Annotated in this window: 69 protein-coding genes and 1 other annotated feature; of the genes, 1 reads left to right on the top strand and 68 read right to left on the bottom strand. The window is 47.9% G+C overall.

Features of this window, described 5'->3' with window-relative positions:
• Positions 1-585 precede the first annotated feature (585 nt).
• The 59 genes from rplQ to ABEW34_RS21075 all read right to left on the bottom strand — a co-directional run bounded on the left by rplQ (position 586) and on the right by ABEW34_RS21075 (position 46183).
• A complete protein-coding gene (gene rplQ, locus ABEW34_RS21365; RefSeq protein WP_046234252.1) occupies positions 586-951 on the bottom strand; it encodes a 50S ribosomal protein L17 in 366 nt (121 codons plus the stop codon).
• 42 nt (positions 952-993) lie between these two features.
• A complete protein-coding gene (locus ABEW34_RS21360) occupies positions 994-1938 on the bottom strand; it encodes a DNA-directed RNA polymerase subunit alpha (protein WP_046234251.1) in 945 nt (314 codons plus the stop codon).
• Between the two features lie 126 nt (positions 1939-2064).
• Complete coding sequence (rpsK, locus tag ABEW34_RS21355; RefSeq protein ID WP_046234250.1) at positions 2065-2460, bottom strand: 30S ribosomal protein S11; 396 nt, start codon at positions 2458-2460, stop codon at positions 2065-2067.
• Positions 2461-2479: 19 nt separating this feature from the next.
• Positions 2480-2848: a 30S ribosomal protein S13 gene (rpsM, locus tag ABEW34_RS21350; RefSeq protein WP_046234249.1), complete on the bottom strand. Its 369-nt coding sequence runs from the start codon at positions 2846-2848 to the stop codon at positions 2480-2482.
• An 18-nt stretch (positions 2849-2866) separates the two neighbouring features.
• Positions 2867-2980, bottom strand: a complete 114-nt coding sequence (gene rpmJ / locus ABEW34_RS21345; RefSeq protein WP_003333770.1) for a 50S ribosomal protein L36 — start codon at positions 2978-2980, stop codon at positions 2867-2869.
• A gap of 44 nt (positions 2981-3024) precedes the next feature.
• Complete coding sequence (gene infA, locus ABEW34_RS21340; RefSeq protein ID WP_046234248.1) at positions 3025-3240, bottom strand: translation initiation factor IF-1; 216 nt, start codon at positions 3238-3240, stop codon at positions 3025-3027.
• Between the two features lie 3 nt (positions 3241-3243).
• Complete coding sequence (locus tag ABEW34_RS21335; protein WP_430161324.1) at positions 3244-3525, bottom strand: KOW motif-containing protein; 282 nt, start codon at positions 3523-3525, stop codon at positions 3244-3246.
• 7 nt (positions 3526-3532) lie between these two features.
• Positions 3533-4294, bottom strand: a complete 762-nt coding sequence (gene map / locus ABEW34_RS21330; protein WP_430161323.1) for a type I methionyl aminopeptidase — start codon at positions 4292-4294, stop codon at positions 3533-3535.
• A complete protein-coding gene (locus ABEW34_RS21325; RefSeq protein WP_056035806.1) occupies positions 4294-4944 on the bottom strand; it encodes an adenylate kinase in 651 nt (216 codons plus the stop codon). Before ABEW34_RS21325 ends, map begins: the two co-directional genes overlap by 1 nt.
• An 86-nt stretch (positions 4945-5030) precedes the next feature.
• The gene (gene secY / locus ABEW34_RS21320; protein WP_056035803.1) at positions 5031-6332 is read right to left on the bottom strand and encodes a preprotein translocase subunit SecY; all 1302 of its coding nucleotides are present in this window, start codon (positions 6330-6332) and stop codon (positions 5031-5033) included.
• Positions 6333-6773, bottom strand: coding sequence for a 50S ribosomal protein L15 (rplO, locus tag ABEW34_RS21315; protein WP_046234243.1), 441 nt, complete (start codon positions 6771-6773; stop codon positions 6333-6335).
• 44 nt (positions 6774-6817) lie between these two features.
• The gene (gene rpmD, locus ABEW34_RS21310; protein ID WP_046234242.1) at positions 6818-6997 is read right to left on the bottom strand and encodes a 50S ribosomal protein L30; all 180 of its coding nucleotides are present in this window, start codon (positions 6995-6997) and stop codon (positions 6818-6820) included.
• A 13-nt stretch (positions 6998-7010) separates the two neighbouring features.
• Positions 7011-7508, bottom strand: coding sequence for a 30S ribosomal protein S5 (gene rpsE / locus ABEW34_RS21305; protein WP_046234241.1), 498 nt, complete (start codon positions 7506-7508; stop codon positions 7011-7013).
• Between the two features lie 30 nt (positions 7509-7538).
• Entirely contained in the window at positions 7539-7907 is a 369-nt protein-coding gene (gene rplR / locus ABEW34_RS21300) for a 50S ribosomal protein L18 (RefSeq protein WP_046234240.1), read from the bottom strand.
• 60 nt (positions 7908-7967) lie between these two features.
• Positions 7968-8510 (bottom strand): 50S ribosomal protein L6, encoded by a 543-nt coding sequence (rplF, locus tag ABEW34_RS21295; RefSeq protein WP_430161322.1) that lies wholly within the window; start codon positions 8508-8510, stop codon positions 7968-7970.
• A 31-nt stretch (positions 8511-8541) separates the two neighbouring features.
• Complete coding sequence (rpsH, locus tag ABEW34_RS21290) at positions 8542-8940, bottom strand: 30S ribosomal protein S8 (RefSeq protein ID WP_046234238.1); 399 nt, start codon at positions 8938-8940, stop codon at positions 8542-8544.
• A 31-nt stretch (positions 8941-8971) separates the two neighbouring features.
• A complete protein-coding gene (locus tag ABEW34_RS21285; protein WP_013312154.1) occupies positions 8972-9157 on the bottom strand; it encodes a type Z 30S ribosomal protein S14 in 186 nt (61 codons plus the stop codon).
• Between the two features lie 26 nt (positions 9158-9183).
• On the bottom strand, positions 9184-9726 hold the full coding sequence (rplE, locus tag ABEW34_RS21280; RefSeq protein ID WP_046234237.1) for a 50S ribosomal protein L5: 543 nt from the start codon (positions 9724-9726) through the stop codon (positions 9184-9186).
• Between the two features lie 29 nt (positions 9727-9755).
• The gene (rplX, locus tag ABEW34_RS21275; RefSeq protein WP_074905002.1) at positions 9756-10109 is read right to left on the bottom strand and encodes a 50S ribosomal protein L24; all 354 of its coding nucleotides are present in this window, start codon (positions 10107-10109) and stop codon (positions 9756-9758) included.
• Positions 10110-10167: 58 nt separating this feature from the next.
• The gene (gene rplN, locus ABEW34_RS21270; protein WP_046234236.1) at positions 10168-10536 is read right to left on the bottom strand and encodes a 50S ribosomal protein L14; all 369 of its coding nucleotides are present in this window, start codon (positions 10534-10536) and stop codon (positions 10168-10170) included.
• 44 nt (positions 10537-10580) lie between these two features.
• Positions 10581-10844, bottom strand: coding sequence for a 30S ribosomal protein S17 (gene rpsQ / locus ABEW34_RS21265; RefSeq protein ID WP_056035800.1), 264 nt, complete (start codon positions 10842-10844; stop codon positions 10581-10583).
• A gap of 54 nt (positions 10845-10898) precedes the next feature.
• Positions 10899-11099, bottom strand: coding sequence for a 50S ribosomal protein L29 (gene rpmC, locus ABEW34_RS21260; protein WP_046234234.1), 201 nt, complete (start codon positions 11097-11099; stop codon positions 10899-10901).
• Positions 11089-11523 (bottom strand): 50S ribosomal protein L16, encoded by a 435-nt coding sequence (gene rplP / locus ABEW34_RS21255; protein WP_046234233.1) that lies wholly within the window; start codon positions 11521-11523, stop codon positions 11089-11091. The genes rpmC and rplP overlap by 11 nt, the downstream gene beginning before the upstream one ends.
• Positions 11524-11525: 2 nt before the next feature.
• Complete coding sequence (gene rpsC, locus ABEW34_RS21250; protein WP_046234232.1) at positions 11526-12188, bottom strand: 30S ribosomal protein S3; 663 nt, start codon at positions 12186-12188, stop codon at positions 11526-11528.
• Between the two features lie 13 nt (positions 12189-12201).
• Positions 12202-12537: a 50S ribosomal protein L22 gene (gene rplV / locus ABEW34_RS21245; protein WP_046234231.1), complete on the bottom strand. Its 336-nt coding sequence runs from the start codon at positions 12535-12537 to the stop codon at positions 12202-12204.
• A 42-nt stretch (positions 12538-12579) separates the two neighbouring features.
• Positions 12580-12858, bottom strand: coding sequence for a 30S ribosomal protein S19 (rpsS, locus tag ABEW34_RS21240; RefSeq protein ID WP_430161321.1), 279 nt, complete (start codon positions 12856-12858; stop codon positions 12580-12582).
• A 65-nt stretch (positions 12859-12923) separates the two neighbouring features.
• Positions 12924-13754, bottom strand: a complete 831-nt coding sequence (gene rplB / locus ABEW34_RS21235) for a 50S ribosomal protein L2 (RefSeq protein ID WP_056035796.1) — start codon at positions 13752-13754, stop codon at positions 12924-12926.
• 17 nt (positions 13755-13771) lie between these two features.
• Positions 13772-14065, bottom strand: coding sequence for a 50S ribosomal protein L23 (rplW, locus tag ABEW34_RS21230; protein ID WP_046234228.1), 294 nt, complete (start codon positions 14063-14065; stop codon positions 13772-13774).
• Complete coding sequence (gene rplD, locus ABEW34_RS21225) at positions 14065-14688, bottom strand: 50S ribosomal protein L4 (RefSeq protein ID WP_056035794.1); 624 nt, start codon at positions 14686-14688, stop codon at positions 14065-14067. The genes rplW and rplD overlap by 1 nt, the downstream gene beginning before the upstream one ends.
• A gap of 27 nt (positions 14689-14715) precedes the next feature.
• Positions 14716-15339: a 50S ribosomal protein L3 gene (rplC, locus tag ABEW34_RS21220; RefSeq protein ID WP_056035792.1), complete on the bottom strand. Its 624-nt coding sequence runs from the start codon at positions 15337-15339 to the stop codon at positions 14716-14718.
• Positions 15340-15385: 46 nt separating this feature from the next.
• The gene (gene rpsJ / locus ABEW34_RS21215; RefSeq protein ID WP_046234225.1) at positions 15386-15694 is read right to left on the bottom strand and encodes a 30S ribosomal protein S10; all 309 of its coding nucleotides are present in this window, start codon (positions 15692-15694) and stop codon (positions 15386-15388) included.
• 489 nt (positions 15695-16183) lie between these two features.
• Complete coding sequence (locus ABEW34_RS21210) at positions 16184-16978, bottom strand: ABC transporter ATP-binding protein (protein WP_430161320.1); 795 nt, start codon at positions 16976-16978, stop codon at positions 16184-16186.
• On the bottom strand, positions 16978-17895 hold the full coding sequence (locus ABEW34_RS21205) for an ABC transporter permease (RefSeq protein ID WP_430161319.1): 918 nt from the start codon (positions 17893-17895) through the stop codon (positions 16978-16980). The genes ABEW34_RS21210 and ABEW34_RS21205 overlap by 1 nt, the downstream gene beginning before the upstream one ends.
• An 84-nt stretch (positions 17896-17979) precedes the next feature.
• Positions 17980-19041: an ABC transporter substrate-binding protein gene (locus ABEW34_RS21200; RefSeq protein WP_430161318.1), complete on the bottom strand. Its 1062-nt coding sequence runs from the start codon at positions 19039-19041 to the stop codon at positions 17980-17982.
• A gap of 195 nt (positions 19042-19236) precedes the next feature.
• Positions 19237-20427, bottom strand: a complete 1191-nt coding sequence (tuf, locus tag ABEW34_RS21195; protein ID WP_046234221.1) for an elongation factor Tu — start codon at positions 20425-20427, stop codon at positions 19237-19239.
• A gap of 116 nt (positions 20428-20543) precedes the next feature.
• Entirely contained in the window at positions 20544-22619 is a 2076-nt protein-coding gene (gene fusA, locus ABEW34_RS21190) for an elongation factor G (RefSeq protein ID WP_056035778.1), read from the bottom strand.
• A gap of 56 nt (positions 22620-22675) precedes the next feature.
• Positions 22676-23146, bottom strand: a complete 471-nt coding sequence (gene rpsG, locus ABEW34_RS21185) for a 30S ribosomal protein S7 (RefSeq protein ID WP_046234219.1) — start codon at positions 23144-23146, stop codon at positions 22676-22678.
• 51 nt (positions 23147-23197) lie between these two features.
• Entirely contained in the window at positions 23198-23617 is a 420-nt protein-coding gene (gene rpsL, locus ABEW34_RS21180) for a 30S ribosomal protein S12 (protein ID WP_046234218.1), read from the bottom strand.
• 157 nt (positions 23618-23774) lie between these two features.
• Positions 23775-24005 (bottom strand): ribosomal L7Ae/L30e/S12e/Gadd45 family protein, encoded by a 231-nt coding sequence (locus ABEW34_RS21175; RefSeq protein ID WP_430161317.1) that lies wholly within the window; start codon positions 24003-24005, stop codon positions 23775-23777.
• Between the two features lie 219 nt (positions 24006-24224).
• Positions 24225-27827 (bottom strand): DNA-directed RNA polymerase subunit beta', encoded by a 3603-nt coding sequence (gene rpoC, locus ABEW34_RS21170; protein ID WP_414812582.1) that lies wholly within the window; start codon positions 27825-27827, stop codon positions 24225-24227.
• A gap of 117 nt (positions 27828-27944) precedes the next feature.
• Positions 27945-31511: a DNA-directed RNA polymerase subunit beta gene (gene rpoB / locus ABEW34_RS21165; RefSeq protein ID WP_430161316.1), complete on the bottom strand. Its 3567-nt coding sequence runs from the start codon at positions 31509-31511 to the stop codon at positions 27945-27947.
• A 310-nt stretch (positions 31512-31821) separates the two neighbouring features.
• Positions 31822-32418, bottom strand: a complete 597-nt coding sequence (locus ABEW34_RS21160; RefSeq protein ID WP_430161315.1) for a class I SAM-dependent methyltransferase — start codon at positions 32416-32418, stop codon at positions 31822-31824.
• Positions 32419-32540: 122 nt separating this feature from the next.
• Positions 32541-32900, bottom strand: coding sequence for a 50S ribosomal protein L7/L12 (rplL, locus tag ABEW34_RS21155; RefSeq protein WP_046234213.1), 360 nt, complete (start codon positions 32898-32900; stop codon positions 32541-32543).
• A gap of 81 nt (positions 32901-32981) precedes the next feature.
• Positions 32982-33485, bottom strand: a complete 504-nt coding sequence (rplJ, locus tag ABEW34_RS21150) for a 50S ribosomal protein L10 (protein ID WP_430161314.1) — start codon at positions 33483-33485, stop codon at positions 32982-32984.
• 60 nt (positions 33486-33545) lie between these two features.
• Positions 33546-33698, bottom strand: a sequence feature (ribosomal protein L10 leader region).
• 16 nt (positions 33699-33714) lie between these two features.
• Complete coding sequence (gene rplA / locus ABEW34_RS21145) at positions 33715-34407, bottom strand: 50S ribosomal protein L1 (RefSeq protein WP_056035763.1); 693 nt, start codon at positions 34405-34407, stop codon at positions 33715-33717.
• Positions 34408-34545: 138 nt separating this feature from the next.
• Positions 34546-34971, bottom strand: coding sequence for a 50S ribosomal protein L11 (gene rplK, locus ABEW34_RS21140; RefSeq protein ID WP_046234210.1), 426 nt, complete (start codon positions 34969-34971; stop codon positions 34546-34548).
• A 100-nt stretch (positions 34972-35071) separates the two neighbouring features.
• Positions 35072-35605 (bottom strand): transcription termination/antitermination protein NusG, encoded by a 534-nt coding sequence (nusG, locus tag ABEW34_RS21135; RefSeq protein WP_430161313.1) that lies wholly within the window; start codon positions 35603-35605, stop codon positions 35072-35074.
• Between the two features lie 23 nt (positions 35606-35628).
• The gene (gene secE / locus ABEW34_RS21130) at positions 35629-35838 is read right to left on the bottom strand and encodes a preprotein translocase subunit SecE (protein ID WP_046234208.1); all 210 of its coding nucleotides are present in this window, start codon (positions 35836-35838) and stop codon (positions 35629-35631) included.
• 18 nt (positions 35839-35856) lie between these two features.
• Positions 35857-36006, bottom strand: a complete 150-nt coding sequence (gene rpmG / locus ABEW34_RS21125) for a 50S ribosomal protein L33 (RefSeq protein ID WP_015847242.1) — start codon at positions 36004-36006, stop codon at positions 35857-35859.
• A gap of 328 nt (positions 36007-36334) precedes the next feature.
• Entirely contained in the window at positions 36335-36985 is a 651-nt protein-coding gene (sigH, locus tag ABEW34_RS21120) for an RNA polymerase sporulation sigma factor SigH (RefSeq protein ID WP_056035760.1), read from the bottom strand.
• Between the two features lie 190 nt (positions 36986-37175).
• A complete protein-coding gene (locus ABEW34_RS21115) occupies positions 37176-37700 on the bottom strand; it encodes an NYN domain-containing protein (RefSeq protein WP_430161312.1) in 525 nt (174 codons plus the stop codon).
• A gap of 3 nt (positions 37701-37703) precedes the next feature.
• Positions 37704-38459, bottom strand: coding sequence for a 23S rRNA (guanosine(2251)-2'-O)-methyltransferase RlmB (gene rlmB, locus ABEW34_RS21110; RefSeq protein ID WP_430161311.1), 756 nt, complete (start codon positions 38457-38459; stop codon positions 37704-37706).
• The gene (locus ABEW34_RS21105) at positions 38459-38965 is read right to left on the bottom strand and encodes a Mini-ribonuclease 3 (RefSeq protein WP_430161310.1); all 507 of its coding nucleotides are present in this window, start codon (positions 38963-38965) and stop codon (positions 38459-38461) included. The genes rlmB and ABEW34_RS21105 overlap by 1 nt, the downstream gene beginning before the upstream one ends.
• The gene (cysS, locus tag ABEW34_RS21100; protein WP_430161309.1) at positions 38962-40383 is read right to left on the bottom strand and encodes a cysteine--tRNA ligase; all 1422 of its coding nucleotides are present in this window, start codon (positions 40381-40383) and stop codon (positions 38962-38964) included. The genes ABEW34_RS21105 and cysS overlap by 4 nt, the downstream gene beginning before the upstream one ends.
• Positions 40380-41042 (bottom strand): serine O-acetyltransferase, encoded by a 663-nt coding sequence (gene cysE, locus ABEW34_RS21095; protein WP_430161308.1) that lies wholly within the window; start codon positions 41040-41042, stop codon positions 40380-40382. The genes cysS and cysE overlap by 4 nt, the downstream gene beginning before the upstream one ends.
• A 699-nt stretch (positions 41043-41741) precedes the next feature.
• Entirely contained in the window at positions 41742-43208 is a 1467-nt protein-coding gene (gltX, locus tag ABEW34_RS21090; RefSeq protein ID WP_430161307.1) for a glutamate--tRNA ligase, read from the bottom strand.
• Between the two features lie 631 nt (positions 43209-43839).
• Complete coding sequence (gene ispF, locus ABEW34_RS21085) at positions 43840-44322, bottom strand: 2-C-methyl-D-erythritol 2,4-cyclodiphosphate synthase (RefSeq protein ID WP_430161306.1); 483 nt, start codon at positions 44320-44322, stop codon at positions 43840-43842.
• 2 nt (positions 44323-44324) lie between these two features.
• On the bottom strand, positions 44325-45029 hold the full coding sequence (gene ispD / locus ABEW34_RS21080; RefSeq protein WP_430161305.1) for a 2-C-methyl-D-erythritol 4-phosphate cytidylyltransferase: 705 nt from the start codon (positions 45027-45029) through the stop codon (positions 44325-44327).
• A gap of 56 nt (positions 45030-45085) precedes the next feature.
• Positions 45086-46183, bottom strand: a complete 1098-nt coding sequence (locus ABEW34_RS21075) for a PIN/TRAM domain-containing protein (RefSeq protein ID WP_430161304.1) — start codon at positions 46181-46183, stop codon at positions 45086-45088.
• 149 nt (positions 46184-46332) lie between these two features.
• Between ABEW34_RS21075 and ABEW34_RS21070 the strand changes: the two genes are divergently transcribed.
• Positions 46333-46728, top strand: a complete 396-nt coding sequence (locus tag ABEW34_RS21070) for a DUF1573 domain-containing protein (RefSeq protein WP_430161303.1) — start codon at positions 46333-46335, stop codon at positions 46726-46728.
• Between the two features lie 286 nt (positions 46729-47014).
• Here the strand turns inward: ABEW34_RS21070 and pssA are convergent, their stop codons facing one another.
• From pssA to ABEW34_RS21025, 9 genes are all read right to left on the bottom strand, one after another.
• Positions 47015-47761 (bottom strand): CDP-diacylglycerol--serine O-phosphatidyltransferase, encoded by a 747-nt coding sequence (gene pssA / locus ABEW34_RS21065; protein WP_430161302.1) that lies wholly within the window; start codon positions 47759-47761, stop codon positions 47015-47017.
• Positions 47762-47848: 87 nt separating this feature from the next.
• Positions 47849-48925: a DNA integrity scanning diadenylate cyclase DisA gene (gene disA / locus ABEW34_RS21060; protein WP_430161327.1), complete on the bottom strand. Its 1077-nt coding sequence runs from the start codon at positions 48923-48925 to the stop codon at positions 47849-47851.
• A gap of 10 nt (positions 48926-48935) precedes the next feature.
• A complete protein-coding gene (gene radA / locus ABEW34_RS21055) occupies positions 48936-50303 on the bottom strand; it encodes a DNA repair protein RadA (RefSeq protein ID WP_046234195.1) in 1368 nt (455 codons plus the stop codon).
• Between the two features lie 156 nt (positions 50304-50459).
• Positions 50460-50810: an antibiotic biosynthesis monooxygenase gene (locus tag ABEW34_RS21050; protein ID WP_430161301.1), complete on the bottom strand. Its 351-nt coding sequence runs from the start codon at positions 50808-50810 to the stop codon at positions 50460-50462.
• Between the two features lie 16 nt (positions 50811-50826).
• Positions 50827-51252: an ankyrin repeat domain-containing protein gene (locus ABEW34_RS21045; protein WP_430161300.1), complete on the bottom strand. Its 426-nt coding sequence runs from the start codon at positions 51250-51252 to the stop codon at positions 50827-50829.
• 278 nt (positions 51253-51530) lie between these two features.
• Positions 51531-54002, bottom strand: a complete 2472-nt coding sequence (clpC, locus tag ABEW34_RS21040; RefSeq protein WP_056035710.1) for an ATP-dependent protease ATP-binding subunit ClpC — start codon at positions 54000-54002, stop codon at positions 51531-51533.
• A 2-nt stretch (positions 54003-54004) separates the two neighbouring features.
• Complete coding sequence (locus ABEW34_RS21035; protein ID WP_099518279.1) at positions 54005-55084, bottom strand: protein arginine kinase; 1080 nt, start codon at positions 55082-55084, stop codon at positions 54005-54007.
• 24 nt (positions 55085-55108) lie between these two features.
• Positions 55109-55633: a UvrB/UvrC motif-containing protein gene (locus ABEW34_RS21030; protein ID WP_046234191.1), complete on the bottom strand. Its 525-nt coding sequence runs from the start codon at positions 55631-55633 to the stop codon at positions 55109-55111.
• A 39-nt stretch (positions 55634-55672) separates the two neighbouring features.
• Positions 55673-56134 carry a CtsR family transcriptional regulator gene (locus tag ABEW34_RS21025; RefSeq protein WP_430161299.1) on the bottom strand — a complete coding sequence of 154 codons (462 nt, stop codon included), beginning with the start codon at positions 56132-56134 and terminating at the stop codon, positions 55673-55675.
• Between the last annotated feature and the right edge of the window lie 597 nt (positions 56135-56731).

Here is a 56731-nt window from a genome sequence, read left to right as displayed (position 1 = left end):
TTCTACCCAAACCTTTAAAGGCTTCTATCCCAAACCCTCAACAGAGAGTTTACCCAAACCTTCAAAAGCTCTCCAACCTCCAGCTCCCTCATGCCTTTGCTGCATCCATAAGAACTGCACGGCAGCTCTTGCTTCGGCAACTACCGGCAGTGAATAACTACTGCTCCTATGTAAAGCTTAGCAGAGAGCAGTTTGGCAGACATAGTGTGCCTTAATAATAGGGCACACTATGTCTGCTGCCTCCACGACCCGCAGGCCGCGTTTATTTGCGGCTTGTGAGGGCTAGGATTTGGCGAAGCGAGGCTGGGTGGTAGAGTGATGTGCTTTGGAGAGGGGATGGGAGTGGAGTGAAAGGTTTGGAGCTGGAGAAGCGAAGCGTTCGTCTTTGTTGTCTGATTTAAACCGCTAAGCGCTAGTTATTAATAATCAGACAACAACAACGATCGTAAGCCCAAACCTTTCACGGAGTGCCCACCCCGGCCAAAGCCTAACTCGACCATCAGCCGACGCGATGCCATAAACTCCGGCCCTTACAAAAGCCAGCAAATAAAAAAAGGTGGCCTCGAGGGTCCACCCTTTCTCATGTTACGCGCGGTCTACCAGTTCCAAATATACCATTGGCGCAGCGTCGCCACGGCGAGGTCCTAGTTTCAAAATCCGCGTGTATCCGCCCGGACGCTCCGAGTAACGGGGGCCCAGCTCCGAGAACAATTTTTGGATTGCATCTTGCTCTCCATCGATTGTTTCACGACGCACGTAAGCTGCTACTTGACGACGCGCGTGCAAGTCGCCTTGCTTCGCTTTCGTGATCAGCTTTTCAGCGATCGAACGAACCTCTTTCGCTTTTGCTTCCGTTGTTTGAATACGCTCATAAAGGAAAAGGTCAGTAACGAGGTCACGGAACAATGCTTTCCGCGCGCTAGCGTTACGGCCTAGTTTTTGATATGCCATCTTGATTTTCCCTCCCTTGCCTGTAGTCTAGACTAATTGATGCTACTCTTCCATGCGCAGGCCAAGACCCAGTTCTTCCAGCTTCTCTTGAACTTCCTCAAGCGACTTGCGGCCCAAGTTGCGAACCTTCATCATGTCCTCTTCGGATTTCGTAATCAGCTCTTGAACGGTGTTGATTCCTGCACGCTTCAAGCAGTTGTATGAACGTACGGAAAGATCCAGTTCTTCGATAGTCATCTCCAGAACTTTCTCTTTTTTGTCTTCTTCCTTCTCCACCATAATCTCGGCATCTTTCGCTTCGTCAGTCAAGCCAACGAACAGATCCAAATGCTCAGTCAAGATTTTAGCGCCGAGGCTTACAGCCTCTTCCGGACGAATACTGCCATCAGTCCAAACTTCCAGCGTAAGCTTATCATAGTTAGTCACTTGACCAACACGAGTATTCTCCACACTGTAATTTACACGTGTAATTGGCGTGTAAATCGAATCAACCGGGATAACTCCAATCGGTTGATCTTCCCTTTTGTTACGGTCCGCTTGCACATATCCGCGTCCCCGATTAGCAAAAACACGCATATGGAGCCGCGCGCCGGAGGCCAAGGTGGCGATGTGAAGATCAGGGTTCAAAATCTCGACATCGCTGTCAGCACGAATATCGCCCGCCGTAACGATTCCTTCGCCTTCAGCGTCGATTTCCAAAACCTTCTCTTCATCGGAGTGGATTTTCAACGAGAGGCCCTTCAGGTTCAGAATGATTTCAGTTACGTCTTCCATCACTCCTGGAACTGTAGAGAACTCGTGAAGCACTCCGTCGATCTGAACGGAAGTAACAGCTGCACCTGGCAAAGACGACAACAAAATTCGGCGAAGCGAATTTCCAAGCGTCGTGCCATAGCCACGCTCGAGCGGCTCAACAATGAACCGTCCGTAAGTCCCATCCTCGTTCAAATCCACGGTCTCGATTTTCGGCTTTTCGATCTCAATCACTAATAGTACCCTCCTTCAAACGTCGCTCCGTTACCATACCGTATCTTAAGTCAAATCTCGTAGTATGCCAAACCTTCACAACCATTATTCACAAGTTGCTGTCATTTGATACCACAGTGGATCCAACTATACGCGACGACGTTTTGGTGGACGGCATCCGTTATGAGGCACTGGAGTAACGTCTTTAATCAGGTTAACTTCTAGGCCTGCTGCTTGAAGCGAACGAATAGCTGCTTCACGACCAGCGCCTGGACCTTTAACCATAACCTCAACGGTTTTCATGCCATGTTCCATTGCTGCTTTAGCTGCAGTTTCAGCTGCCATTTGAGCTGCGAAAGGTGTGCTTTTACGCGAACCTCTGAAACCCATGTTACCGGAGCTTGCCCAAGAGATTGCATTGCCGTGAGGGTCCGTAATTGTAACAATCGTGTTATTGAATGTCGAGCGAATGTGAGCGACGCCAGACTCAATATTTTTCCGATCACGACGTTTTGTACGAACGACTTTTTTCGGTTTTGCCATTATCCTATTTCACCTCTTCTTATTTCTTTTTGTTAGCTACAGTCCGACGAGGACCTTTACGCGTACGCGCATTTGTTTTCGTGCGTTGTCCACGAACAGGCAATCCACGACGGTGACGAACACCACGGTAACATCCGATTTCAATCAGACGTTTGATGTTAAGCGAAATTTCACGACGCAAGTCGCCTTCCACTTTAACTGTTTTGTCAATTGCTTCACGAATTTTCGCAAGCTCATCTTCCGTCAAATCCCGAACACGAGTGTCCGCGTTAACGCCAGTTGTGCTCAAGATTTTTTGTGAAGTCACTTTGCCAATACCGAAAATGTATGTCAGAGCGATTTCGACGCGCTTATCACGCGGCAAGTCTACACCAGCTATACGTGCCATAGGCCGTTATCCCTCCTTCTATCCTTGTTTTTGTTTGTGTTTCGGATTTTCACAAATCACCATAACGTTGCCTTTGCGACGAATGACTTTGCATTTTTCGCAAATCGGCTTAACCGAAGGTCTAACCTTCATTGTGATTACCTCCCGAATCTTTCGCTCGCAAACCGCAATGCGGCCTACTTACGATAGGTGATGCGCCCTTTTGTTAAATCATAAGGCGATAACTGTATAACCACCTTGTCTCCTGTCAGAATACGAATAAAGTGCATTCTGAGCTTACCGGAAACATGTGCGAGAATTTGATGACCGTTCTCCAGCTCCACCTTGAATGTGGCATTCGGCAACGGTTCAATCACCGTACCTTCGACCTCAATGATGTCTTCCTTAGCCAACCGTCATTCTCCTTTCGCATGTGCAAACTTCTGTATAACATAACGTAACTTGGTATTGGTCACCCTGCCTGATTCAAGCAAGCTGTTTACAACTTCGCTGCTTATCACAGGCTGTAACTCGAGATGCAGAACGTTCTTCTTCTTCGGCGAGTCGAAGCGCCGCTTATCGCCATCTACAATCATAACGAAACGTTCGTCAATGACGGATATGACCACCGCATAGCTGTCTTCATCCTTGCCCCGAAGCACCTTGACAATTTGGCCTACCTGCGGAAACTTTTCCATCTCTGGCTCAGTCCGCCTGTGGCTTCGATAGCGTCAAAATTTCAAAACCATTCTCCGTTACGGCAACCGTATGCTCAAAATGGGCACACATCGAGCCGTCTTCCGTTACGACCGTCCAATTGTCTTCAAGCGTGCGGACATATCGTTCACCGATGTTCACCATAGGTTCGATGCAAAGCACCATTCCTGGCTCAAGCTTCGGTCCGCGACCTGGCATACCATAGTTTGGAATTTGCGGCTCCTCATGAAGCTTCGCTCCAATTCCATGACCGACAAACTCGCGTACAACCGAGAAGCCAGCCGCTTCGACAACTTGTTGAACAGCATGGGATATCGTAAATAGCTTCTCATTCGGGCGGATGAGATTCACGGCCGCATAAAGCGACTGTTCCGCTACATCCAGCAGCCTCTGTACTTCAGGCGTTACTGCGCCAACCGGGTAGGTCCATGCCGAGTCGCCATGATAGCCATTGTACTGCGCTCCGATATCGATACTAATAATATCGCCTTCGTTCAACTTCCGAGGTCCTGGAAAACCATGTACCAGCTCGTCATTTACAGAAGCGCAAATGCTGGCGGGAAAACCATTGTAACCTTTAAAAGAAGGCAGGGCTCCTTGACTGCGAATGTAGTCTTCAGCTAGTTGATCAAGCTCTAGGGTAGTAATACCCGGCTTTACCGACCTCGCCATCAACCGATGGGCATCCGCAACAATTCTGCCTGCTTCTCTCATATAGCGCAGCTCCGTTTCGGATTTGCGTATAATCATTACAATGAACCTCGCAAGATGGAAGTAATGTCGGCCGTTACCGCATCAATTTCCTTCTCGCCATCGACTTCGCGAAGAAGACCTTTATCACTGTAATAGTCAAGAAGTGGAGCAGTTTTGGAAATGTACTCATCCAGACGCGTCCCAACCTTCTCCTCCGTATCATCCGAACGCTGATACAATTCGCCGCCGTCTTTATCACAGACGCCTTCTTGTTTCGGCGGATTGAACAGAATGTGATACGTCGTTCCGCATGTTTTGCAAATGCGTCTTCCAGTTAGGCGTGCCAAGAGAAATCCACGATCAACCTTTAAATTAACGACATGGTGAATGCCTCGGTCAAGTTCCTTGAGCATGCCATCAAGCGCTTCGGCTTGTTGCAATGTCCGAGGAAAACCGTCCAGCAAAAACCCTTTATTGCAATCGTCTAGTGCAAGACGTTCTTTTACGATACCGTTCGTAATCTCATCAGGTACAAGCAGTCCTTTATCGACATACTCTTTCGCTTTGAGACCGAGCGCAGTGCCTTCTTTCATAGCAAGGCGGAATGCATCGCCTGTCGAGATGTGTGGTATACCAAACTCGGAAACGATTCGTTCAGCTTGCGTTCCTTTACCGGCTCCCGGAGGGCCCATGAATAAAATGTTCATTCGTGTTCCTCGCTTTAAACACAATAGGCTCATGCGGGTCCGTACCATCGCAAGCGACGTCACGGAAGCCCGAACAGAACCTATTGTTATTTATTGATAAACCCTTTGTAATGGCGTTTGATCAACTGGGTTTCGATTTGCTTCATCGTATCAAGCGCAACGCCGATAACGATCAGAAGCGAAGTTCCTCCAAGTTGCACCGTACGCGGCAATCCTGCAAGCGTTCCGAAGAGTACTGGCAAAATCGAGATAACCGCTAGGAAAAGCGCGCCCGTCAATGTAATACGTGACATAACGCGAGTCAGATAAGAAGAAGTTGGTTTACCCGGGCGAATACCTGGGATGTAACCACCGTTCTTTTTCATTTGATCCGCCATTTGTACCGGATTAATTTGAACGAAGGTATAGAAGAAAGTGAAACCGATAATCAACAGTACATACAGGACCATACCAAGCGGTTTGTCATAATACATATTATTGATAATCCAGTTTGCCCATGCCGATCCATTCCAGAACTGAGCAATCGTAACGGGGAACATCAGAAGCGATACCGCAAAAATAACCGGAATAACGCCTGCTCCGTTTACTTTCATCGGGATATGAGTCGATTGTCCACCGTACATTTTTCTGCCCACTACGCGTTTAGCGTATTGTACCGGAATTTTACGAATCCCTTGCTGAACAAAGATTACACCGACGATAATGGCAATGATCGCAATAAGGATCAGAACCATTTTACCAATATTCCAGAACAAAGCAGCTTCTTGACCAATAAATTGATCTTGCCATATTGTACGGATGTGGCCTGGGATACCAGCAGCGATACCTGCGAAAATCAGGATCGAAATACCGTTACCAATACCACGCTCAGTAATTTGCTCGCCAAGCCACATCAAGAAAGCAGTACCTGCAGTCAAGATGATAGCAACAACCAAATAATCAACGAAGGTCGCTCCAGGAATCATCTCATTGCCATATTGGCGGTTGAAGCCGATTGCTGTTGCAAAACCTTGAACCAAACCAAGAATAACCGTGCCGTAACGAGTAATTTGTGCGAGCTTACGTTTGCCGTTCTCGCCTTCCTTCGCCCACTCTGCAAATTTAGGAATAACATCCATCGACAACAGCTGCACGATAATCGAAGCTGTGATATACGGCATAATCCCAATTGCAAAGATAGAGAATTTGAAAAGCGCTCCACCAGAAAACGTGTTAAGCAAGCCGAACAAATCTGCACCTGCGCGATCAACTTGTTTGAACACTTCTTTATTGATGCCCGGTACCGGAATGAAAGAACCAATCCGGTAGATGAGCAGGATGAAAAGCGTAAATAGAATGCGCGAGCGCAAATCCGCTACTTTCCAAATGTTGGACACGGTTTTGAACAATTAGATCACCTCGGTTTTACCGCCGGCAGCCTGGATTTTCTCTACCGCAGATTGAGAGAACTTGCTTGCTTTAACAGTCAGTTGGACGTTGATTTCACCGTTACCCAAAATCTTAATGCCTGCCAGTGGATTTTTAACAATCCCTTGCTCAAGAAGAACTTCTGGAGTGACTTCGGTGCCTGCTGCAAAGCTGTTGAGCTCTTCAATGTTGATTATGGCATACTCTTTACGGAAACGGTTGTTAAATCCGCGTTTCGGTACACGACGGTACAATGGGTTTTGACCACCCTCGAAACCAGGACGAACACCGCCGCCGGAGCGAGCATTTTGACCTTTGTGACCACGTCCAGCTGTTTTACCGTTACCGGTACCAATACCGCGACCTTTACGTTTTGGTGTTTGCTTGGAACCTGGTGCTGGTGCGAGTTCATGCAATTTCATCGTTCTTGCACCTCCTTGTTTATTTCTTTGTAAGAATGACTATCTTATACTTCTTCGACTTTAACCAAGTGGCTAACATGTTTAACCATGCCGCGAATAGCTACAGTATCGTTCAATTCAACGGTTTGACGGATTTTACGAAGTCCCAGCGATGCTACAGTAGCACGCTGTTTCTCGTTACGGCCGATCAAACTGCGAACGAGGGTGATTTGCAATTTTGCCATCGTATGCCCCTCCTTAACCTAACAGCTCTTCGACAGTTTTACCACGAAGCTTCGCAACATCTTCAGCACGTTTCAAACGTGAAAGACCTTCGAGCGTTGCGTTAACCATGTTCATGGAGTTCGAAGAACCGAGGGATTTCGTCAAAATATCGCCAACGCCAGCAAGTTCAAGAACTGCACGAACTGGGCCACCAGCGATAACACCTGTACCTTCGGATGCCGGCTTCAGGAGAACTTCTCCAGCGCCGAAATGTCCTAGCACAAGGTGAGGAATTGTTGTACCAACGATTGGTACATGAATCAGGTTTTTCTTAGCATCTTCGATACCTTTGCGGATTGCATCAGGTACTTCGCCTGCTTTACCGATTCCTGCGCCAACATAGCCGTTGCCGTCGCCTACTACTACCAATGCACTAAAGCTGAAGCGGCGTCCGCCTTTAACAACTTTGGCAACACGGTTGATGTTGACAACTTTTTCAGTAAGTTCTAACGTATTCGGATCTATACGCAAGTCGTTTAACCTCCTTATAAGTAAAGTCGATTAGAATTCCAGACCAGCTTCGCGAGCTGCATCAGCAAGCGCCTGAATTCTTCCGTGATACAAGTAACCACCACGATCAAATACTACTTGGTTTACACCTTTCGCTTGAGCGCGTTTTGCAAGCAATTCGCCGACTTTACGAGCAGCTTCAACGCTGCCGCCGTTGCCGATAGCTTCAGTCAGCTCTTTGTCTTGTGTAGAAGCAGCAGCAAGTGTTACTCCTTGTACATCGTCGATCAATTGAGCATACATATGCTTAGCGGAACGAAACACAGACAAACGTGGGCGTGCAACCGTTCCATTGATTTTTTTACGAACACGCAAGTGTCTTTTCAGACGTGCCTTGTTTTTATCGCCTTTCGTAATCATTCAAGGTTCACTCCTTTCCAATTCCTCATACTGCTATGTTAAGCAGCCATGTCAGACTGCTTATTTCTTCTTACCAGCTTTACCTTCTTTGCGGATAATGCGCTCGCCTTCGTACTTGATACCTTTACCTTTATACGGCTCAGGCTCACGTACGGAACGGATTTTGGCAGCAAATGCGCCAACGAGTTCTTTATCGATTCCGCGAACAGTAATTTTCGTGTTCGCAGGAACGTCGAATTCGATTCCGCCTTCAGGAGCGATTTCCACTGGGTGAGAGTAACCAACGTTAAGAACGATTTTCTCACCATTTTTGCTTGCACGATAACCTACGCCAACGAGTTCAAGATTTTTCGAGAATCCGTCAGTAACTCCGCTCACCATGTTAGCGATGATGCTGCGAGTAGTACCGTGCAAAGAGCGATGCAATTTATTGTCAGAAGGACGTTCAATGACGATTTCAGTTTCACTCACATTGACTTTCATATCTTTGTGAAATTCACGGGAAAGCGTTCCTTTAGGTCCTTTAACAGTAATAACTGTGTTTTCCAAGTTGATTGATACGCCGTTAGGCACTTGGATTGGCTTGCGACCAATACGGGACATCGTTACACCTCCAATCTTTGTGACTTGTTAATTACCAAACGTAGCAGACGACTTCGCCGCCAGCTTTGCCTTGACGTGCTTCTTTATCAGTCATAATCCCTTTGGACGTGGAAATAATAGCAATTCCCAGACCGCCCAGTACACGAGGGATCTCATTAGATTTTGTATAAACGCGAAGACCTGGTTTAGAAATACGTTTCAGACCAGTGATTACGCGCTCTTGGCTCGGGCCGTATTTCAAGAAAATACGGATAATCCCTTGCTTGTTATCCTCGATATATTCAGCATCGCGGATGAAACCTTCACGCTTCAGAATTTCAGCGATTTCCTTCTTCACTTTCGAAGCGGGCATTTCAACGGTTTCATGACGAACAACGTTCGCGTTGCGAATGCGTGTCAGCATATCTGCAATCGGATCAGACATAACCATTTGTGTTAACCTCCTTCCCGAACTAGGCTTATTACCAGCTTGCTTTCTTAACGCCAGGGATCTGGCCTTTGTATGCTAACTCACGGAAACAAATCCGGCAAATTTTAAACTTTTGCAAAACAGAGTGCGGACGGCCACAACGTTCACAGCGCGTGTACGCACGCACTTTAAATTTCGGTGTACGTTGTTGCTTCACTTTCATCGAAGTTTTTGCCACTGGGTATTACACCTCCTAAAAGTGGATTACTTCGCAAACGGCATACCCAATTGGGTGAGCAATTCGCGAGATTCTTCGTCCGTTTTTGCCGTCGTCACGATGACGATATCCATACCACGAACTTTATCAACTTTATCGTATTCAATCTCCGGGAAGATCAATTGCTCTTTCAAACCCAGTGTGTAGTTACCGCGACCATCGAATGCTTTCGATGATACGCCACGGAAGTCACGTACACGTGGGAGGGAGATGTTGAACAGCTTATCCAGGAAGTAATACATACGCTCGCCGCGCAGTGTTACTTTAACCCCGATTGGCATGTTCTCACGAAGTTTGAAGCCGGCAATGGACTTCTTCGCGCGTGTTACAACCGGTTTTTGACCGGCGATTTGACGAAGCTCATCAACAGCAACATCAAGTACTTTCGAGTTAGCAACCGCTTCGCCGACACCCATATTGATGACGACTTTCTCGATTTTAGGCACTTGCATAACTGTTGTATAGTTAAACTTCTGCATCAGAGCAGGAGTGATCTCGTTAAGAAAACGATCCTTCATTCTTGCAGCCATGATTCATGGTCCTCCTTCCTACAGTAACGTTAGTCGATTACTTCGCCGGAACGTTTTGCGATCCGAACTTTTTTGCCGTTATCAAGCACTTTGTATCCAATGCGAGTTACTTTACCGCTCTTCGGATCAATGTGCATCACGTTCGATACGTGAATCGGCGCTTCTTGCTCGATGATACCGCCCTGCGGGTTAGCCTGCGATGGACGAGTATGCTTTTTAACCATATTGACGCCTTCTACAAGTACGCGGTTTTCACGCGGATATGCAGCGATTACACGGCCCTTTTTGCCTTTATCCTTACCGGAAATGACGATGACCGTATCATCTTTTTTAACGTGCAATTTATTGTTATGCGATTCAAGAATTTTTTTCAATCTTGGCATGAGTTACACCTCCTGCATGCTTGATGATCAAGCTATTGCAATCCCTTGGGGACTTTTATTAGATAACTTCTGGTGCAAGCGATACGATTTTCATGAAATCTTTATCGCGAAGCTCACGGGCAACTGGTCCAAAAATACGAGTACCACGTGGGCTCTTGTCTTCCTTAACGATTACAGCTGCATTTTCGTCAAACGCGATGTAGGAACCGTCTTTACGACGAACCGTACGCTTTGTACGAACGATAACTGCTTTAACAACATCACCTTTTTTGACAACGCCGCCTGGTGTTGCTTGTTTAACGGAACAAACGATCAAATCGCCGATAGCCGCTACGCGACGACCAGTTCCACCAAGTACACGGATACACATCAGTTCTTTTGCTCCTGAGTTATCAGCGACACGCAAACGGGAAAATGGTTGAATCATGTCAACGTCCTCCTTTCGGACAAAACTAGATTACATTTTCAAGCTTAAAGGACAATCGCTACTTCAACAATCTCCACGAGTCTGAAGCGTTTGTCTTTCGAAAGCGGACGAGTTTCCATAATTTTTACAACATCGCCGATTTTGGCTTCGTTGTTCTCATCATGGGCTTTGAACTTTTTCGTGGATTTGATGCGTTTATGGTACAGGTTGTGTTTTTTATATGTTTCAATAGCAACAACAACTGTTTTATCCATTTTGTCACTCACCACTTTACCGACTAACACTTTGCGGGCATTACGTTCGCTCATGTTCTTCCTCCTTCCTTAAACCTTGGCAATTTTTCCTTAGTTAAGGACTACTATTTAGCTGCTGATTCCGAGTTCTCTTTCACGCAAGATGGTTTTAGCACGAGCAATTTCTCTCCGTACGTCACGAATCCGTGTCGGATTGTCCAGTTGGCCAGTAGCCAATTGGAAACGAAGGTTGAATAGCTCCTCTTTAAAACCATTTACCTTTTGTTCGATCTCAGCAGAGGTTAGGTTACGAAATTCACTAGCCTTCATTTGCTTCACCACCTACTTCTTCGCGTTTCACGAACTTCGTTTTAACAGGCAGTTTGTGTGACGCAAGACGCATTGCTTCGCGAGCAACCTCTTCAGGTACTCCAGCAAGCTCAAACATAATTTTGCCTGGCTTAACTACAGCAACCCATTTCTCAACGTTACCTTTACCGCTACCCATACGAACCTCGAGAGGCTTTTGAGTGATTGGCTTAGCAGGGAAAATCTTGATCCATACTTTACCACCACGTTTGATGTAACGAGTCATAGCAATACGAGCTGATTCGATTTGACGGTTCGTAATCCATGACGGCTCAAGCGCTTGAAGACCGTATTCTCCGAAAGAAACTTCAGTACCGCCTTTAGCGCGACCTTTCATATGTCCGCGTTGTTGCTTGCGGTGTTTGACACGTTTAGGTACCAACATGATTAGTTGCCTCCTTCCTGGGGAGCTTTCTTCTTAACCGGAAGGACTTCGCCACGGTAGATCCAAACTTTTACACCGATACGACCATAAGTCGTATGCGCTTCAGCTGTACCATAATCGATATCAGCACGAAGGGTATGAAGTGGAACTGTACCTTCGCTATAGCCTTCTGAACGAGCAATTTCAGCACCACCGAGACGTCCGCTAACAGCGGTTTTGATCCCTTTAGCGCCAGCACGCATCGAACGTTGGATCGCTTGTTTCAAAGCACGACGGAAAGAAACACGACGCTCCAGCTGTTGTGCGATACTTTCTGCTACAAGAATAGCATCCATATCTGCTTGTTTAATTTCAGAAATATTAATGTGAACTTTTTTGCCTTTAGTGATCTTGCCAAGCTCCGTGCGCAGGTTCTCCACTTCAGAACCGCCTTTACCGATAACCATACCCGGCTTCGCAGTTTGAATCGTCACGTTAACACGGTTAGCCGCGCGCTCGATTTCGATGTGGGATACTGCCGCATCCTTAAGTTTGTTCTTCAGGTATTCACGAATTTTTACGTCTTCAATCAGAAGATCGCCGAAGTCTTTGCCTGCGTACCATTTGGATTCCCAATCACGGATAATCCCAACACGAAGACCGACCGGATTTACCTTTTGACCCACACGTTATCCCTCCTTATTTCTCAGATACCACCAAAGTGATGTGGCTGGTTCTTTTGTTGATTTTGCTTGCACGTCCCATTGCACGTGGGCGGAAACGTTTCATAGTTGGACCTTGGTTAACGAAAGCCTGGGAAATAACCAGCTTGTTAACGTCCAATTGATAGTTATGCTCAGCGTTAGCAATTGCAGAGTTCAGCAGCTTCTCCAAAATCGGGGAAGCAGATTTAGGCGTGTGACGCAGAATCGCGATTGCTTCGCCAACCTTCTTGCCGCGAATCAAATCCGCAACGAGTTGAGCTTTACGAGGAGCAATACGTACGAATCTCAAATGCGCTTTAGCTTCAGACATGTGTGAACCTCCTTTCAATCGATAAAGATCTTATAGGCAAAATTATCTTCTGCCCGTCTTCTTATCGTCATCATGACCTTTGTACGTACGAGTTGGTGCAAACTCACCAAGCTTGTGTCCAACCATATCTTCCGTTACGTAAACTGGCACGTGCTTGCGACCGTCATAAACGCCGAAAGTGTGACCAATGAATTGTGGGAAAATTGTCGAGCGACGGGACCAAGTTTTGACCACGACTTTTTTGTTTGTTTCATTCAAATCCTCGACTTTTTTGAGCAGGTAACCGTCAATAAACGGCCCTTTTTTCAAACTGCGACCCATTTGGAGTCCTCCCTTCGCGGAAACATAGCGTGACTCAAGGTCACGCAGCTTCTATTAAGCAGTTATTACTTCGTACGACGACGAATAATATATTGGCTCGAAGCTTTTTTCTTCTTGCGGGTTTTGTAACCAAGTGTTGGTTTGCCCCAAGGAGACATTGGCGATTTACGACCGATCGGAGCGCGACCTTCACCACCACCGTGTGGGTGATCGTTAGGGTTCATTACTACGCCGCGCACTTCTGGACGTCTGTTCATCCAACGGGAACGGCCGGCTTTACCGATTTTCACGAGTTCGTGATCTTCGTTACCAACAGAACCGATTGTTGCACGACAAGTTTTCAGAATGCGACGAACCTCACCGGAAGAAAGACGGATCGATACGTAAACTTCTTCTTTACCAAGAAGCTGAGCTTCAGTACCAGCAGCACGAACCAATTGTCCGCCTTTGCCTGGTTGCAATTCAATGTTGTGGATAACCGAACCAACAGGAATGTTACCAAGTGGAAGAGTGTTACCTACTTTAATATCAGCAGTAGGGCCGGACATTACTTGATCTCCAACTTTAAGACCTTTTGGAGCGATAATGTAGGCTTTCTCACCATCAGCGTAGTGGATTAGAGCGATGTTGGAAGTACGGTTCGGATCGTATTCGATCGTTGCCACTTTACCAGCAATTCCATCCTTAAGACGCTTGAAGTCGATAATCCGATATTTACGTTTGTGTCCGCCGCCTTGATGACGAACCGTAATTTTACCTTGGTTGTTACGACCAGCTTTTTTGAAAAGTGGTGCTAGCAACGATTTCTCCGGTGTGTCTGTTGTGATCTCTTCGAAAGTCGAGACCGACATACCACGACGTGCAGGAGAGGTCGGTTTATACTTTTTAATTGGCACTTGAATTTCCTCCTTTTCTAAACAGACGTTTCAAAGAACTCAAGTTCTTTGCTATCATCGCTCAGTTGAACGATTGCTTTTTTCCATTCGGATCTATAACCGCTATATTTACCATAGCGCTTAGGTTTACCAGCAACACGCATTGTGTTAACGCTAGTAACCTTAACTTTGAAAATTTGCTCAATAGCGTTTTTGATTTCTGTTTTGTTAGAGCGAAGATCAACTTCGAACACGTAACGTTTGGAAACCATATATTCGCTAGTACGCTCTGTAATAACAGGACGTTTAATAATATCGCGAGGGTTTTTCATTACGCAAACACCTCCTGTACTTTCTCTACAGCATCTTTAGTGATGATGAGCTTGTCATATACAAGTACATCCAGAACATTAATGCCGTCAGCTGCGACGAATTTCACACCTGGGATGTTACGAGCAGACAATGCTACATTGTCATCGTAGCTAGGCAAAACAACAAGCGCTTTACGAGCCACTTTCAGATTGTTCAGAATCGCTACGAATTCTTTCGTCTTAGGAGTCGAGAACGACAATTGATCAAGAACGATAATTTCGTTAGCGATCACCTTCGAAGATAGAGCCGATTTGATTGCCAAACGGCGAACTTTCTTAGGAAGCTTGAATCCGTAAGAGCGTGGAGTCGGTCCAAATACTGTACCGCCGCCAACCCATTGCGGGGAGCGAATGCTACCTTGACGAGCACGGCCAGTTCCTTTTTGTTTCCAAGGCTTACGACCGCCACCACGTACTTCAGAGCGTCCTTTAGTTTTGTGAGTACCTGCACGCTCAGCAGCTTGCTGAAGCGTAACAGCGCTGTGTAGAACGTGTTTGTTAGGCTCGATACCAAAAACGCTATCTGCCAATTCAACCTCGCCTACTTGCGAACCACTCACATTATATAATGATACTTTAGGCATTTATTGTTCCTCCTTTCTTCTAAGAATTTATTTCTTAACGGTAAGTTTAACTTTCACAAAACCGTTTTTAGGGCCTGGTACAGAACCTTTAACTAGCAACACGTTACGCTCAGCGTCTACGCGAATAACTTCAAGCTTTTGAATCGTGATAGCGTCAGTACCCATGTGACCTGGAAGGCGTTTGCCTTTCGGTACGCGGTTCGCTTGAATCGAACCCATGGAACCTGGACCGCGGTGGTAACGGGAACCGTGAGACATAGGACCCGTGCTTTGTCCCCAACGTTTAATAACGCCGGCAAAGCCTTTACCTTTAGAAATACCTGTTACGTCAACGAATTCGCCTTCTGCGAAAAGGTCAGCTTTAACCACTTGACCAACTTCGTAGTCACCCAATTGGATGCCGCGAATTTCACGAACGTAGCGCTTAGGAGTAGCTCCCGCTTTTTTAGCGTGGCCAATTTCCGGCTTAATAGTTCTGCTTTCTTTCTTGTCGGCAAAACCGAGTTGAACAGCTTCGTAACCATCAGTTTCCTGGTCTTTCTTCTGCAAAACGACACATGGTCCAGCTTCGATAACAGTAACCGGAATTACATTACCTTCAGCAGTAAACACTTGAGTCATTCCAAGTTTTTTACCTAAGATACCTTTCATGTTGACACCTCATTTCCCTTCTATATCACATATACTGGTGTTGCTTTTACAGTTTGATTTCGATATCTACACCGGATGGTAAATCCAGGCGCATCAACGCATCAACCGTTTGCGGCGTAGGGTTAACAATGTCGATCAAGCGTTTATGTGTACGCATTTCGAATTGCTCCCTGGAATCCTTGTACTTGTGCACCGCACGGAGAATGGTGATGATTTGCTTTTCCGTTGGAAGCGGAATCGGCCCGGAAACACTCGCTCCGGAACGTTTTGCAGTTTCCACAATTTTCTCTGCGGATTGATCAAGAATCCTGTGATCGTACGCTTTCAAGCGAATACGAATCTTTTGCTTTGCCATATAAGTCCCTCCTTCTATCGCCCAATTTATTATCGGACATACTCCATGAGAAAACCCGGCACATGCCCCATGGCAAAGGGGCCGGGTGTGTCGGCAACCTCTCACATCATCGCAACGTCACAGACCAACAGACATTATTATAACGAAATGAATAGGCAAATGCAAGCAGAACTTTGCTTTCATGCTATTTTCAATTAAATTAGTGGTCTTTCATCCTTTTAGGCAAGATTATAACGCCTTTTAGGTTATTAGCTTCGACACATTGCCTGCTTCATAAACAAAACGATTGCTGTGCCCTCTATATATAATAGAAGAAACTCACCTGAACACCTTCATCTAAAGGCTGCAAATCGCTAAAACAGCAGAAGATCGCTCTTCTATCAGTACATCGGTAAGCCTTCACCCATGACCCGATAGAAAAGCGATCTTCTTTGCTTTATGGACAATGTGTTACTACTACTCTACTCAATCCACTTTACTCTTTACTTATTAACCTAGCACAATCCGGTCGTCAGCCAGCTTCTTGCCGCTAATTTGCTCAAACTCGTTAAGCAGCTGCGCTACCGTGAGATCCTTTTTGCGGTGTTCATTAACATCGAGAATGATCCGACCCTTGTCCATCATAATAAGACGGTTGCCCAGACGGATCGCCTGCTCCATATTATGCGTCACCATCAGCGTCGTCAGCTTCATCTCGTGTACAAGCGAATCTGTGAGTGCTGTAATCAGCTCTGCGCGAGCAGGATCAAGTGCAGCTGTGTGCTCATCAAGGAGCAATATTTGCGGCTGCGTAAAGGTCGCCATGAGCAGGCTAAGCGCTTGCCGCTCTCCACCGGATAGAAGGCCAACCTTTGCACCCAAGCGGTTCTCAAGCCCAATGCCGAGCCTTGAAAGCTGCTCCTTGAAAAAAGTGCGCTTGGTCGGCGTCACACCTAGCAATAGCCCACGCGGCTTGCCTCTTTTATAAGCCATCGCCAGATTTTCCTCAATCGTCATGCGCGGCGCTGTGCCCGCCATTGGATCTTGAAATACTCTGCCGATCCATTTGCTGCGTTTATACTCGGGAAGCAATGTCATTTTATCCCCAGCAATTTCAACATCGCCGGCATCTGGGCGCATGACACCCGATATAATATTCATCAAAGTAGACTTGCCTGCTCCATTACTTCCAATGACCGTAACAAAATCGCCCGGCTTCAGATGAAGATTAATGTTAATTAAAGCCGTCTTTTCATCAACAGTCCCTGGATTAAACAGCTTGGACACTTTAGAAATGTTCAGCACTAGTGTCCACCTCCGCGTTGTATAGGATCAGTAAGCAGCTCCGCCGAGCGTTTGCGGGCCATTTTTTTCTGCTTAAACGATTTCTGAATGGTCGGAACAACAAGGGCAACAATAACGATTACCGCAGTAATCAGCTTTAAGTCAGAAGCTTTGAGCCACTCGACCCGATAGGCAATCGTAATAATGATTCGATACACAATGGAACCAAGAACAACCGCTAGCGTGGCCCAAAACACCTTCCGTGCTCCAAAAATAGCCTCGCCAATAATAACCGATGCCAATCCGACGACGATAACGCCGATCCCCATGGAAATGTCAGCAGCAGTTGACTGCTGTGCGAATAAGGCCCCAGACAAAGCAACAAGAGCATTGGAGAGGGATATGCCGATAATTTTAGTTGTATCCGTGTTTGAGCCAAAGCTCCGAATCATCCGCTCATTATCTCCCGTTGCACGCAAGCTTAGCCCTAAGTCCGTATGCAGAAACAAATCCAGCAGCAGCTTGATCACAATTACAACGATAACAACAATAACGAGTACATTGCTTGTCGTAAAAATCGTATCCATACCATATACCGAAACATTCGGCTTGCCCATAATCCGCAAATTAATGGAATAAAGGGCAATCATCATAATAATGCCCGAGAGCAGCCCATTTATTTTGCCTTTTGTATTCAAAAGCCCGGTTATAATTCCAGCGACCGCACCACCACCAAAAGCAGCAATAGTAGCTACCCAAGGAGACATACCATTCGTTATCAAAATCATCGCAATGCCGCCGCCCGTAGTGAAGCTGCCCTCCACGGTCAAATCGGGAAAATCTAAAATACGATACGTAATGTAGACGCCCAGCGCCATCAACGCATAAATTAAGCCAAGCTCAATTGCACCAGGCATCGATTTCAACAAACTAAGCAATAGGAAACCTCCTCATGAAAAAGGCCAATTGTAAACGGCTACTGCCGTCTAATGGCGACAATAGCCGTTACGTTACGTTGCGAACTATTCTATAATGTTGGAAGCAGCATCCTTGACTTGATTTTTCATCTCATCCGTTACCGTAATGCCTTGTTCCTTAGCTGCCTTCATGTTCAAAATAAGATCCAGCTTGTCCGGCACTGTTACTTTCATATCGCCTGGCTTCTTGCCATTTTTCAAAATATCCACAGCCATTTGACCTACTTGGTAACCATGATCATAATATTTGAAGCCAATTGTTGCAAAGGCACCACGCTCAACCGTATCACGATCACTTGCGAAAAACGGAAGGTCATTATCATTAGCTACTTTAATCAATGTATCCAGACTGCTCACTACTGAATTATCCAATGTAATATACAGTGCATCTACTTTACCTACAAGGGAAGCAGCTGCCTGCTGTACTTCCGATGTGTTGCTCACAGCTGCACGAACGAGCTTAATGTCATGCTTAGCAAGCGATTCTTCTGCAATTTTAGCCATTACAACTGCATTAGGTTCCCCTTCATTAATAACAAGGCCAACATTTTTCACTTTCGGGAAATTAGCAGCAACAAAATCCATTAGCTCCGTAATCGCTGCAGGATTTGTATCCGACGCTCCTGAAACAAGACCGCCTGGCGCATCAAGATTTGTAACGAGCTTCGAATCAATCGGATCGGTAACAGCTGCAAAAAGCACAGGACGATCAGTCACTTCTTTCACAAGCGCTTGTGCTGATGGTGTAGCAATACCTAACGCCAAATCACTTTTATCAGCCGCGATCTTTTGAGCCAACGTTTGGTTGTTCGCTTGATCTGCTTGCGCCGTATTAAAATCAATAGTCAAATTCTGACCTTCAACCAAGCCTGCATCGTTCAAGGCAGCAATAAATCCTTCTCTTGTAGCGTCTAGCGACGGATGTTCTACATATTGAGAAATTGAAATTTTATAATTTTCTTTCGCCCCACTGTCCGTTGCTTCAGCAGAACTGCTCGGTGCAGTTGAAGCCTGCTCCCCAGTATTGCCGTTGCCTTTGCTGCTCCCACATGCCGAAATGACCAAAACGAGGACCAACATTAATCCTACCCACATATTTTTTCTCATCTTCTGTAAAACCTCCCCTACATAATAAGCTGCTGTCTAACGTTCCCATAAGGCTTCCCTCTATCGCAGCTGTATACATCTTCTCTCATATTAAAGGCGATGCAGCAGCCCCGTCAATGACTTGTCCATGGAAAATAAAAAACCTCTCACCGAGGTGAGAGGTTTGATTCGTGCGCGGCTTAAAGCCGCACGCGATTATTTTTGGATAGTTGCTACAGCGCCAGCGCCTACAGTACGGCCGCCTTCACGGATGGAGAAACGAGTTCCCTCTTCAACCGCGATTGGAGCGATAAGCTCAACAGTAACTGTGATGTTGTCGCCAGGCATAACCATTTCAGTACCTTCTGGCAGGTTGATGATACCAGTAACGTCAGTTGTACGGAAGTAGAACTGTGGACGGTATCCAGTGAAGAAAGGCTTGTGACGGCCACCCTCTTCTTTAGTCAGAACGTAGATTTGTGCAGTGAAGTTAGTGTGTGGTTTAACCGAACCCGGTTTAGCCAATACTTGTCCACGCTCAATATCTTTACGGTCTACACCACGAAGCAATGCGCCAACGTTGTCGCCTGCTTGAGCGGAGTCAAGCAATTTACGGAACATTTCAACGCCAGTTACAACGGATTTGCGGGACTCTTCAGCAAGACCGATAATTTCGATCTCGTCGCCTACTTTGATAACGCCACGCTCAACACGGCCAGTTGCTACTGTACCACGGCCAGTGATTGTGAAAACGTCCTCGACAGGCATAAGGAAAGGTTTCGCAACATCGCGCTCAGGAGTTGGGATGTAAGTATCAACTTGCTCGAAGAGCTCGATGATTTTGTCAGCCCAAGGACCTTCTGGGTTTTGCAGAGCTTCACGAGCAGCACCGCGGATGATTGGAGTGTCGTCGCCTGGGAACTCATACTCGGAAAGAAGGTCGCGAACTTCCATCTCAACCAGTTCAAGAAGCTCTTCGTCTTCAACCATGTCGCATTTGTTCAGGAATACAACGATGTACGGAACGCCAACTTGCTTGGACAGCAAGATGTGCTCACGAGTTTGTGGCATAGGGCCATCAGCTGCGGAAACTACCAGGATTGCTCCGTCCATTTGTGCAGCACCAGTGATCATGTTTTTTACATAGTCGGCGTGACCTGGGCAGTCAACGTGAGCGTAGTGACGAGCTGGCGTCTCATACTCAACGTGAGCTGTCGAGATCGTGATACCACGCTCGCGCTCTTCTGGAGCTTTATCGATTTGGTCAAAAGCGATAGCAGCACCGCCGTATTTTTTGGAAAGTACAGTAGTGATTGCTGCAGTCAGAGTCGTTTTACCGTGATCGACGTGACCAATAGTACCGATATTAACGTGCGGTTTGTTACGTTCAAATTTAGCTTTTCCCATTGAACTTAATCCTCCTCAATATTTAAAAGGTTTTATATAGTGGCTGAACACTTGCTTGCTTAGCAAGCTGTAATGCCAACCGGAGTAAAAAAGACTAACCTAGACAAAGGCAAATATTATTCGCCTTTGTTTTTAGCAATAATCTCTTCAGCAATCGATTTAGGAACTTCTTCATAGTGAGAAAGCTCCATCGAGAATACGCCGCGTCCTTGTGTACCGGAACGAAGTGTTGTGGAATAACCGAACATCTCGGAGAGAGGCACCTTAGCACGGATAATTTGCGCACCTGCGCGAGTATCCATACCTTCAATACGACCACGACGGGAGTTCAACATACCCATAACATCGCCCATGTACTCTTCAGGAACAGTAACTTCAACTTTCATGATTGGCTCAAGCAGAACTGGCTTACATTTTTCTTTGGCAGCTTTAAGCGCCATCGAACCTGCAATTTTAAACGCCATCTCCGAGGAGTCAACATCATGATAAGATCCGTCGAAAACAATCGCTTTAACATCAACGAGCGGGAAACCAGCGATAACGCCGTTTTTCATCGACTCTTCGATACCAGCTTGGATTGGAGCGATAAATTCACGAGGAATCGATCCACCCACAACTTTGTTTTCGAATACGAAGCCTTCACCCGGCTCTTGTGGAACGAATTCAACCCAGCAATGGCCATATTGACCTTTACCACCGGATTGACGTACGAATTTACCTTCGACTTTTGCAGCCTGACGGAACGTCTCACGATAAGCAACTTGAGGCTTACCAACGTTTGTCTCAACCTTAAATTCGCGAAGCATACGGTCAACTAGAATCTCAAGGTGAAGCTCACCCATACCCGAGATAATCGTTTGGTTTGTTTCTTCATCCGTATGCGCACGGAATGTAGGATCTTCTTCCGCAAGCTTGGAAATCGCGATACCGAGTTTGTCTTGGTCAGCTTTCGTTTTTGGTTCGATAGCAACCGAGATAACTGGCTCAGGGAAATTCATCGACTCAAGAATAATCGGATGTTTTTCATCGCAAAGTGTGTCACCTGTAATGGTATCTTTCAAACCAACTGCAGCTGCGATATCTCCGGAGTAAACTTCGGAAATCTCTTGACGGCTGTTCGCATGCATTTGCAGAATCCGACCAATACGCTCACGTTTGTTCTTTGTACCATTCAGAACATACGAACCGGATTTCAGGACGCCAGAATACACACGGAAGAACGTCAATCTACCTACATAAGGATCCGTCATGATCTTGAATGCCAGAGCCGAGAACGGTTCTGAATCTGAAGATTGACGAATTTCCTCACTACCATCATCAAGCATACCTTTAATAGCTGGTACATCAAGTGGCGATGGAAGATAGTCAACAACAGCATCCAACATCATTTGAACGCCTTTGTTACGGTACGAGGAGCCCACGATAACTGGGAAGATTTTAACTTCACAAACGCCTTTACGAAGCGCTGCTTTAATTTCTGGAATCGTAATTTCTTCGCCTTCCAGATATTTCATCGTTAATTCTTCGTCCAGCTCGGCAACTTTCTCGATCAATTCCGTACGGAGTTCTTCGACTTGGTCGGCGTACTCAGCAGGAATTTCGATTTTCTCAGGGTCTTTTCCGAGATCATCTTTGTATTTGTAAGCTACGCGTTCAACGATATCGATAACGCCTACGAAATCACTTTCAGCGCCAATCGGAATTTGAATCGCAACAGCATTTGCTTGTAGACGCTCGCGCATATCCTTGATAACGTTCAAGAAGTCTGCACCGATAATGTCCATTTTGTTGATATAAGCGATCCGAGGTACACCGTAACGGTCTGCTTGACGCCATACGGTTTCGGACTGAGGCTCAACGCCTTCTTTTGCACTGAAAACGCCAACTGCCCCGTCCAATACGCGGAGGGAACGTTCAACTTCTACTGTGAAGTCAACGTGTCCTGGGGTATCGATGATATTGATGCGGTGACCATCCCATTGAGCAGTCGTCGCGGCAGACGTAATCGTAATACCGCGCTCTTGCTCTTGTTCCATCCAGTCCATCGTAGCGGCGCCTTCATGCACCTCTCCGATTTTGTGAGTACGGCCTGTGTAGAACAAGATGCGCTCAGTTGTAGTGGTTTTACCCGCATCGATATGCGCCATAATCCCGATATTCCGTGTATTTTTCAAGGAGAACTCTCTAGCCATGAACTGATCTCCTCTCATTAAATGAGATTATTTGTTGATTCAGCGTAAGCCGAATCCTACCAACGGTAGTGAGCAAACGCTCTGTTCGCTTCTGCCATTTTGTGTGTATCTTCGCGCTTCTTAACGGATGCACCAGTGTTATTGGAAGCATCAGTAATTTCAGCAGCCAAACGCTCTACCATCGTTTTCTCACCGCGGTTACGTGAATAGTTCACGAGCCAACGGAGACCAAGCGATGTACGGCGCTCAGGTTTAACTTCGATCGGCACTTGATAGTTGGCACCGCCGACACGGCGTGCTTTAACCTCAAGTACTGGCATGATATTTTTCAAAGCTGCTTCGAACACTTCCATCGGATCTTTACCCGTGCGTTCTTGGATCAGTTTGAAGGCATCGTACAACAGCGTTTGAGCTGTTCCGCGTTTACCGTCGATCATAATGCGGTTGATGAGTCTCGTTACCAGTTTGCTATTGTAAACCGGATCCGGAAGCACATCGCGTTTTGTTACAGGACCTTTGCGTGGCATGAGAAAGTCCCCCTTTCTTGAATGATAATTTCATTAGTGGTAAAACAAATCTTATTTCTTAACTTTAGGACGTTTAGCACCGTATTTCGAACGAGCTTGGTTACGGTTGTTAACACCCGCTGTATCCAAAGCGCCGCGAACGATATGATAACGTACACCCGGAAGGTCTTTTACCCGTCCGCCACGGATCAATACGACACTGTGCTCTTGCAGGTTATGTCCGATACCCGGAATGTAAGCTGTAACCTCTACGCGGTTAGTCAAACGTACACGCGCGTATTTACGAAGTGCAGAGTTCGGTTTTTTCGGAGTCATTGTACCTACACGAGTGCACACACCGCGTTTTTGCGGAGCACTGATGTTTGTAGCTTCACGTTTCAAGGCGTTGAAACCTTTTTGCAAAGCTGGCGATTTCGATTTTACGACTTTAGCTTGGCGTCCTTTACGGACTAGCTGGTTAATTGTTGGCATGTTGCCACCCCCTTCCGTTATTCATGTCATTTAATATGGTAGACATTACACCTAATTTTAAAGCCCACAGATCCAGGTGGTTCATAAAAGAACAAATAAAAATTCTTACCAGTCCATCATCGGGTTGAAGTTGCACCAGCAAAAATGCTTTTTTCCTTTATTCATCATCGGTTACGAGCGCTGCCATAGCAGCTCCGACATCAATTCCACAGGTTTTCCCAAGGTCTTGCATCGTTTCTACCCATTTGACCGGGATACTCGACCGCTCACACAAATGAAGCACCTTCTCTATCATTCGTGGATCTGCATCTTGAGCAATGTAGACTTCGATTGCTTGATCTTGCTCAAGCATCTTCGTCGTCTGTTTCGCGCCAACTTTAAACTGCATGGAATCACCTATCCTTTAGCGGTAGAAGATCACACAATTAGGCACACTTCGATATAGTATCACCTGTATACCTAGAGTGTCAAGTAGCTTTATCAGAAAAACCGCAAATGCTAGTCATTACCTCTTCTGAAAAGCTGCTAGAACCTCGATATACGCATACGCAGGCAGCTTCCCCTTCACTTACCAGGGGAGGCCGCCGCCGCATGCATGCTTCAAGCTTTAGTCAACGGTAACGGCTTCTGATTCCAGTTCGCCTTGGTTTACAACAGTTTCCTGCTCATCCTCAAGTCCTACCAGACGGATATTGCGATAACGCGGCATACCCGTACCAGCTGGAATCAACTTACCGATAATAACATTTTCCTTCAGACCAAGCAATTGATCGACCTTGCCTTTAATAGCAGCGTCAGTCAAGACGCGAGTCGTTTCCTGGAAAGAAGCTGCCGACAAGAACGAATCCGTCTCAAGAGACGCTTTCGTGATACCGAGCAATACCGGTTTGGCTACAGCTGGCTCTTTATCAGCAAAGATCGCTTCGCGGTTGGCAGATTCATATTCATGAATGTCTACGAATGCGCCTGGCAGAAGCTTCGTTTCTCCCGCATCAACGATACGGATTTTGCGGAGCATTTGCTTAACCATGACTTCAATGTGCTTGTCATTGATTTCTACCCCTTGGTTCCGGTAGACGCGCTGTACTTCCTGCAAAATATAGTTTTGAACGCCGCGGATACCTTTAATCCGAAGCATATCTTTAGGGTCAATTGAACCATCTGTCAGCTCGTCGCCGGCTTCAAGATGCTGACCTTTTACAACACGGATACGCGAACCGTAAGTGATCGCATAAGTTTTGGATTCCGCTTCACCTTGAACTTCGATTTCACGGCGATCCTTCGCTTCACGAATTTCTTTGACGACACCATCAAGCTCGGTGATAATCGCTTGACCTTTCGGATTACGCGCCTCGAAAAGCTCCTGGATACGCGGCAAACCTTGCGTAATATCGTCTCCGGCAACACCGCCGGTATGGAAGGTACGCATCGTCAGCTGTGTTCCTGGCTCACCGATGGATTGAGCGGCAATGATACCTACTGCTTCACCGATTTCAACATGCTTGCCTGTTGCCAGGTTGCGGCCATAACAAGTTTTACATACGCCATGACGAGCGCGGCAGCTAAGCACGGAACGGATTTGCAGCTTCTCAATACCTGCATCAATAATCGCATCGGCTCTGTTCGAGTCAATCAGATCGTTGCGGCTGACGATAACTTCGCCAGTCTTCGGATGACGAACGGTCTCGAAAGCGTAGCGGCCTTCAATACGATCGTACAGATCCTCAATAACCTCTTTGCCGTCTTGAATTTTGCTCACGGAGAAGCCTTTATCGGTTCCGCAATCTTCTTCACGAACGATAACGTCTTGTGCAACGTCAACGAGCCTACGAGTCAGGTAACCGGAGTCAGCTGTACGAAGAGCTGTATCCGCGAGACCTTTCCGCGCTCCATGCGTCGAGATGAAGTACTCGAGTACCGTCAGACCTTCACGGAAGTTCGATTTGATTGGCAACTCGATAATCCGACCCGATGGGTTGGCCATCAGACCACGCATACCGCCCAACTGGGTGATTTGCGATTTGTTACCCCGTGCCTTCGAATCAACCATGAGCATAATGTTGTTGTAACGATCCATGGACTTCATCAAAATTTCCGTCAGCTCGTCTTTACATTTGCTCCAAATGCTAATAATCCGGTCATAACGCTCTTCGTTCGTAATCAGACCACGACGGTACTGATTCATAACGATAGCAACCTGATCATCCGATTTTTTAAGAAGCTCTGTTTTCTCCGGCGGCACGATAACGTCCGATACGGCGATCGTAATACCTGCACGCGTGGAGTAAGTGAAGCCTAGCTGCTTGATACGGTCAAGGATGACAGCCGTCAGCGTCGTATGGTAGTTTCTGAAGCACTCAGCAATAATATTACCGAGATAATCTTTACCTACACCGCCTGCTATCGGCAATTCTTCAATGATTTTTTTCAAATCACTGCCTTTTTCGTATACAAAATATTTATCCGGCGTACCGTTCAAGAGGTTCGTTTTCGTAGCCTCGTTGATATACGGGAAATCTTCCGGGAAAATTTCGTTGAAAATAACTTTACCAACCGTCGTTGACATCAACGACTGCTGTTGTTTTTCGGTGAACACCGTCTTTTTCAAAACTTTCACCGGAATAAAGATCCGTGCATGCAGCGAAACAATACCGCGTTGGTACGCCGATACCGCTTCATTCACCGTTGCAAACACCGAACCCGTACCATGCGCTTCCTTGTTGTCCATCGTCAGATAGTAACTGCCGAGAACCATATCCTGGGAAGGCGTAACGACTGGCTTGCCGTCTTTAGGGTTCAAAATGTTGCCCGATGCAAGCATGAGCAAGCGAGCTTCCGCTTGTGCTTCTGCAGACAAAGGTACGTGAACGGCCATTTGGTCACCATCGAAATCCGCGTTATAAGCAGTACATACGAGCGGGTGAAGCTTGATGGCGCGGCCTTCAACCAAAATCGGCTCAAATGCTTGAATACCGAGTCTGTGAAGGGTCGGGGCACGGTTAAGAAGAACCGGGTGCTCCTTAATTACTTCTTCAAGAACATCCCATACTTCAGGGCTTACGCGCTCAACTTTGCGCTTCGCGCTCTTAATGTTGTGTGCAAGTCCTTTGTTGACGAGTTCTTTCATAACGAATGGCTTAAACAGCTCAAGCGCCATTTCCTTCGGAAGTCCGCATTGGAACATCTTCAGGTTAGGTCCTACTACGATAACGGAACGGCCAGAGTAATCGACACGTTTACCGAGCAAGTTTTGACGGAAACGCCCTTGCTTACCTTTAAGCATATGGCTGAGCGATTTGAGCGGACGGTTACCCGGTCCAGTCACTGGACGACCACGACGGCCGTTATCAATCAGCGCATCAACTGCTTCTTGAAGCATACGTTTCTCATTTTGCACGATAATGTCAGGAGCACCCAGATCAAGCAGGCGCTTCAGACGGTTGTTACGGTTGATTACACGACGGTACAGGTCATTAAGGTCAGACGTTGCAAAACGTCCGCCATCCAGTTGTACCATCGGGCGAAGCTCAGGAGGGATAACTGGAAGCACATCGAGAATCATCCATTCCGGCTCATTGCCAGAATTGCGGAATGCTTCGATAACTTCAAGACGCTTGATCGCACGGTTACGGCGTTGGCCCTGAGCCGTACGAAGCTCTTCTTTAAGCTGCTCCAGCTCTTTCTCCACTTCAATGTCCTGCAGCAGTTTTTTGACTGCTTCAGCACCCATTCCAGCGTGGAAGCCGTAGCCATATTTCTCACGGTAGCTGCGGTATTCCTTTTCGGACAGCAGCTGCTTTTTCTCCAGCGGCGTATCACCAGGATCAGTTACAACATAAGATGCAAAGTAGATGATCTCCTCAAGCGAACGAGGCGACATATCCAATGCCAAGCCCATGCGGCTAGGAATCCCTTTGAAATACCAGATATGGGATACAGGAGCTGCAAGCTCAATATGTCCCATACGCTCACGGCGAACTTTCGCACGTGTTACTTCAACGCCACAGCGATCACAGACGACGCCTTTATAGCGAACGCGCTTGTACTTGCCGCAGTGACACTCCCAGTCTTTGGTAGGACCAAAAATTTTCTCGCAGAAGAGGCCTTCCTTCTCCGGTTTTAACGTCCTATAGTTGATCGTTTCCGGCTTTTTAACTTCTCCGCGGGACCAGGAACGAATTTTCTCAGGCGAGGCAAGCCCAATTTTCATATACTCGAAGTTGTTCACGTCCAACAAGGAGCAACCCTCCTTCGTCATGTATGGCTATTTCATGCATACTAGCGGCTGCGTATTCGCTAGAAGCGTACACGCAGCTGGGCTAGGTTTTTATTCAAGAGCGCCTACTTCAGCGCCTTCTAAATTAAGATTCAGCTTATCTCCTGCTGCGTCATCATCGTCATCCGACTCTCTCAGCTCGATCTCTTCTTCATTTTCGGTCAGGATTTTGACATCCATACCCAGACTTTGAAGTTCTTTGATCAATACTTTGAATGACTCTGGTACGCCCGGCTCTGGTACGTTCTCACCCTTAACAATCGACTCATACGTCTTCACGCGACCAACAACATCATCGGATTTGACTGTAAGAATTTCTTGCAAGGTGTAAGCAGCACCATATGCTTCAAGCGCCCATACTTCCATCTCACCGAAACGCTGTCCGCCGAATTGAGCTTTACCACCCAATGGCTGTTGCGTAACGAGCGAGTAAGGACCTGTGGAACGAGCATGGATTTTATCATCAACCATGTGCGCGAGTTTGATCATGTACATGACGCCAACAGTAACTTCACGTTCGAAGTTTTCACCCGTACGGCCATCATAAAGTACAGTCTTACCATTACGCTGCATGCCCGCTTCTTCCATGGCATCAAAAACGTCATTCTCCCGCGCGCCGTCAAATACAGGCGTCGCAGCATGCAAGCCAAGACGTTTACAAGCGAGACCCAAGTGAACTTCCAGCGCTTGGCCGATGTTCATACGGGAAGGTACGCCCAGTGGGTTGAGAACAACTTCAACTGGTGTGCCATCTGGCAGGAACGGCATATCTTCTTCCGGCATAATGCGGGCAATAACCCCTTTATTACCGTGACGTCCGGCCATTTTATCACCCTCGGAAATTTTCCGTTTTTGAGCGATATAAGCACGTACGAGTTGATTTACACCAGGAGGCAGCTCATCGCCGTTCTCGCGGGTAAATACTTTTACGTCCACAACGATTCCGTCAGTACCATGCGGTACGCGAAGCGAAGTATCTCTTACTTCACGAGCTTTCTCACCGAAAATCGCATGAAGAAGACGCTCTTCAGCTGTCAGCTCCGTTACACCTTTAGGTGTTACTTTACCAACGAGAATATCGCCTGCACTGATTTCTGCACCAACACGGATAATGCCGCGCTCGTCGAGATTTTTCAGTGCTTCTTCGCCGACGTTCGGAATGTCGCGTGTAATTTCTTCTGGTCCAAGCTTCGTATCACGGGCTTCCGACTCATATTCCTCGATATGGATCGAGGTATATACATCTTCTTTTACAAGCTTTTCACTAAGAAGGATAGCATCCTCATAGTTGTAGCCTTCCCATGTCATAAAGGCAACGACCACATTGCGGCCCAGCGCCAATTCGCCTTGCTCAGTTGACGGTCCATCAGCGAGAATATCGCCTTTTTGGATAACGTCGCCTTTGTGCACAAGCGGACGCTGGTTAATGCATGTTCCTTGGTTGGAACGCGTAAACTTATGAAGCTTATGCTTAACGAGATCGCCAGTTACCGACTTGCCGTCAATTTGCTCCACACGGCGCAGCCAAATCTCATTGGCAGATACACGTTCAATAATTCCATCATGTTTGGAGACAATACATACACCGGAGTCTTTAGCCGACTTATGCTCCATGCCCGTACCGACAAGCGGTGCCTTCGGGATCAAGAGAGGTACGGCTTGCCGCTGCATGTTGGAACCCATTAGCGCACGGTTGGAGTCATCGTTTTCCAGGAACGGAATAAGCGCCGTCGCAACCGATACTACCTGCTTAGGAGAAACGTCCATGTAGTCAACGCGCTCGCTTGGCATCGTAAGGATGTTGTCAGCTTGCTTGTTGTAACGAACGATAACGCTGCTATCTTCAAAAGTACCTTCTGGAGTCAGCTTCGCATTCGCTTGCGCGATTACATAGTTGTCTTCTTCATCTGCAGTCAAATAGGAAATTTGTTCCGTTACAATTCCTGTCTTCGCATCTACCCAACGATAAGGAGCTTCAATGAAGCCATATTCGTTAATGCGGGCAAAGGAGGACAAGGAGTTGATCAGACCGATATTCGGTCCCTCTGGCGTCTCGATCGGACACATCCGCCCATAGTGGGAGTGATGGACGTCACGGACTTCAAAGCCCGCGCGCTCACGCGTCAAACCGCCGGGTCCGAGTGCAGACAGACGACGTTTGTGCGTCAGTTCAGCAAGCGGATTCGTTTGGTCCATAAACTGCGAGAGCTGTGAGGATCCAAAGAACTCTTTAATCGAAGCTATAACGGGACGAATGTTAATCAGCGCCTGCGGCGTAATTGCGTTAGCATCCTGAATCGACATCCGTTCACGCACAACTCTTTCCATACGGGATAAACCGATACGGAATTGGTTTTGCAGAAGCTCCCCTACAGAACGCAGACGACGATTGCCCAAGTGGTCAATGTCATCCGTGCTTCCTACACCTTGAAGCAGGTTAAGGAAATAGTTAATGGAAGCAATAATATCTGCCGGCGTGACGTGCTTCACTGCTTTATCAATAATTCCGTTCGCAATGACCTTAATCACTTTGGATTCGTCAAGCGGCGAGAATACACTGATTGCTTGCAGTGGAATACTATCTGCATCAAGTACGCCATTGGCGACATGATACGTTTTGAAGCCGACATTCGTTTCAAGCTTCTCCAAAATGTCATCCAGCAAGCGGCGGTCAATCATTTGACCTGCTTCGGCAATAATTTCACCTGTCGAAGGATCGACAAGCGTTTCAGCCAAGCGCTGGTTGAACAGACGGTTTTTGATATGAAGCTTTTTGTTAATCTTGTAACGTCCTACATTTGCCAAATCATAGCGTTTCGGATCAAAGAAGCGTGCTACGAGCAAGCTCTTCGCGTTATCAAGCGTAGGCGGCTCACCTGGACGAAGGCGCTCATAAATTTCGATCAGCGCTTTCTCGGTAGAATCCGTGTTGTCTTTATCAAGCGTATTGCGAATATACTCGTCATGGCCGAGCAATTCCAATATTTCAGCGTCAGTGCCGAAGCCTAACGAACGCAAAAGTACCGTAACCGGAATTTTCCGAGTGCGGTCGATACGAACGTAGACAATATCTTTAGCATCCGTCTCCAGCTCTAACCAAGCTCCACGATTCGGGATAACGGTCGCTGTATAGTTTTTCTTCCCGTTTTTATCAACCTTCGTGCTGAAGTACACACTTGGGGAGCGCACCAATTGGCTGACAATAACCCGTTCCGCTCCGTTAATGATAAACGTGCCGGTCTCTGTCATCAGCGGGAAGTCACCCATGAAAACTTCCTGTTCCTTCACTTCGCCCGTCTCTTTATTAAAGAGACGCACTTTCACGCGTAGTGGAGCAGCATACGTCACATCGCGTTCTTTTGATTCATCGACCGAATATTTCGGTTCGCCCAAGCTGTAGTCGATAAACTCAAGCGATAGATTGCCCGTAAAGTCCTGAATCGGCGAAATATCTTGGAATAACTCTATTAAATCCGTTTCCAAGAATTTTTCGTACGATTTTTGTTGGATTTCAATCAGGTTCGGGACTTCCAGCACCTCGTTGATTCGGGCATAACTTCTCCGCGTGCGCCGACCATACTGAACAAGTTGTCCTGCCAACTTAACCTCACCCCTCATGTCTGTCTCACAGCAACGAAACGTACTGCGTAACTGCTTACTTATTCAAATAAAGAAAAGCCCTTATCGAATAGTTCGAAAAAAGAGCATGTTCCACGAGCCAACCATACGCAGCGCAAGCGTATAGAATCCATATCAAGTAATTTTGCCCAAAATGTAAACATTATACGTCAACTACGCATTCTATATGCATTTTGCGCTAAAAATTCGCACTTGACATTTTAGTTGACTAAAGAGATTTAGCCCAATTTAATGCTGACATTTTATAATCTTACCACATATAGAAAGTCAAGTCAAGGAATCAAATGACTCATTTAACAGCTTTGTAAATTCGGTAGCCCTTATCTTTCGTCACTTCGATTACTTCACTGAACAACGTCTCAAGCTTCGCTTCCGCTGATGCGGCGCCCTGCTTTTTCTGAATGACGACCCACATCGTTCCGCCAGGAGAAAGTAGCCCATAGCCCTCTTCAAAAATACGATGTACAATCTCTTTCCCAGCCCGTATAGGAGGGTTAGTGACGATCATATCAAATGTGGACTGCCGAACCGCTTCATACACGTCGCTTTGATAAACCGTTATATTCTTTATGCCGTTGTTGTGCGCGTTTTCTTTGGATAGCTCTACCGCTCTTTCATTCACATCTATCATCGTTACATGGCTTTCCGGAGCAAGCCGAGCAATGGTAAGACCGATCGGCCCGTATCCGCACCCGACATCCAATACGCTGCGTTCGCCCTTCAGCTCCAGTGCATCCAGCAGCACACGCGTGCCGTAATCGACACCCGTTTTCGAAAAAACGCCAGCATCCGTCATAAATTTCAATTCAAAACCGCGCAGCTTTTCTTCATGAATGCGCCGGTCACTTTTCACGCCGGGGCTTGGCGAATAGTAATGGTCTGACATGCGAATTCCCCCTGACCTGATAAGGTCGAACCTTATACTTGCATAGATTTAAATTTAAACATAGAACGAACCCCTTGAAACGTAGCGTTTCAAGGGGCCCGCTATCTTCTAAAGAAGAGATATTACTTAACTTCTACAGCTGCGCCAGCTTCTTCAAGCTTAGCTTTAACTGCTTCTGCTTCTTCTTTAGCAACGTTTTCTTTGATTGCTTTAGGAGCGCTATCAACCAGATCTTTCGCTTCTTTCAGGCCAAGACCTGTGATTTCGCGAACGACTTTGATAACGTTGATTTTGGAAGCACCAGCGTTGTTAAGGATAACAGTGAATTCAGTTTGCTCAGCTTCAACAGCTGCGCCGCCGCCTACAGCAGCTACAGGAGCAGCAGCAGTAACGCCGAATTCTTCTTCGATTGCTTTAACAAGATCGTTCAGTTCAAGAACGGTCATAACTTTAATGGCTTCCAAGATTTGATCTTTAGACATGGTTATACCTCCAGAAGTGGGTTTAGTTTTTTTTAAGCTGCAAGCTTAAACGAGCAGCAGATTCGATGCGTGTGAAAAAAATTAAGCTTGAGCTTCTTTTTGCTCGCCAACTGCTTTAACCGCAAGCGCGAAGTTGCGCACTGGGGCTTGCAATACGCTGAGGAGCATGGAAAGCAATCCATCGCGGGACGGAAGTTCCGCCAGCGCTTTGATTTGATCCATATCAACGATTTTACCTTCAACAACGCCGCCTTTAAGTTTCAGAGCGTCGTTCTTTTTAGAGAAATCGTTAAGAATTTTTGCTGGAGCAACTGCATCTTCGTTACCGAAAGCAATAGCTGTCGGTCCAGTTAGAATCTCATTCAACTCAGAAAGACCAGCTGCTTCAGTAGCACGGCGAACTAGCGAGTTTTTCAAAACTTGAAACTCGATGCCAGCCTCACGCAGCTGTTTGCGAAGTTCTGTAACTTGCGCAACGTTCAATCCGCGATAATCGGCAACGACAGTGCTGGAGCTATCACGAAGCTTTGCTGTAATAACTTCAACCGCTTGTTGTTTCTCTTGGATGATATTTGCGTTTGCCAAACTGTACACCTCCTGTATTATTTGTACATTCCGTTATTTGACGAGTCAGATCTCTTGCCGCGATGCATGAGAAAAGCCTCCGCTATAAGTAGCGAAGGCCATGATGGTTCGTTAGTGCAACCCAAGGCTGCACCCAAACGCTTTATCATAACACCTCGGTAGGAAATTAAGCCTTTCGGCACCTACTGTCTACGGTATGCGTGTTCGATTTTAGTTCCGTTCCTTGCTATTAGCGGTAGCTAGCAGCGGAGACGCGAGCGCCAGGGCCCATTGTCGAGGAAACGGCGATGTTTTTCAAGTATACACCTTTAGCTGCAGCTGGTTTAGCACGAACCAAAGCTTCTACAAGAGCGCGAAGGTTAGCATCAAGCTTATCAGCATCAAAGGATACTTTACCGATTGGAGCATGGATTTGACCAGCTTTGTCCAGACGGTATTCAATTTTACCGGCTTTAATCTCTTGCACGGCTTTAGAAACGTCAAACGTTACTGTGCCGGCTTTAGGGTTAGGCATGAGGCCCTTACCACCGAGAATACGACCAAGTTTACCAACTTCAGCCATCATATCCGGCGTTGCTACGCAAACGTCGAAATCGAACCAGCCTTGTTGAATTTTGTTAATCATGTCTGCGTCGCCGACAAAATCAGCGCCAGCAGCTTCTGCTTCCTTCGCTTTGTCGCCTTTTGCGAATACGAGGACGCGTTTAGTTTTACCAGTACCGTGCGGAAGTACAACGACGCCACGCACTGCTTGGTCTTGTTTACGAGGGTCTACACCCAGACGTACAGCAACTTCAACGGATTCGTCGAATTTAGCTGTTGCTGCTTTTTTCACAAGCTCAATCGCTTCTAACGACTCGTAAGTCGCTTCGCTATCGATCAGCTTGGAAGCTTCTACATACTTCTTGCCATGTTTAGCCATTGTAAATATCCTCCTCAAGTGGTTATAGCGGAAAATCCTCCTAGGGAAAATCCTCCCACAGTGAAGCCTAAGCTTCACAGTCCGAGCATCCTTGTAAAAGTGAGCCCTTCGTTTGTTATCCTAACGGATCAAACGCAATTAGTCAACGATTGTAACGCCCATGCTGCGTGCAGTGCCTTCGATCATAAGCATTGCTGCTTCAACGGAAGCTGCATTCAAGTCGGGCATTTTTTGTTCCGCGATTTCACGGACCTTAGCGCGATTAACGGTAGCTACTTTCTTCTTGTTCGGCTCGCCTGATCCTTTTTCGATACCTGCTGCTACGCGGAGCAATACTGCTGCCGGTGGAGTTTTAGTTTCGAATGTGAATGAACGATCCTCAAATACGGAAATAACAACCGGAATAATCAAACCTGCTTGATCTGCTGTACGAGCGTTAAACTCTTTACAGAACGCCATAATGTTAACGCCTGCTTGACCGAGCGCCGGACCGATAGGTGGAGCTGGATTCGCTTTACCTGCAGGAACTTGCAGTTTGACCATCTTGATGACTTTCTTAGCCATGACTATACACCTCCTTACCCTGGTAATCCACAACATACAACTAACGAGTTTGGTGCTTCTGCATCCCCCAGCAAGCTGGCGATCTACAGAAATACCGGAACTAGATCTTCTCCACTTGAGTATAATCCAACTCAACTGGCGTTTCTCTGCCAAACATGTTGACATGAACCTTGAGCTTCGCTTTTTCCAGCAAAATTTCTTCTACTGTACCAACGAAATCCGCGAACGGACCTTCCTTGACCCGTACAGTTTCCTTCAGATCGAATTCGATCTTCGGCTTCGGCTCCTCCATACCCATATGCTTCAAAATCTGTTCGACTTCGTCTGGCATAAGAGCGATCGGCTTCGAGCCTGATCCTGTCGATCCTACGAATCCTGTAACACCCGGCGTATTGCGAACAACATACCAAGAATCGTCAGTTTGAACCATTTCTACGAGAACGTAGCCTGGATAAACTTTACGTTGAACGGTTTTTTTCTTGCCGTCCTTCTCGACCACTTCTTCTTCCATCGGAACTAGTACGCGGAAGATCTTGTCTTCCATGCCCATTGATTCCAGACGGCGTTCCAAATTGGCTTTTACTTTGTTCTCATAACCGGCGTAAGTGTGTACGACATACCATCTTTTTTCCATTTCAATTCACCTTTGGACCCTTCTTAAACAATCAGTTCAACTAGAGACGAGATCCCGATGTCAAGAAGCCAAAAGTAAATCGTCACAGCCGTAATCGTCAAAACGACAACGATTGAATAGCTTGTCAACTCTTTACGATTTGGCCAACGAACCTTCTTCAGTTCTGCCCAGCTGTCAGCAAAGAAACCAAACGTTGTTCCGAAGCTTTGCTTCACTTTAGCCAAAAATGCCACGGTCACACCTCCATTTGACTATCTCGTCTCGCGATGAGGAGTCTGCTCGTTACAAAACTTGCAAAACTTCTTCAACTCGATGCGGTCGGGGTGATTGCGTTTGTTCTTGCTGCTCGCATAGTTTCTCTGTTTGCAGTTTGTGCATGCCAACGTGATAATAACCCGCATTGAATTACACCTCCCGAACTGCTACTAAATACCTGTTCACCCTGAAACATGCAGTACCTCAAGATGAAATGAAGGCCAACACGAAAAAAAACCTCATATTTAGGCCTACCCGAACACTTTATCACACGACATATTGGATGTCAATGTAAAAGATAGAATGCGAGCTTGTATAAAAGCTGGAAGCAAGGCGGCATCGGGTCCGCCCTGTTTCTACAAGTATAGGCAGCATTTTCCGATTTAAAACGGAAATGAAGCCATCCTCTTCTACAATTACAGAGAAAAGGACAGCTTCTGCATTCTCACTTAAGCTATAAGTATGATGACACTGTTACCCGCTTATGTCCCGGACTTCCAAATAACGTTCCAGCTTCCGCTTCACGCGCTGTAGTGCATTATCAATAGACTTCACATGACGATCCAGATCAACTGCTATTTCCTGATAGGACCTTCCATCCAAATAAAGCATGAGCACCTTGCGTTCAAGATCACTCAAAATCTCGGACATCTTGTCTTCCAGACCGCTAAACTCTTCCTGGTTAATGATCAACTCTTCCGGATCTGATACCCGGGTCCCGCATATGACATCAAGCAAAGTACGATCGGAGTCTTCATCGTAAATGGGCTTATCGAGCGAGACATAGGAATTGAGCGGGATATGCTTCTGCCTGGTGGCCGTCTTAATCGCCGTTATAATCTGCCGCGTAATGCACAGCTCTGCAAATGCTTTAAAGCTTGCGAGCTTGTCCCCTTTAAAGTCGCGAATAGACTTATACAGTCCGATCATGCCTTCCTGCACAATATCTTCCCGGTCCGCACCGATAAGAAAATAAGAGCGTGCTTTAGCTCGAACGAAATTCTTATATTTGTTAATCAAATATTCGAGCGCCAGACTGTCGCCATTGCGAACCGCTTCTACGATTTCCTCGTCCGTACTGCAGTCATATTCGAGCGTACTCCATTCTTTGAGGTCGATGCTCACAAACTATCCCTCCGGCCTGCAAGGCGTACGCCGCTAGATTCATAGCCAGCAAATATAGAGCCAGTATACATTATGTAACCTGACAACGTCAACCGATTTAGACCCCGAACCGATAACAAAACCTATTCAAAGTGTCGAAAATTTTACAGATACATCCAAAAATAATTCGCCGCCGCCTTCGTGCGCCCCGTTATTTCTTGCCTCGCCTGAGCCTTTCCAGCTGCGTGCGAATTTCAAGGCTAAGACTATTGTCCACCGTATTGCGGCGGCTCTTCGTTTCTTCCCTCAGCGTAAGCTCAATTTGCTTGCGGTTCTGCTCCATTTCAATTAACAGCTCGCGTGCCGAGAGGCGGAGCGCCCCATGGGCGAAAGCGACATGCTGTTCTACGAGATCAGAAGTAGCGACATACAAATGGCGTCTTTTTTGAAACAGCTCAACAACCATGCGCTCAATGCATTCATCCGCTGTTTCCTTTTCCTTCGTATACACAATTGTCAGCTTGTGGTGCTTGAAGGTCGCTCCAAGCCCAGGCACCTGATGCGCATCAAAAATGACATAGACCGCCATGCCGGTAAACCCCTGATAATCCGCGAGCATATCAAGCAGCTTGTCCCTTGCTTCCTCGAGATCGAAGGCTTTCAGCTTTTCCAGCACGGGCCAGGCCCCAATCATGTTGTAGCCATCCACCAGCAAAATATCGTCACGCCGTTTCATGCTTTAAACGCTCCGGCGCTGTCTGACCACTTCGTACATGAACACGCCCGCAGCAACGGAGGCATTCAGCGAATTAAGCTGGCCCTGCATCGGAAGCTTCACCAGAAAATCGCATTTTTCTTTGATGAGGCGGCCAATCCCTTTGCCTTCATTGCCAATGACGACAGCGAGAGGCATGTCGAATTTCATCGAATAAATCTCCTGCTTGGCACTGACATCCGTGCCCGCTATCCATATGCCTTCTTCCTTGAGCCGATCGATCGTTTGCGCCAGGTTTGTCACGCGGGCAACCGGCACATATTCCGCCGCTCCCGCCGACGTTTTCGAGACGGTAGCCGTTAATCCGACCGCGCGGCGCTTCGGAATAATAACACCATGAACGCCGGTGCATTCCGCTGTCCGCAGAATCGAGCCCAAATTATGTGGGTCCTCTATTTCATCCAGCAGCAAAATAAAAGGCGTCTCATTGCGGCTGCGCGCCGCTTCTAATATTTCTTCAATCTCGGCGTAGCGAAAAGCAGCAGCCTGCGCAATAACGCCTTGATGCTGAACGCCCTCGGCCATGCCATCGAGCTTCCTTCTATCGACAAATTGCACGATAATTCCGCTTTTTTTCGCCTCTGCCGTAATCGGCTGCGTCATGCTCTTCTGGGCGCCTTCGGCGATCCAAATTTTATTAATTTCACGCCCGGAACGAAGCGCCTCCAGTACGGGATGCTTGCCAGCAATAATTTCATCTTGCGGGGTAGTCTCAGTCATTATTCGCCCTCCTTTGTTTTCTTGGCTGCGGTGGAAGGGGCGGCTGGCTGTGCCAGCTGCTGCTCTCCATCTTCTCTTGCTGCAATCGCACAGGCGAATAACTCATGCAAGCGCTGAATGCGGCCTTCATAATATAAATACCCAACGAGACATTCAAGCGCGGTTGCTTGACGATAATCGGCAGGGTCAGCATTTTTAGGCGGTGCACCGGATTTCGTATTGCGTCCGCGCCGCACCACATCTGCCTCTTCCTCCGTCAGCAGCGGCTGCCAGTGCTCCAGTAAAATCCGCCGCTGCGCCTTTGCCGAGACGATGCCCGTCGCTTCGCGGTGCAGGTGATGCGGCTTATGATTCGGCAGCGATACCAAATATTGTCGTACCAGCAGCTCGAACACACTGTCACCCACATAGGCGAGCACGACGGGATTCAGCAGATTTGTTTTTTTCGAAGGCGAGTAAAACAATAAATCGTTCGCTAGCGCCTCGCTGTTATGCGGCTCACTCATAGGCGGCGCCAACGGATGCCTTGCGGCGTATCCTCAAGAGCGATGCCTTTCTCTGTCAACAAATCGCGAATTTCGTCTGCTCTAGCCCAGTTTTTCGACTGGCGCGCTTCCGTTCTTTCGACAATCAGCTGCTCAATTTCCTCATCAAGCAGATCCGCTTCGGCCGACTGTAGCGGAATTAAGCCAAGCACCTCGTCCATTTGCTCCAGCACATCCAGAAAGGCCTGCACGCCCTCGACACTCACATCTGCGCGATTCAAATATTGATTCGCTTCGCCTACCAGATCAAAGACCGCGGTAATCGCATCCGGCGTATTGAAGTCATCGTCCATTTTCGCCTCGAAGACGCTCATTATTTCCGCCAAGCGAGCATCAAGCTCGAACGCTGCAACCGCAGCTCCCGTCTGCTCCTCGCTCTCCAGCACTTGCAGGCGATGGCGCAAATTGGACGCGCTGTTCGCGATGCGCTCCACGCTGTTCACGGCTTGCTTCAACGCTTCTTCATTGAAATTAAGCGGGCTGCGATAGTGTCCAGACAAAACAAAATAACGAATGGCTTGCGGCTTCACTTGCTTTACAAGCTCATGCACGGAAATTCCGTTGCCAAGCGACTTGGAAATTTTCACATTATCAATGTTAATATAGCCGTTATGCATCCAATAATTCGCGAGCGGCTTGCCCGTTAATGCTTCTGACTGCGCAACCTCGCATTCATGATGCGGGAACTGCAGGTCGTGTCCGCCGCCATGAATATCGAGCGTGTCTCCGAGATATTTGCGCGCCATCGCCGAGCATTCGATATGCCAGCCGGGACGGCCCGGTCCCCAAGGGGTTTCCCAGAAAATTTCGCCTGGCTTTGCCCCTTTCCATAGCACAAAATCCTGCGGATTCTCCTTGCGATCACCCACCTCAATCCGAATGCCGAATTGCAGCTCCTCCAGATTTTGATGCGACAGCTTGCCGTAATCCTCGAACTTCGCGGTGCGGAAATAAATATCGCCTTCGCTCTCATAAGCGATGTCTTTGTCCAGCAGGCCTTGAATAAATTCGACGATTTCCGGAATATGCTCCGTTACGCGCGGGCTCAGCGTTGCCTTATGCACCGCGAGCGCTTCGAGATCCGCATTGAATGCCGCGATGAAGGTCTCTGCCACTTCTGGAACGGTAGATCCCAGCTCTTCCGCTTTGCGGATCAATTTATCATCCACGTCCGTAAAGTTGACAACATAATCAACCTCATAACCTGTGCTCTCCAAATATCTCCGAACGACATCGAAGAAAATAACCGGTCTTGCATTTCCAATGTGAATATAATCGTAAACCGTCGGCCCGCATACGTACATTTTAACTTTTTCCGGCTCCTGTGATTCAAAAGCTTCCTTCGTGCGGGTCAGCGTGTTATATAAATGTAGCGTCATTTTCGAAATTCCCCTCCAGTTACAGGCTCCCTGAGCTCTTTCAACTCTGTTTTCAAACGATCTATTTCATTTTGCATATCCCTCAGCATTTCGATAACCGGGTCAGGCAGCTGGTTGTGCTCCAGTCTGTCCTTCACCCGCTCGCCATTTCGTTTCACCACTCGGCCGGGGTTGCCAACAACGGTACAATTAGGCGGCACCTCGCGCAGCACAACCGCATTCGAGCCTACATTTGAATTATCGCCAATTTTGAACGATCCCAGCACCTTCGAGCCAGAGCCAATAACGACGTTGTTGCCGATGGTCGGGTGGCGCTTGCCCTTCTCCTTGCCCGTACCGCCAAGCGTAACCCCTTGATAAATGACGACATCATTACCAATTTCGCATGTTTCGCCGATGACAATGCCCATCCCGTGGTCGATGAACAGCCGATCGCCTATCGTAGCACCTGGATGAATTTCAATGCCCGTCATAAAACGGCTGAATTGAGATATGATACGCGCGACCGTAAACCATTTGTGACGAAAAAAATAATGCGCTGCCCGATGCGCCCAAATCGCATGCAGGCCGGAATAAGTGAAGACGACCTCAAAGCGACTTCTGGCGGCCGGATCATTTTCGAATACCGCTTCAATATCTGAACGAATATGGCGAAACATCAGCTTATCTCCTCTCAAGCCAGCAGGCCGCTGCCCCTCTTAGAGACTGCGACGAAATGAAGTACCGCTAATTTCCTCGCAGCTCCTTAGTCCTGCCTAGCTGGCTGCCGCATATCCATATAAAAAAGCCCCCACAGCATTTGCATGCTGCAGAGGCGTGTGTTCAATCGCGGTCCCACTCTGCTTGAATAGCCTGACAACATATCTGCGCCGCTCGCAGCAAGCTTTAAGCATGTCTGCCTTCGCCCGCTTCAACCTATGGCTGCCAGATAGCTCAGCTGCTATCCATCTCAAAGCCTTTAACGCAGGCTTACGTTGCCGCCTACCCCACAAGCGCCGTCGACGCAGCATGCGAACGAAACCTCTCTCGTTCCATGACAGCTGTTCGGGCCTCTGGCTCGGAACAAAGCTCCCAGGTGCAATTTTCCGCCCGCCGAATTAGACAACTTGCAGCTACATTGTCCAATAGCCGCGGGTAACCCGGCCTGGATGCAATGACGGTTGTCCTCTCTGCAAATCCAGCAAAACGTACTTTTCCTGTTCATAGCTTGTTAACTGTAAACTTCCTAATAGTAGCCCTAGTATACCCAATCCACCCTTATGTGACAAGAGGCATTGTGTCCGTGGGTAATCATACGGTGAAAAAGAGTACGCCTACCGCGAATACTCGCGCCGCGGCCTTCTCCCCATGCAGCGAGCCTAGCGGCCCAACCGCTCGTTCAGTCTCGCGATGACTTTCGCTTGGCCAAGCAGCACGATGGTTTGGTTCAAGTCCGGTCCATGCGTCTGTCCGGTCAACGCGGCACGGATTGGCATAAACAGCTGTTTGCCTTTGAAGCCGGTATCCTTTTGCACCGTTTTAATGGAAGCCTTCACGCTACCTTCATCAAATGCCTCGGCTGGTGTTGCTTCTACTTGTGCGAGGAAAGCCGCAAGCACGACAGGCACCTGCTCTTCTGCAAGCACAGTCGTCGCTTCTTCTTCATCTTGGGCAGCCTCTTGGAAGAAAATCTCGGTATGCGGTACGATTTCCGCTGCATAACGCAGCTTATCCTGATACAACGCCACGAGACTGCTCACCCATGCGCGGCCAGCTTCATCCAAATGCTCAGATACGCGGCCAGCTTTAACCAAATGCGGCAGGCACATCTCGACGACGCGCGCCAGATCTGTTTTTTTCAAATATTCATTGTTCATCCAGCTCAGCTTCTGCGTATCGAATACGGCCGGGCTTTTGCTAAGGCGCTCAGCATTGAATACTTCAATCAATTGCTCACGGGTAAAAATCTCCTGCTCGCCTTCCGGCGACCAGCCGAGCAATGTAATAAAGTTGAACATCGCCTCTGGCAAATAGCCCAGCGAATCGTATTGCTCAATGAATTGGATGATCGACTCATCGCGCTTGCTGAGCTTTTTGCGGGTTTCGTTAACGATCAGCGTCATATGACCAAAGCGAGGCGGCTCCCAGCCAAATGCTTCATAAATCATCAATTGGCGCGGCGTGTTGGAAATATGGTCTTCGCCCCGCAGGACGTGGCTAATTTTCATCAGGTGGTCATCCAGTGCAACGGCAAAGTTGTACGTTGGGATGCCATCTTTTTTCACAATGACAAAATCGCCTGTTTCTGCCGTATCAAAGCTGATTTCGCCTTTTACGACATCGTCAAATTTGTACGTGCGGCCTTCCGGTACGCGGAAACGAATGCTTGGCACGCGGCCTTCCGCCTCGAATGCCGTGCGCTGCTCATCCGTCAAATTGCGATGCAGTCCGGAATAACGCGGCGTTTCGCCCCGGGCCGTCTGCTCCTCGCGCTCACGCTCCAGCTCCTCTTCGGTGCAGTAGCAGCGGTAGGCCAGACCGCGATCCAGCAAATCCTGCCAATATTTTTCGTAAATATCGAGACGCTCCGTCTGACGGTAAGGACCGTAGTCGCCGCCAACGTCGATGCTTTCATCCCAGTCAATGCCGAGCCATTTCAAATAAGTGAGCTGGCTTTCTTCTCCGCCGGCAATATTGCGCTTCACATCCGTATCTTCGATGCGGATAATAAACTTTCCGCCCAAATTGCGGGCAAACAAATAATTGAATAAGGCCGTTCTTGCGTTTCCAATATGCAGATGCCCCGTCGGCGACGGTGCGTATCGTACGCGAATTTCTTGTGTCATTGGTAAATCGCCCCTCCCTAGTCGCTTGCAGCCTTGCGCTTTTAGTACTGCCAAACTCGTAAGATAAGTAAGGTGAAAAAGAGTCTGCGCTGCCGCTTCTCCAGCAACCCCTTTTCTCTCCACTGCGACTTTTTCACCATACTGCTTACATCCTTGCAGTAAATCAGCTATTGCTAAGATTTCCTTCAAAAAAACCAGCTGCGTTTCGTAAATATAACCTTCGCCTTACATAAACAAATTGCTTTTGCTATATCTTTAGCAAAATAATTGAGGACATGTATGCAGCGTAAGCAAGCCACATTATAATCTTGATTGATTATAGCATCAAACATGAGCAGAAGCCTGCGTATCGAAAGTCAGCTTCATGCATAGGCTTTAGGCGGACACAGCAGCCGCTATTACAGCCGAAACACGGGTTATGGCAGAGGACGCGGACTCAGAAGACGCTAATATGCTTCCGATCGTTATTTTGAACGGAAAATCAAGGGCATAACGGATTTCCTGTCCGCTCAAGACCTCAAATCCTCCCAAAAGCCATGAGTATCCGGGTTCTGGTTTGCATACACACCCTAGATAAACCAACAGCGTGAAGAAGTCTTTTTCTCATCCCTGCACCCAAAAATTATTGCGATTATATCACATCTTTAATCAGGCAAACAACGGATTGCGCCGCGATTCCTTCGCCGCGCCCAGTGAAGCCGAGCTGCTCCGACGTTGTTGCCTTCACATTCACCTGGGACACATCCGCCTCCAAGGCTGTGGCGATAATTTCCGCCATTTGTGGAATAAAGGGCAGCATCTTGGGACGCTGCGCAATAATCGTCGAGTCAATGTTGCCAAGCTTATAGCCGCGCTCCTTGACGAGTCCCCATATATGTACGAGCAGCTTCAAGCTGTCCGCATCCTTGAACTCAGGGTCCGTATCGGGAAAATGCTTCCCGATATCGCCAAGCGCCAATGCGCCCAAAATCGCATCGGTAATCGCATGCAGCAGCACGTCGGCATCGGAATGCCCTAGCAGCCCTTTTTCATATGGAATGGTTACACCGCCGATAATGCACGGCCTGCCTTCTACCAATTGATGAACGTCAAACCCTTGTCCTACACGAATCATAGTCAGCGCTCCCCTCTCTCCCGCTTTGCGAGCAAAAACTCCGCCCATGGCAAGTCCTCAGGCGTCGTAATTTTTATATTTGTATAATCGCCTTCCGCTACGGCAACTGGTGCGCCCATTCGCTCGACGACCATCGCGTCGTCCGTCCCCAGAAAGCCCTCTGCATGGGCCTGCTCATGCGCACGCACAAGCAGTTCACGACGAAAAGCCTGCGGCGTTTGAATCGCCCACAAGCTTCGGCGGTCAGGCGTCGATACGATCAAGCCATTATCGCCCACCTGTTTAATCGTATCCTTCACTGGCACGGCCAGCACGGCCGCGCCTTCACGCTCCGCCACAGAGCAGCAGGTGCCGACCGCAGCTGCCGTCACAAGCGGCCGCACGCCATCATGCACCATGACCCACTCTATAGCAGGCGAAAGCGCCTGAATGCCGCTGTACACCGAATGCTGCCTCTCGCTGCCGCCTGCAACAACTGCCTTCACCTTGGCAATGCCAAAGCGGCCCACCAGTTCTTCCACGCGCCCCACATCATCAGCGCCGACAACGACGATGATTTCAGCAAGGTTAGCAAGCGAAGCGAACAGCTCAAGCGTATGTACAATAATCGGCTTGCCCTGCATTTCCAGGTACTGCTTGCTTTCTTTTGTCCCCATTCGCGAACCGCGTCCGGCCGCGACGACGACAACTCCCCATTTTGCCCCCATGCCCTATTCCCCTCAAATCTCTGTGCCGGTATTGTATCCCCTCTATCATACCTTTTTTACTGTGCTTTTTCCAACAGCTTCGGCTTGGCGAAAATCATCCGTCCCGCAGACGTTTGCAGCACGCTCGTTACAAGCACTTCCATCGTCGTGCCGATATATTCGCGTCCGCCTTCTACTACGATCATCGTGCCATCGTCGAGATAAGCGACACCCTGTCCATGTTCCTTGCCGTCCTTAATGACCTGCACAATAATCTCTTCACCCGGCAGCACAACAGGCTTCACCGCATTCGCCAAATCGTTAATGTTGAGCACAGATACGCCTTGCAGCTCGCACACCTTATTCAGGTTAAAATCATTCGTTACCACTTTGCCATGCAGCGCCTTCGCCAGCTTCACCAGCTTGCTGTCCACCTCGCTGATTTCTTCGAAATCTCCTTCATAGATAAGCACGCGCACATCAAGCTCTTTCTGGATTTTGTTCAATATATCCAGCCCCCGGCGGCCGCGGTTGCGCTTGAGCAAGTCCGAAGAATCGGCAATATGCTGCAGCTCCTCCAGCACAAATTCAGGTATGACCAGCGTTCCCTCAATAAAGCCGGTTTTGCAAATGTCGGCGATCCGCCCATCAATAATGACGCTCGTATCCAAAATCTTATGCTCCTCGAACCCGCTCGTCTCATCAATAGGAGGAGCCGCTTTGCGCTGGTTCCACAGCTCAATCAGCTTTTCTGTCAGCTCATCCCGCTTGTTCCAAGCAATACGCACGCCCAGATAGCCGAAGAACAGCGCCATAATGGCTGGCAGCATAACACCTACGCCTCCAATGTCCGACACCGCCGGGTACAACAGCACCGACAGCAGCAGCCCAACGAACAATCCTGCTGCACCAGCCAGCAAATCCTTGACCGGCATAGCCGAAGTCTGCTCCGCTCCACGCTGCATTAAACGAATGAGCGGATTTGCTGCCAAGGTCGCGAGAATGACCCCGCACAATGCGCCGATTCCGACATTCATGTAATAAGTGCCGGAATGCTCAAGCATCCCAATAGATGGCTCAGCCCATAATCCCGATAAACTGGTCATGCTGTGAAGCTCGCGTCCTGCCATTGCACCTAACATTATTCCAATTAATTGAATGATACGTCTTACCATATTCATCCACCTCCATTACAATTATGTTCCAATTGGGAAAACTCTAACCGTCAGAGGTGAATGATTTTTCATTTTGAAATGCGGACCAAGTAAGCTTATAATGGAAACAAGATCAGAAGTTGCTAAAGTTGATGAAAGAGGTGTAACCGATGAGCGCACCAACATTGGATCAATTTCAACAGCAAGTATCCGAGTTACTGCTAAGGCATCGGAGCCTGCTGGATGTGATGTCAAAGTTTGGGCAGGCTGGAACGTCCGTCAATCGAGCTGTAACGAAAGCCGTGACCGACTGCGGCTGCATTGAGCTTGCGGCCCGCAAGCAGCATTATTCCGATGAACCGAACCTTAAGAGCGCGAAAGAAACGCTGCAAAGCCACCTTTCTGGCGAGCTGTGCGAAAACTGCCGCGATGTGCTTAAGGCCGACCTCGGACGCAATCTGTTCTACATGACCGCGATGTGCAATCTGCTGGATATCCAACTGGACGAGGTCATCGCCGATGAGTATGACAAATGCTCAACGCTCGGCCTATTTAATTTAACGTAAAGCGAATGCCTGCAAAGCCATTGCTACCTCAACATAATGATGCAAGATGCCAAGCGTAAACGACTGTTGCCGTCCTTTGGCGGGAAAGCTACCGTTTCGCGTAGAAATATAGAGAAAGTATGGTGAAATCATATACTTTCCTATATTTCAAGGTGAAATGGCTGTTGCCGTCCTTTGGCGACAAATCCATTTCAACAAAAAAAGCTGCAAACCACGTTTACATGGTTTACAGCTTTTTTGATGTTTCCTTTTTACTTATGAAAAATGCTTCTGAGCTAGCTGCATACTAGGCAATCGTCTCCGACTGCACCTGCTCTTCACTTAGCTCTGCATGCTTGTTTTTACGTCTGCGCGGCTTAATGCGCCGATCAACGTTTTTTTTTAAGCCCCACAGCGCATATAGCAAAAGCGGGATGAAAATCAGCTTCGACAAATATTGATTGAACCAAATACCGATTACGAGCGAGAATACGACGATAATCGGCACGACCCAAATCGCGCTCTTCGGAATGCCAAACTTCTTGAAATTCGGATAACGAACCGTGCTCACCATCAGAATGGAAAGAACGAGCGTACTAATTAACAGCACAATAACCGAAATATCATTTTTGAAAAGAGCCAGCGTTGCCAAAACACCACCAGCTGCTGGAATCGGCAGTCCGATGAAATAACCGCTCGGCGTCTTCGTTACGACATTAAATCTCGCCAGGCGCAAAGCTCCGCAAATCGGGAATAACGCGGTAATAATCCAAGCCACTGCTGTATTTAAATCCTGAAAAGCGACGACATACATAATGAACGCTGGAGCTACTCCGAAGGAAATGACGTCGGATAACGAATCGAGCTCCTTGCCGAATTCGCTCTGTGCATTAAGCGCACGTGCCACTCTGCCATCTACGCCATCAAGCAGCATTGCGATAATAACCATCATCGCTGCAATTTCAGGTTTCTCATTAAACACCATAATAATGGCGATTACGCCAAGAAACAAATTCCCCACCGTGAAAAGGCTCGGTATTGACTTTATAATCATCTGTTCCACCTCTTCTCTACTATGCCCTAAGATCAAATACTAATGTATGATGATCGGGCCGTTCACATTCCATCAATTGTATGGGATTTAGATTTGCCTGTCAATGAACATTTGATCCTGAATCCGTTTCAAACCTTCCTTGATCGCCCTCGCCCGAACTTCCCCAATTCCGTCAACATCATCCAATTCACCGATGGTCGCCATCATAATATGCGGCAGTCTGGCGAAGCGCTCAATCAAATTATTCATAATAATGAGCGGCAAACGCGGGATTTTGTTCAACAAGCGGAAGCCGCGCGGCGAAATTGCTTCTTCCGCCATAGAACCGGTATGCGGATAGCCAAGAAGCCGGATAATCGGCGACGCGTCCAGCAGCTCATCAGAGCTCAGTTTTTTCATTGCGAGTCGGATTTCCCGGATTTTTTCATCTGAATTATCTTTCGCATAATCCTTAAGCAAATACCAAGCATCCTCATCCACACCATCGACCAGCTCTTCGAGCTGCATCGCAATGAGGCGTCCTTCCGTTCCCAGCTCGGTCACATAACGCTTGATTTCCATTTTGACACGCAGCACCATCTCTACACGCTGCACGACATGGGCAACCTCCTGTAAGGTGACCAGCTCCTCGAACTCAAGCACAGACAAATTTTTGAACGCTTGGCCCAGCACCGCCTTATATTTCTCCAGCGTCTGAATCGCCTGATTCGCTTTTGTCAAAATGTTGCCCATTTCCTTGAGCGCATACCGCAAATTGCCTTGATACAGCGTAATAATATTTCGGCGCTGCGATATGGATACGACGAGCTTGCCCGTCTGCTTGCCGACCCGCTCCGCGGTACGGTGGCGGATTCCCGTCTCAATCGACGGAATGGAGCTGTTCGGAATAAGCTGCGTGTTGGCATACAAAATCCGCCGCATATCCTCGCTCAAAATAATTGCGCCATCCATCTTCGCAAGCTCATACAAATAGTTGGGTGAGAAATCACAATTGATGGAAAAACCTCCATCTACAACTTCCATTACCTCAGGACTGTATCCGACAACGATTAATGCTCCAGTCTTCGCCCGCAGCACGTTCTCTAAGCCGTCACGGAACGGGGTACCGGGCGCGACTAGCTGCAAAAGCTGGTTCATTGTTTCTAGCTGGCTCTGTTCCTTCATCATCTTCCCCCTATCCTAGTGCTGCCGAGAGCGCTTCCGCTACGGTGTTTACACCAATAATCTCAATGGATGCCGGCGGCTTCCAGCCCTTCAGGCTTTTTTCCGGCATAATAACTCGTTTGAAGCCCAGCTTCTCGGCTTCCTTTACCCGCTGCTCAGCCCGCGAGACAGCACGTACCTCGCCCGTCAAACCAACTTCCCCGAACACAACGTCGTAAGGTCTCGTTGGCGCATCCCGAAAGCTCGAAGCGAGACATACCGCTGCTGCTAAATCAACGGCTGGCTCATCGAGCTTAATGCCGCCTGCGACATTCAAATAAGCATCCTGCGTCTGGAGAAACATGCCGTTGCGCTTCTCAAGCACGGCAATGATCAGCGCCATGCGATGATGGTCAAGTCCGGCCGTCATACGGCGCGGCGATGGGAAGTTCGTCGTTGCCACCAGCGCCTGCAATTCCACCAATACAGGACGGGTTCCCTCCATGCTTGCTACAACAATAGAGCCGGCTACGCCAAGCGGGCGCTCTGATAAAAACAGCTCAGAAGGATTCAGCACCTCACGCAAGCCTTCCTCGCCCATTTCAAAAATTCCGATCTCATTCGTCGACCCAAACCGGTTTTTAACCGCGCGCAGCAGCCTGTAGGTATGATGGCGCTCACCTTCAAAATACAATACGCAATCGACCATATGCTCCAGCATCCGCGGTCCGGCGATGGCGCCTTCCTTCGTCACATGTCCGACCAGTACCGTTGCAATCCCTTTGATTTTGGCGACTCGCATAAAATGCGCGGTGCATTCCCGAACCTGAGATACGCTGCCCGGCGCTGATTGCACACCCGGATCATAAACCGTCTGGATGGAGTCAATAACGAGAAAATCGGGGTCCACCGATTCAATCGCCTCGTTAATATGATCCATGTTTGTTTCGCAAAGCACATACAAGGATTCCGTCAGCGCACCAAGCCGATCCGCTCTTAATCTTGTTTGCCGCACCGATTCCTCACCTGAAATATAGAGAACCTTCAATCCCTTCGTTGCTAGTGCATGCGAGGTTTGCAGCAGCAGCGTGGATTTTCCGATACCGGGGTCGCCCCCTACCAGCAAAAGGGAGCCCGGCACAACGCCCCCGCCAAGTACGCGGTTCAGCTCTTTCAAGCTCGTTTCAATGCGCGGTTCCTTCCCGCTCTCTATATGTATGATCGACTGTGGCTTTTCTTTCGTTTGCGCAACACGCAAACCGACTCCCTGCGTCTTGACAACGGTTTCCTTCTCTTCAATCATGGAATTCCATGACTGGCACCCTGGGCATTTGCCCATCCACTTAGGCGACTCTGTTCCACATTCATTGCATACGAATTTCGTTTTTATTTTTGCCATGTCCGGCTCCTTTTACTAAAAACACTATCATTAAAAGTTTACCATTTAATGTGGATTGTATAAACCCTTTCTTCCTTATACAACAAGAAAGTTCCCTGTCATCCACAAGAGGAAGAAGGGAACTTTCTGAAAAAGACAATTTATACACGCTATCGTTTAAGCTTGGATAGTCGCTTGCCGCGCCACAATAACCCGGTGCGTTGAAAGCTGGGAGCCCAGCATAATGACTTCATTTTGCTGACTTTTGCAGCCTTCGCCTGCTTTCGTTTGACGATGCGTATGTGCCTGACGGAAGGAGTCGCTGTTGACCCAGCCTTCAAACGACGCTTTATTTTCCCATGTTGTGCCGACTCTCAGCTCATCATAGTCCACCAAGTTTTCCATAAGCAGCACCTCCATCCGGATAAAGCCGGGAGAAAGCTCAATCCCCTTCGTATGCTGGAACCGCTCGGCTACGGCTTCACCGTGCCCTTTTTTCACTTTAATGGTGTTCGTGACCACGATCATGATGTTACCCCTCCTATCAAGCCTGAAGGCTTTCCAAATAAGCATAAACCAAGCGCGATTCCTCGCCACCCATCTTGGCGTGAACGATGAGCGGAATTCCATGCGGGCCACTGGCATCTTTCGCCGCGGGGTCGTCACTTAAAATCGCATGAACCACTTCCAGCTTGCCTAACATCGCAGCAGCAAAAAGATCCAGCCTTGCTCCACGCTCCAGCAAATACAGCGCAATATCCCTGCGTCCGACATGAGCGGCTGCGCCTAGCGCATTTTCCCAATCGCCATCTCCCCAGTCACAGGAAGCGTGCAGCAGCTCAGGCTCTTCACTCAGCATTTGCTTTACCTTGTCAAAATCCATATGTGCTGCTCTAACGAACTGCTTAATATATTCATTTGATAAATATGACGCCTCTTCAGCCGTTATTCTGGCAGCATGCAATCCCATACCTATTACCGCCTTCCGTCATCTGTTCCGGTCTTCGTCTTTGTATATGAAAGAGTGTATGTTCAAATTAATATCTACTCCTATAAGATACACGATAATGATTCTCATTGTCAAATGAAAATGAAAGGGGATTGTCTGTTTTAGTCATAAAAAAAGCTTCCAGCATCCGTCATGTTCACGGGTTCTGGAAGCTTTCTATTTTTGTACCGAGCTGTATAAAGCTAGCTCGCCGAATGTGCGTAAGCTGTAATCAGCTGTGCAGCATCCTCACTTTTTAATTATGATTTAGCAGCTGGCTCTTCGGACGCTTTCTCCAAATCAAGAGGCTCCGATTTTGTTACCGTCAACGCGCCATCCTTCTCATCAATCGTGAAGCGGTCGCCTTTTTGAATGTTGCCAACGAGCAATTCCTCGGACAAACGGTCCTCGATATGCTTCTGAATCGCGCGCCGCAATGGACGAGCACCATACTGCGGATCGAAGCCTTCTTTGGCGAGGAACGCCTTCGCCGTATCGGTCAGCAAGAAGTCTACATCTTGCTCACGCAGGCGTTTTCGCAAATCGTCGGACATCAAAGTGACGATTTCGGCGATATGCTCTTGCTCCAGCGAGTGGAACACGATCGTTTCGTCGATCCGGTTCAGGAACTCCGGACGGAAGCTCTTTTTGAGCTCAGCCATTACTTTATCCTTCATTTGAATGAAGTCACGGCCAGCGTCGTGAACAGCTGTGAAGCCCAGCGAAGAATTCCGTTTAATTTGATCCGCGCCCACGTTCGACGTCATAATGATCAACGTATTGCGGAAATCGACTACACGGCCTTTAGAGTCAGTCAGACGACCATCTTCCAGCACTTGCAGCAAAATGTTGAATACTTCCGGGTGGGCTTTCTCAATCTCATCGAGCAATACAACCGAATAAGGCTTGCGGCGTACTTTCTCGGTCAATTGACCGCCTTCCTCATAACCAACATATCCCGGAGGTGCCCCAACGAGACGGGAAGTTGAATGCTTCTCCATATACTCCGACATATCGATGCGGATAATCGCATTTTCATCGCCGAACATCGCTTCTGCAAGCGCACGGGCAAGCTCGGTTTTACCTACACCCGTTGGACCGAGGAAAATGAATGAACCCATCGGACGCTTCGGATCCTTCAGGCCAGCACGAGCACGGCGCATAGCGCGCGATACCGCTTTGACTGCTTCTTCCTGTCCGATGACACGGCCATGAAGAATGGATTCCATTTTCAGCAGACGCTCGGTCTCTTCCTCTGCCAACTTGCTTACCGGAATGCCGGTCCAGCTCGCTACGACTTGTGCAATATCCTCAGGTGTCACTTCGGAATCGGTACGTCCTTGTTTTTCTTTCCATTGATTTTTCGTGATATCCAGCTCTTCGCGCATCTTCTGCTCGGTATCGCGAAGCGCAGCCGCTTTCTCAAACTCCTGGCTTTGAACAGCGGAGTCTTTCTCCTTGCGGATATCCTCCAGACGGTTTTCCAGCTGCTTAAGATTCGGCGGAATCGTATACGAGTTGAGGCGAACTTTCGAGCCGGCTTCATCAATCAGGTCGATCGCTTTATCCGGCAGGAAACGATCCGTAATGTAGCGGTCGGACAGCTTAACGGCTTGAACAATCGCTTCATCTGTAATTTTCACCCGGTGATGGGCTTCATAACGATCGCGCAGGCCGTACAAAATTTGTACCGCTTCTTCCGGTGAAGGCTGATCTACCGTAATCGGTTGGAAACGGCGCTCCAGCGCAGCATCCTTCTCGATATATTTGCGGTATTCATCCAGTGTAGTCGCGCCGATGCATTGCAGCTCGCCACGTGCTAGCGCCGGCTTCAAAATATTAGAAGCATCAATCGCGCCTTCAGCACCACCAGCACCGATCAACGTATGAAGCTCATCGATGAATAGGATGATATTGCCGGCTTGGCGGATTTCATCCATAATTTTTTTCAAGCGATCCTCAAACTCACCGCGGTATTTCGTACCAGCTACGACAGAGCCCATATCGAGCGTCATTACGCGTTTGTCGCGCAGCGTTTCTGGAATTTCGTTTGCGATAATTTTTTGCGCCAATCCTTCAGCGATCGCTGTTTTACCAACGCCGGGTTCCCCGATAAGAACCGGATTGTTTTTCGTCCGGCGGCTAAGCACTTGAATAACGCGCTCGATTTCCTTGCTACGGCCAATAACCGGATCGAGATTGCCTTCTTTAGCGAAGGAGGTCAAATCGCGGGCAAGTCCGTCCAGCGTTGGCGTGCTCACATTAGATGGAGCGCCATGGTTGCTGGAGATGGCTTCGCTGCTGCCAAGCAATTGCAGCACTTGCTGGCGTGCTTTATTGAGGCTGATGCCGAGATTGTTCAGCACGCGGGCTGCAACCCCTTCTCCTTCACGAATGAGTCCGAGCAAAATATGCTCCGTACCCACATACGTATGGCCCAGCTTTCTCGCTTCATCCATAGAGAGCTCAATGACCTTTTTCGCACGTGGCGTATAGGCAATGTTGGTAGGCTGCTCCTGGCCTCTTCCGATCAAAGCTTCAACCTCATCCTGGATTTTCTCTAAGCCCAGGCCAAGTCCAATCAGCGCTTTGGCGGCAATGCCTTCTCCTTCACGAATCAGTCCAAGTAAAATATGCTCGGTACCAATATTGTTATGTCCAAGACGAACCGCTTCTTCCTGCGCCAATGCAAGCACCTTCTGTGCCCGCTCCGTAAATCTTCCGAACATCATCGTTACGCACCCCCATGTTCCATTTGACTTCGCAACTGCTTGCGAATAAGTTCTGCCCGGCGATAATCCCGCTGCTCCGCATTCATCGTTTCCTTGAATACCTGCTGCAAGAAGCCAGGCTGCGTCATAATCATTAATTCATTCATCACTTGAGGCGTTATATTATCCAGCAATCCCAGATCAACGCCCAACCTTACATCTGAAAGCCGCTGTGCGGCTTCCTTCGTATCCATTATAGCCGCATAGGATAAAATCCCATAAGACCGCTTTACTCTATCTTCAATGCGCAGCTTAGACTCAGCAAGAAGCCGTATTCGAGCTGCTTTCTCATGCTCAATAATTTGTCTGGCTACACTGTACAGGTTGTCAATAATTTCCGACTCCGACTGCCCAAGTGTAATTTGGTTCGAGATTTGAAACACATTGCCAAGCGCTTCACTGCCTTCGCCATACAATCCGCGAACCGCGAGTCCCACCTGCGTAACGGCCTGCAAAATCCGATTGATTTGCGATGATAACACGAGAGCCGGCAAATGTACCATAATGGATACGCGAATGCCTGTTCCAACGTTGGTCGGGCAAGTCGTTAAATAACCGCGTTTCTCATCAAAAGCATATTCGGTCTCCGCTTCAAAAATATCATCGATCCGATTCGCCAGCGTCCAAGCTTCCTGAATTTGAAAACCTGGATACAGACATTGAATTCGCAGATGATCTTCTTCATTAATCATAATGCTCACCGATTCATTATCGCTGAGGATGAAGGCTCCGCCTCGAGATTCATTAGCCAGATTAGGGCTGATCAAATGCTTTTCAACCAATACACGCTTCTCCAGCTCCGTAAGATCGGATAACACGATGGTATCAAAATGGCCGATAGGCTCAAGCTTTCCAGATGCCCCGATAGCAGCCAGCTGCTCCATAACCTCAAGCGATTGCTCCTTCGTAGCGAGCAATGGAAACGGATGATGGTTCAAATTTCTGGCGATGCGTATACGGCTGCTGATCACGATATCTGACTCTGGACCATCCCCTTTCATCCAATCGCTTAACGCTTGCTCTGAAAAACGACGACTCTTCAAGAGGTATCCTCCTTACTTCATGACTTACAGCTCTGCTATTTTACGCTCAAGCTCACGAATACGATCCCTGATTTGAGCCGCACTTTCAAATTCTTCTTGCTCAATACGATCATACAGCTCGCGTCTGAGCTGATCAAGTTCTCGTTTATTTTGCAATTGCCCTCCGGAGCGTTTCGGAATTTTCCCCGTATGCACCGTACTACCATGTACCCTTTTGAGCAGCGGATCTAACTTATCTGAAAAATGTTTGTAACAGGCGCTGCAGCCAAAGCGTCCGATCTTGCTGAACTGTGCATAAGTGAATCCGCATTCGTCACAGCGTATGACCGGGCAAGGCTTCGTCCCTGCTGAACCCGATGTTCCAGATGGATCAAAATCAAGCAGACCCGACAGCAAGCTGTGGATAGAGAAGCCATTCGCCGTTCCCGGAATACCTTCACCCCGTTCACGCGCACAAGCTTCACAAATGTGAAACTCCGTCTTCTCTCCACCGACAATCTTCGTGAAATGAAGCGTTGCCGGCTTCTTGCCGCATTCCTGACAAATCAAGACAAATCACCCCTTTCCATGCACTTACGCACGGTAAAGTTATTTAACCAGAAGCGATATAAGCATCGCTCTTAGCAAACGGGCCCTTACCTCATCACGCAGCGGGAGCTTGACGGCTATTGTTTCACGGTCAATTGCTGCCCGCAGCAGCTGTGCTTCGCGCTTCGTTACCAGCAGCGCCTCTTCAAGCTGATAAATCAGCCCTTCCGCCACGCTCTGCTCCACGCAATCTCCAATCGTCTGCCGAATATGAAATTGAATCGTCTGCAAGGCTGGCAGCTCTACCCGTTGAATCCTGACGTAACCTCCGCCTCCACGCTTCGATTCGACCATGTAACCCTTCTCCAGCGTAAAACGTGTACTAATCACGTAATTAATCTGGGAAGGGACGCACGAAAATTTCTCAGCCAGCTCATTGCGCTGTATTTCCACCGAGCCTTCTGTGCTTTCCTGCAGCATATTTTTTAAATAATGTTCAATGAGATCGGAAATGTTTCGCATATCACCAACCTCCCTGGTACTGCATGGAGCACAAGCTTACGCTTATTCATATGCAGCTCCAACTGACTTTGACTTTCTTTGACCTTAACTTTATTATACGCAAAATTAAAGAAAGGTCAAGAGATGGAATCTTAATTTTCTGACTATTCATCCACAAGCTTTTATGCACAAGGCTACTACCTAGCATGGTGCGAAAAAGCGCTAATTATACCCGACTCGCCTAGATCGGTTCTATTTATAAACAGGCTGTGCATAAAAAATGAACGAATGTGCATAACTCATGTTTACATTATGTTCATATTAGGGTGGGTGAACTTACCCACATGTGAACAACCTCGCTAATACAGACTTATACACGCCACAAGGTGAAACGGCTGTCGCCGTCCTCTGACGGCAAAGCTATCGTTTCGCGTAGAAATATAAGCCGATGATAATGGGAAAACTTATTCCTCCTTATATTTGAAAAAAATACTATGCACCTCATCCACGGCTGTAGATAAGTTGTGCACAGCATTTTCACTATGTGAAAGCCTATCCCATTTACAAGACAACAAAAAACCTGCCGCAATGATTGCGACAGGCTTCTCGTGCTTGGCG

The organism is Paenibacillus algorifonticola (assembly GCF_050481745.1).
In the GTDB taxonomy this organism is placed as follows: Bacteria; Bacillota; Bacilli; order Paenibacillales; family Paenibacillaceae; genus Pristimantibacillus; species Pristimantibacillus algorifonticola_A.
The sequence above is the reverse complement of the archived record's forward strand: the minus strand, read 5'-3'. Positions and strand labels throughout refer to the sequence as shown.

Bases quoted from the DNA above. Each gene is read 5' to 3' on its own strand.
- rpmD (WP_046234242.1), bottom strand. From the start codon at position 6,997: ATGGCAAAATTGCAAATCACCCTCGTTCGCAGTTTGATCGGCCGTAAC.
- rplQ (WP_046234252.1), bottom strand. From the start codon at position 951: ATGGCATATCAAAAACTAGGCCGTAACGCTAGCGCGCGGAAAGCATTG.
- ABEW34_RS21075 (WP_430161304.1), bottom strand. From the start codon at position 46,183: ATGGTAAGACGTATCATTCAATTAATTGGAATAATGTTAGGTGCAATG.
- ABEW34_RS21160 (WP_430161315.1), bottom strand. From the start codon at position 32,418: ATGTCAGACCATTACTATTCGCCAAGCCCCGGCGTGAAAAGTGACCGG.
- rplW (WP_046234228.1), bottom strand. From the start codon at position 14,065: ATGAAAAACCCTCGCGATATTATTAAACGTCCTGTTATTACAGAGCGT.
- cysE (WP_430161308.1), bottom strand. From the start codon at position 41,042: ATGTTTCGCCATATTCGTTCAGATATTGAAGCGGTATTCGAAAATGAT.
- rpmC (WP_046234234.1), bottom strand. From the start codon at position 11,099: ATGAAGGCTAGTGAATTTCGTAACCTAACCTCTGCTGAGATCGAACAA.
- fusA (WP_056035778.1), bottom strand. From the start codon at position 22,619: ATGGCTAGAGAGTTCTCCTTGAAAAATACACGGAATATCGGGATTATG.
- disA (WP_430161327.1), bottom strand. From the start codon at position 48,925: ATGAAGGAACAGAGCCAGCTAGAAACAATGAACCAGCTTTTGCAGCTA.
- ABEW34_RS21025 (WP_430161299.1), bottom strand. From the start codon at position 56,134: ATGCGAAACATTTCCGATCTCATTGAACATTATTTAAAAAATATGCTG.
- rplO (WP_046234243.1), bottom strand. From the start codon at position 6,773: ATGAAATTGCATGAACTCGCACCAGCACCAGGTTCCAAGCAAACACCA.
- ispF (WP_430161306.1), bottom strand. From the start codon at position 44,322: ATGATTCGTGTAGGACAAGGGTTTGACGTTCATCAATTGGTAGAAGGC.
- pssA (WP_430161302.1), bottom strand. From the start codon at position 47,761: ATGATTATAAAGTCAATACCGAGCCTTTTCACGGTGGGGAATTTGTTT.
- rpsK (WP_046234250.1), bottom strand. From the start codon at position 2,460: ATGGCAAAACCGAAAAAAGTCGTTCGTACAAAACGTCGTGATCGGAAA.
- rpoB (WP_430161316.1), bottom strand. From the start codon at position 31,511: ATGAGGGGTGAGGTTAAGTTGGCAGGACAACTTGTTCAGTATGGTCGG.
- rpsQ (WP_056035800.1), bottom strand. From the start codon at position 10,844: ATGAGCGAACGTAATGCCCGCAAAGTGTTAGTCGGTAAAGTGGTGAGT.
- rplV (WP_046234231.1), bottom strand. From the start codon at position 12,537: ATGTCTGAAGCTAAAGCGCATTTGAGATTCGTACGTATTGCTCCTCGT.
- ispD (WP_430161305.1), bottom strand. From the start codon at position 45,029: ATGGGGGCAAAATGGGGAGTTGTCGTCGTCGCGGCCGGACGCGGTTCG.
- rpoC (WP_414812582.1), bottom strand. From the start codon at position 27,827: ATGAAAATTGGGCTTGCCTCGCCTGAGAAAATTCGTTCCTGGTCCCGC.
- rlmB (WP_430161311.1), bottom strand. From the start codon at position 38,459: ATGACTGAGACTACCCCGCAAGATGAAATTATTGCTGGCAAGCATCCC.
- radA (WP_046234195.1), bottom strand. From the start codon at position 50,303: ATGGCAAAAATAAAAACGAAATTCGTATGCAATGAATGTGGAACAGAG.
- clpC (WP_056035710.1), bottom strand. From the start codon at position 54,002: ATGATGTTCGGAAGATTTACGGAGCGGGCACAGAAGGTGCTTGCATTG.
- rpsH (WP_046234238.1), bottom strand. From the start codon at position 8,940: ATGGTTATGTCTGATCCGATTGCAGATATGCTGACACGCATTCGCAAC.
- rpmG (WP_015847242.1), bottom strand. From the start codon at position 36,006: ATGCGGGTTATTATCACGTTGGCATGCACAAACTGCAAACAGAGAAAC.
- tuf (WP_046234221.1), bottom strand. From the start codon at position 20,427: ATGGGAAAAGCTAAATTTGAACGTAACAAACCGCACGTTAATATCGGT.
- map (WP_430161323.1), bottom strand. From the start codon at position 4,294: ATGATTATACGCAAATCCGAAACGGAGCTGCGCTATATGAGAGAAGCA.
- rplX (WP_074905002.1), bottom strand. From the start codon at position 10,109: ATGCCAAGATTGAAAAAAATTCTTGAATCGCATAACAATAAATTGCAC.
- cysS (WP_430161309.1), bottom strand. From the start codon at position 40,383: ATGACGCTACATTTATATAACACGCTGACCCGCACGAAGGAAGCTTTT.
- ABEW34_RS21070 (WP_430161303.1), top strand. From the start codon at position 46,333: ATGAGCGCACCAACATTGGATCAATTTCAACAGCAAGTATCCGAGTTA.
- ABEW34_RS21335 (WP_430161324.1), bottom strand. From the start codon at position 3,525: ATGGAAAAGTTTCCGCAGGTAGGCCAAATTGTCAAGGTGCTTCGGGGC.
- rpmJ (WP_003333770.1), bottom strand. From the start codon at position 2,980: ATGAAGGTTAGACCTTCGGTTAAGCCGATTTGCGAAAAATGCAAAGTC.
- rplD (WP_056035794.1), bottom strand. From the start codon at position 14,688: ATGCCTAAAGTATCATTATATAATGTGAGTGGTTCGCAAGTAGGCGAG.
- ABEW34_RS21050 (WP_430161301.1), bottom strand. From the start codon at position 50,810: ATGATCGTGGTCACGAACACCATTAAAGTGAAAAAAGGGCACGGTGAA.
- rpsM (WP_046234249.1), bottom strand. From the start codon at position 2,848: ATGGCACGTATAGCTGGTGTAGACTTGCCGCGTGATAAGCGCGTCGAA.
- ABEW34_RS21045 (WP_430161300.1), bottom strand. From the start codon at position 51,252: ATGGGATTGCATGCTGCCAGAATAACGGCTGAAGAGGCGTCATATTTA.
- rplF (WP_430161322.1), bottom strand. From the start codon at position 8,510: ATGTCCCGTATTGGTCGCAAGCCAATCCAAGTGCCTAACGGCGTATCA.
- rpsL (WP_046234218.1), bottom strand. From the start codon at position 23,617: ATGCCAACAATTAACCAGCTAGTCCGTAAAGGACGCCAAGCTAAAGTC.
- ABEW34_RS21105 (WP_430161310.1), bottom strand. From the start codon at position 38,965: ATGAGTGAGCCGCATAACAGCGAGGCGCTAGCGAACGATTTATTGTTT.
- rpsG (WP_046234219.1), bottom strand. From the start codon at position 23,146: ATGCCACGCAAAGGTCCTGTAACAAAACGCGATGTGCTTCCGGATCCG.
- rpsJ (WP_046234225.1), bottom strand. From the start codon at position 15,694: ATGGCAAAGCAAAAGATTCGTATTCGCTTGAAAGCGTACGATCACAGG.
- rplN (WP_046234236.1), bottom strand. From the start codon at position 10,536: ATGATTCAACCATTTTCCCGTTTGCGTGTCGCTGATAACTCAGGAGCA.
- ABEW34_RS21200 (WP_430161318.1), bottom strand. From the start codon at position 19,041: ATGAGAAAAAATATGTGGGTAGGATTAATGTTGGTCCTCGTTTTGGTC.
- rplC (WP_056035792.1), bottom strand. From the start codon at position 15,339: ATGAAAGGTATCTTAGGTAAAAAACTTGGAATGACTCAAGTGTTTACT.
- rplA (WP_056035763.1), bottom strand. From the start codon at position 34,407: ATGGCTAAACATGGCAAGAAGTATGTAGAAGCTTCCAAGCTGATCGAT.
- rplR (WP_046234240.1), bottom strand. From the start codon at position 7,907: ATGATTACGAAAGGCGATAAAAACAAGGCACGTCTGAAAAGACACTTG.
- gltX (WP_430161307.1), bottom strand. From the start codon at position 43,208: ATGACACAAGAAATTCGCGTACGATACGCACCGTCGCCGACGGGGCAT.
- rplK (WP_046234210.1), bottom strand. From the start codon at position 34,971: ATGGCTAAGAAAGTCATCAAGATGGTCAAACTGCAAGTTCCTGCAGGT.
- rplP (WP_046234233.1), bottom strand. From the start codon at position 11,523: ATGTTGGTACCTAAACGTGTCAAACACCGCAAGCAACAACGCGGACAT.
- ABEW34_RS21175 (WP_430161317.1), bottom strand. From the start codon at position 24,005: ATGCAGTTTAAAGTTGGCGCGAAACAGACGACGAAGATGCTTGAGCAA.
- ABEW34_RS21115 (WP_430161312.1), bottom strand. From the start codon at position 37,700: ATGAAACGGCGTGACGATATTTTGCTGGTGGATGGCTACAACATGATT.
- nusG (WP_430161313.1), bottom strand. From the start codon at position 35,605: ATGGAAAAAAGATGGTATGTCGTACACACTTACGCCGGTTATGAGAAC.
- rpsS (WP_430161321.1), bottom strand. From the start codon at position 12,858: ATGGGTCGCAGTTTGAAAAAAGGGCCGTTTATTGACGGTTACCTGCTC.
- rplL (WP_046234213.1), bottom strand. From the start codon at position 32,900: ATGTCTAAAGATCAAATCTTGGAAGCCATTAAAGTTATGACCGTTCTT.
- ABEW34_RS21325 (WP_056035806.1), bottom strand. From the start codon at position 4,944: ATGAACATTTTATTCATGGGCCCTCCGGGAGCCGGTAAAGGAACGCAA.
- rplE (WP_046234237.1), bottom strand. From the start codon at position 9,726: ATGGCTGCAAGAATGAAGGATCGTTTTCTTAACGAGATCACTCCTGCT.